General features: G+C 35.0%; 50 protein-coding genes and 4 tRNA genes (1 of these 54 running past the window's edge). 21 read left to right on the forward strand and 33 right to left on the reverse strand.

What is annotated here, in order from left to right:
- The 6 genes from NU08_RS02205 to NU08_RS02230 form a co-directional block, all read right to left on the reverse strand.
- A protein-coding gene (locus NU08_RS02205; protein ID WP_129745657.1) for a sulfatase-like hydrolase/transferase crosses the window boundary here: on the reverse strand, positions 1-1,202 show its 5' portion. It extends 418 nt beyond the left edge of the window; the window shows 1,202 of its 1,620 coding nt (coding positions 1-1,202); it begins with the start codon at positions 1,200-1,202; the stop codon falls past the left edge of the window.
- Between the two features lie 175 nt (positions 1,203-1,377).
- Complete coding sequence (locus tag NU08_RS02210) at positions 1,378-2,094, reverse strand: thioredoxin domain-containing protein (RefSeq protein ID WP_165352390.1); 717 nt, start codon at positions 2,092-2,094, stop codon at positions 1,378-1,380.
- 11 nt (positions 2,095-2,105) lie between these two features.
- On the reverse strand, positions 2,106-3,164 hold the full coding sequence (locus NU08_RS02215; RefSeq protein WP_129745659.1) for a sterol desaturase family protein: 1,059 nt from the start codon (positions 3,162-3,164) through the stop codon (positions 2,106-2,108).
- A gap of 230 nt (positions 3,165-3,394) precedes the next feature.
- The gene (locus NU08_RS02220; RefSeq protein ID WP_129745660.1) at positions 3,395-5,311 is read right to left on the reverse strand and encodes an arylsulfatase; all 1,917 of its coding nucleotides are present in this window, start codon (positions 5,309-5,311) and stop codon (positions 3,395-3,397) included.
- Between the two features lie 32 nt (positions 5,312-5,343).
- A complete protein-coding gene (locus NU08_RS02225; RefSeq protein ID WP_129745661.1) occupies positions 5,344-6,816 on the reverse strand; it encodes a RagB/SusD family nutrient uptake outer membrane protein in 1,473 nt (490 codons plus the stop codon).
- Between the two features lie 16 nt (positions 6,817-6,832).
- The gene (locus NU08_RS02230) at positions 6,833-9,964 is read right to left on the reverse strand and encodes a SusC/RagA family TonB-linked outer membrane protein (RefSeq protein WP_129745662.1); all 3,132 of its coding nucleotides are present in this window, start codon (positions 9,962-9,964) and stop codon (positions 6,833-6,835) included.
- Positions 9,965-10,894: 930 nt separating this feature from the next.
- Here NU08_RS02230 and glp point away from each other — a divergent pair.
- The 9 genes from glp (at position 10,895) to moaA (ending at position 18,319) form a co-directional block, all read left to right on the forward strand.
- Complete coding sequence (gene glp / locus NU08_RS02235) at positions 10,895-12,067, forward strand: gephyrin-like molybdotransferase Glp (protein WP_129745663.1); 1,173 nt, start codon at positions 10,895-10,897, stop codon at positions 12,065-12,067.
- Positions 12,068-12,179: 112 nt separating this feature from the next.
- Positions 12,180-12,926, forward strand: coding sequence for a sulfite exporter TauE/SafE family protein (locus NU08_RS02240; RefSeq protein WP_129745664.1), 747 nt, complete (start codon positions 12,180-12,182; stop codon positions 12,924-12,926).
- A 211-nt stretch (positions 12,927-13,137) separates the two neighbouring features.
- Positions 13,138-13,710, forward strand: coding sequence for a molybdenum cofactor guanylyltransferase (locus NU08_RS02245; protein ID WP_129745665.1), 573 nt, complete (start codon positions 13,138-13,140; stop codon positions 13,708-13,710).
- A gap of 5 nt (positions 13,711-13,715) precedes the next feature.
- Positions 13,716-14,504, forward strand: a complete 789-nt coding sequence (gene cobA / locus NU08_RS02250; RefSeq protein ID WP_129745666.1) for a uroporphyrinogen-III C-methyltransferase — start codon at positions 13,716-13,718, stop codon at positions 14,502-14,504.
- 2 nt (positions 14,505-14,506) lie between these two features.
- Complete coding sequence (locus NU08_RS02255; RefSeq protein ID WP_129745667.1) at positions 14,507-14,746, forward strand: MoaD/ThiS family protein; 240 nt, start codon at positions 14,507-14,509, stop codon at positions 14,744-14,746.
- 3 nt (positions 14,747-14,749) lie between these two features.
- Positions 14,750-15,820, forward strand: a complete 1,071-nt coding sequence (gene moeB / locus NU08_RS02260) for a HesA/MoeB/ThiF family protein (RefSeq protein WP_129745668.1) — start codon at positions 14,750-14,752, stop codon at positions 15,818-15,820.
- 149 nt (positions 15,821-15,969) lie between these two features.
- Positions 15,970-16,401 carry a molybdenum cofactor biosynthesis protein MoaE gene (locus tag NU08_RS02265; protein WP_066034044.1) on the forward strand — a complete coding sequence of 144 codons (432 nt, stop codon included), beginning with the start codon at positions 15,970-15,972 and terminating at the stop codon, positions 16,399-16,401.
- Positions 16,402-16,410: 9 nt separating this feature from the next.
- A complete protein-coding gene (moaCB, locus tag NU08_RS02270) occupies positions 16,411-17,325 on the forward strand; it encodes a bifunctional molybdenum cofactor biosynthesis protein MoaC/MoaB (protein ID WP_129745669.1) in 915 nt (304 codons plus the stop codon).
- The gene (gene moaA, locus NU08_RS02275; protein WP_129745670.1) at positions 17,312-18,319 is read left to right on the forward strand and encodes a GTP 3',8-cyclase MoaA; all 1,008 of its coding nucleotides are present in this window, start codon (positions 17,312-17,314) and stop codon (positions 18,317-18,319) included. The genes moaCB and moaA overlap by 14 nt, the downstream gene beginning before the upstream one ends.
- Positions 18,320-18,420: 101 nt before the next feature.
- Here the strand turns inward: moaA and NU08_RS02280 are convergent, their stop codons facing one another.
- The 3 genes from NU08_RS02280 to NU08_RS02290 form a co-directional block, all read right to left on the reverse strand.
- Positions 18,421-19,080, reverse strand: a complete 660-nt coding sequence (locus NU08_RS02280; protein ID WP_129745671.1) for a hypothetical protein — start codon at positions 19,078-19,080, stop codon at positions 18,421-18,423.
- Positions 19,081-19,212: 132 nt separating this feature from the next.
- Complete coding sequence (locus NU08_RS02285; RefSeq protein ID WP_129745672.1) at positions 19,213-20,643, reverse strand: rubredoxin; 1,431 nt, start codon at positions 20,641-20,643, stop codon at positions 19,213-19,215.
- 364 nt (positions 20,644-21,007) lie between these two features.
- Positions 21,008-24,523, reverse strand: coding sequence for a nitrate reductase (locus NU08_RS02290; protein ID WP_129745673.1), 3,516 nt, complete (start codon positions 24,521-24,523; stop codon positions 21,008-21,010).
- Between the two features lie 154 nt (positions 24,524-24,677).
- Between NU08_RS02290 and NU08_RS02295 the strand changes: the two genes are divergently transcribed.
- Positions 24,678-25,382, forward strand: a complete 705-nt coding sequence (locus NU08_RS02295) for a Crp/Fnr family transcriptional regulator (RefSeq protein WP_129745674.1) — start codon at positions 24,678-24,680, stop codon at positions 25,380-25,382.
- A 282-nt stretch (positions 25,383-25,664) separates the two neighbouring features.
- On the opposite strand, the gene NU08_RS02300 is transcribed toward NU08_RS02295, so the two are convergent.
- The 9 genes from NU08_RS02300 to nirB all read right to left on the reverse strand — a co-directional run bounded on the left by NU08_RS02300 (position 25,665) and on the right by nirB (position 37,496).
- Positions 25,665-26,288, reverse strand: a complete 624-nt coding sequence (locus NU08_RS02300) for a class I SAM-dependent methyltransferase (RefSeq protein ID WP_129745767.1) — start codon at positions 26,286-26,288, stop codon at positions 25,665-25,667.
- 846 nt (positions 26,289-27,134) lie between these two features.
- Complete coding sequence (locus NU08_RS02310) at positions 27,135-27,500, reverse strand: hypothetical protein (RefSeq protein WP_129745675.1); 366 nt, start codon at positions 27,498-27,500, stop codon at positions 27,135-27,137.
- A 138-nt stretch (positions 27,501-27,638) separates the two neighbouring features.
- On the reverse strand, positions 27,639-28,898 hold the full coding sequence (locus NU08_RS02315; RefSeq protein WP_129745676.1) for an alginate export family protein: 1,260 nt from the start codon (positions 28,896-28,898) through the stop codon (positions 27,639-27,641).
- 89 nt (positions 28,899-28,987) lie between these two features.
- Positions 28,988-30,472, reverse strand: a complete 1,485-nt coding sequence (locus tag NU08_RS02320) for an MFS transporter (RefSeq protein ID WP_129745677.1) — start codon at positions 30,470-30,472, stop codon at positions 28,988-28,990.
- Between the two features lie 99 nt (positions 30,473-30,571).
- A complete protein-coding gene (locus NU08_RS02325; RefSeq protein WP_129745678.1) occupies positions 30,572-31,231 on the reverse strand; it encodes a response regulator transcription factor in 660 nt (219 codons plus the stop codon).
- A 622-nt stretch (positions 31,232-31,853) separates the two neighbouring features.
- Positions 31,854-33,662, reverse strand: a complete 1,809-nt coding sequence (locus NU08_RS02330; RefSeq protein ID WP_129745679.1) for an ATP-binding protein — start codon at positions 33,660-33,662, stop codon at positions 31,854-31,856.
- Between the two features lie 6 nt (positions 33,663-33,668).
- Positions 33,669-34,253 (reverse strand): DUF4202 domain-containing protein, encoded by a 585-nt coding sequence (locus NU08_RS02335; RefSeq protein ID WP_129745680.1) that lies wholly within the window; start codon positions 34,251-34,253, stop codon positions 33,669-33,671.
- Positions 34,254-34,389: 136 nt separating this feature from the next.
- Positions 34,390-34,767: a nitrite reductase small subunit NirD gene (gene nirD / locus NU08_RS02340; RefSeq protein WP_129745681.1), complete on the reverse strand. Its 378-nt coding sequence runs from the start codon at positions 34,765-34,767 to the stop codon at positions 34,390-34,392.
- A 215-nt stretch (positions 34,768-34,982) separates the two neighbouring features.
- Positions 34,983-37,496, reverse strand: coding sequence for a nitrite reductase large subunit NirB (nirB, locus tag NU08_RS02345; RefSeq protein ID WP_129745682.1), 2,514 nt, complete (start codon positions 37,494-37,496; stop codon positions 34,983-34,985).
- A gap of 269 nt (positions 37,497-37,765) precedes the next feature.
- Between nirB and NU08_RS02350 the strand changes: the two genes are divergently transcribed.
- Positions 37,766-38,539, forward strand: a complete 774-nt coding sequence (locus NU08_RS02350) for an META domain-containing protein (protein ID WP_129745683.1) — start codon at positions 37,766-37,768, stop codon at positions 38,537-38,539.
- Positions 38,540-38,672: 133 nt separating this feature from the next.
- Here the strand turns inward: NU08_RS02350 and NU08_RS02355 are convergent, their stop codons facing one another.
- The gene (locus tag NU08_RS02355; RefSeq protein WP_129745684.1) at positions 38,673-39,959 is read right to left on the reverse strand and encodes a DUF2130 domain-containing protein; all 1,287 of its coding nucleotides are present in this window, start codon (positions 39,957-39,959) and stop codon (positions 38,673-38,675) included.
- Positions 39,960-40,309: 350 nt separating this feature from the next.
- Complete coding sequence (locus tag NU08_RS02360) at positions 40,310-41,191, reverse strand: LysR family transcriptional regulator (RefSeq protein WP_129745685.1); 882 nt, start codon at positions 41,189-41,191, stop codon at positions 40,310-40,312.
- Between the two features lie 221 nt (positions 41,192-41,412).
- Between NU08_RS02360 and NU08_RS02365 the strand changes: the two genes are divergently transcribed.
- On the forward strand, positions 41,413-42,120 hold the full coding sequence (locus NU08_RS02365; protein WP_129745686.1) for a class I SAM-dependent methyltransferase: 708 nt from the start codon (positions 41,413-41,415) through the stop codon (positions 42,118-42,120).
- A gap of 95 nt (positions 42,121-42,215) precedes the next feature.
- Here NU08_RS02365 and NU08_RS02370 read toward each other — a convergent pair whose 3' ends face one another.
- From NU08_RS02370 to NU08_RS02385, 4 genes are all read right to left on the reverse strand, one after another.
- Entirely contained in the window at positions 42,216-42,674 is a 459-nt protein-coding gene (locus tag NU08_RS02370; protein ID WP_129745687.1) for a DUF3291 domain-containing protein, read from the reverse strand.
- 156 nt (positions 42,675-42,830) lie between these two features.
- Entirely contained in the window at positions 42,831-43,109 is a 279-nt protein-coding gene (locus NU08_RS02375) for a putative quinol monooxygenase (RefSeq protein WP_008468761.1), read from the reverse strand.
- A gap of 2 nt (positions 43,110-43,111) precedes the next feature.
- Positions 43,112-43,717: an NAD(P)H-dependent oxidoreductase gene (locus NU08_RS02380; protein ID WP_129745688.1), complete on the reverse strand. Its 606-nt coding sequence runs from the start codon at positions 43,715-43,717 to the stop codon at positions 43,112-43,114.
- Positions 43,718-43,973: 256 nt separating this feature from the next.
- A complete protein-coding gene (locus NU08_RS02385) occupies positions 43,974-44,960 on the reverse strand; it encodes an aldo/keto reductase (RefSeq protein ID WP_129745689.1) in 987 nt (328 codons plus the stop codon).
- Between the two features lie 116 nt (positions 44,961-45,076).
- Here NU08_RS02385 and NU08_RS02390 point away from each other — a divergent pair, with 116 nt between their 5' ends.
- On the forward strand, positions 45,077-45,922 hold the full coding sequence (locus NU08_RS02390; RefSeq protein WP_129745690.1) for an AraC family transcriptional regulator: 846 nt from the start codon (positions 45,077-45,079) through the stop codon (positions 45,920-45,922).
- A gap of 190 nt (positions 45,923-46,112) precedes the next feature.
- On the opposite strand, the gene NU08_RS02395 is transcribed toward NU08_RS02390, so the two are convergent.
- Together NU08_RS02395 and NU08_RS02400 are read right to left on the reverse strand one after the other, a co-directional pair.
- Positions 46,113-46,874 (reverse strand): C40 family peptidase, encoded by a 762-nt coding sequence (locus tag NU08_RS02395; RefSeq protein WP_129745691.1) that lies wholly within the window; start codon positions 46,872-46,874, stop codon positions 46,113-46,115.
- 67 nt (positions 46,875-46,941) lie between these two features.
- The gene (locus NU08_RS02400; RefSeq protein WP_129745692.1) at positions 46,942-48,120 is read right to left on the reverse strand and encodes an acetyl-CoA C-acyltransferase; all 1,179 of its coding nucleotides are present in this window, start codon (positions 48,118-48,120) and stop codon (positions 46,942-46,944) included.
- 238 nt (positions 48,121-48,358) lie between these two features.
- Between NU08_RS02400 and NU08_RS02405 the strand changes: the two genes are divergently transcribed.
- From NU08_RS02405 to NU08_RS02425, 5 genes are all read left to right on the forward strand, one after another.
- A tRNA-Ser gene (locus tag NU08_RS02405) sits at positions 48,359-48,442 on the forward strand.
- A gap of 14 nt (positions 48,443-48,456) precedes the next feature.
- A tRNA-Pro gene (locus tag NU08_RS02410) sits at positions 48,457-48,531 on the forward strand.
- Positions 48,532-48,547: 16 nt separating this feature from the next.
- A tRNA-Arg gene (locus tag NU08_RS02415) sits at positions 48,548-48,621 on the forward strand.
- A gap of 82 nt (positions 48,622-48,703) precedes the next feature.
- Positions 48,704-48,777 (forward strand) — tRNA-Arg (locus tag NU08_RS02420).
- 91 nt (positions 48,778-48,868) lie between these two features.
- Positions 48,869-49,381: an AAA family ATPase gene (locus tag NU08_RS02425; RefSeq protein ID WP_129745693.1), complete on the forward strand. Its 513-nt coding sequence runs from the start codon at positions 48,869-48,871 to the stop codon at positions 49,379-49,381.
- A gap of 87 nt (positions 49,382-49,468) precedes the next feature.
- Here NU08_RS02425 and NU08_RS02430 read toward each other — a convergent pair whose 3' ends face one another.
- Both NU08_RS02430 and NU08_RS22205 read right to left on the reverse strand, forming a co-directional pair.
- A complete protein-coding gene (locus NU08_RS02430) occupies positions 49,469-49,981 on the reverse strand; it encodes a PRC-barrel domain-containing protein (RefSeq protein ID WP_129745694.1) in 513 nt (170 codons plus the stop codon).
- Between the two features lie 6 nt (positions 49,982-49,987).
- On the reverse strand, positions 49,988-50,158 hold the full coding sequence (locus NU08_RS22205) for a hypothetical protein (protein WP_165352391.1): 171 nt from the start codon (positions 50,156-50,158) through the stop codon (positions 49,988-49,990).
- 278 nt (positions 50,159-50,436) lie between these two features.
- Between NU08_RS22205 and NU08_RS02435 the strand changes: the two genes are divergently transcribed.
- Positions 50,437-50,955, forward strand: a complete 519-nt coding sequence (locus NU08_RS02435; RefSeq protein ID WP_129745695.1) for an STM3941 family protein — start codon at positions 50,437-50,439, stop codon at positions 50,953-50,955.
- Between the two features lie 32 nt (positions 50,956-50,987).
- Here the strand turns inward: NU08_RS02435 and NU08_RS02440 are convergent, their stop codons facing one another.
- Entirely contained in the window at positions 50,988-51,431 is a 444-nt protein-coding gene (locus tag NU08_RS02440) for a GNAT family N-acetyltransferase (protein WP_129745696.1), read from the reverse strand.
- A gap of 207 nt (positions 51,432-51,638) precedes the next feature.
- On the opposite strand from NU08_RS02440, the gene NU08_RS02445 reads away from it, so the two are divergent.
- The gene (locus NU08_RS02445) at positions 51,639-53,915 is read left to right on the forward strand and encodes a polyprenyl synthetase family protein (protein ID WP_129745697.1); all 2,277 of its coding nucleotides are present in this window, start codon (positions 51,639-51,641) and stop codon (positions 53,913-53,915) included.
- On the opposite strand, the gene NU08_RS02450 is transcribed toward NU08_RS02445, so the two are convergent.
- The 4 genes from NU08_RS02450 to NU08_RS02465 form a co-directional block, all read right to left on the reverse strand.
- The gene (locus NU08_RS02450; protein WP_129745698.1) at positions 53,916-54,689 is read right to left on the reverse strand and encodes a ThuA domain-containing protein; all 774 of its coding nucleotides are present in this window, start codon (positions 54,687-54,689) and stop codon (positions 53,916-53,918) included.
- 28 nt (positions 54,690-54,717) lie between these two features.
- Positions 54,718-56,487 carry a glycoside hydrolase family 9 protein gene (locus NU08_RS02455; RefSeq protein WP_129745699.1) on the reverse strand — a complete coding sequence of 590 codons (1,770 nt, stop codon included), beginning with the start codon at positions 56,485-56,487 and terminating at the stop codon, positions 54,718-54,720.
- Between the two features lie 185 nt (positions 56,488-56,672).
- A complete protein-coding gene (locus NU08_RS02460) occupies positions 56,673-56,876 on the reverse strand; it encodes a hypothetical protein (protein ID WP_129745700.1) in 204 nt (67 codons plus the stop codon).
- A gap of 38 nt (positions 56,877-56,914) precedes the next feature.
- On the reverse strand, positions 56,915-57,190 hold the full coding sequence (locus NU08_RS02465) for a hypothetical protein (RefSeq protein ID WP_129745701.1): 276 nt from the start codon (positions 57,188-57,190) through the stop codon (positions 56,915-56,917).
- A gap of 119 nt (positions 57,191-57,309) precedes the next feature.
- Here NU08_RS02465 and NU08_RS02470 point away from each other — a divergent pair, with 119 nt between their 5' ends.
- Positions 57,310-57,636, forward strand: a complete 327-nt coding sequence (locus NU08_RS02470; protein ID WP_129745702.1) for a helix-turn-helix domain-containing protein — start codon at positions 57,310-57,312, stop codon at positions 57,634-57,636.
- Positions 57,637-57,671: the final 35 nt, after the last annotated feature.

The following is a 57,671-nucleotide window of genomic DNA, read 5'->3' on the forward strand; positions in this document are numbered from 1 at the left end:
TTGATTTTTCCTTTCCACGAAAGTGCAAAAGGAACATTGATTCCGCCTTCAAAATGCGAAAATTTGCCGCCCTTCAATGGTGCATTTGTTGTCGCAAAAGTATAATCGGCACCACCATTATCGCTGGAAAAAATGATTAAAGTGTTTTCTTCAAGACCTTCTTTTTTGACTTTTTCACGGATTCTGCCAATCGCATCATCCAAAGCGCTGATCATGGCAAAATAAACACGTTTGTTTTCATCTTTTACATTCGGAAAACGATCGTAATACTTTTTACGAACCTGAAATGGCGTATGAGGCGCATTAAACGGAATATAAAGCAAGAAAGGTTTGTTTTTATTCTTGTCAATAAAAGCTTCCGCTTCTTCAGCAAATTTTTCGGTTAAATAAGCTTTTTCATCAATAATGGTGCTGTCTCTGCGAATTTGTCCAATTCCGACACGGCCGTTGCCCCAAATGGTTTTGTCGGTAAAATCTTTGTGATGATGATTAATGATATCTGGATTATCATCTTCTGGAGCATAAAGCGAAAATGCTTGATAAAATCCGTAATGATAATCGAAACCGCGGTCCAAAGGAAAAAATCCTTTATTGTGTCCCAAATGCCATTTTCCGATAATCCCAGTGGTGTAACCTTGCCTTTTTGCCAAATCTGCAAAAGTGATTTCAGATTTTGGCAGCCCCTGCGATTTAATGGAAGCCTCGTTCGGATAATTGATTTTATCATTCAATCTCCAGCCGTCTGTGTTGATTAAATATTTAAAGCCATAATATTCTAAATTGTTTTTTGGATAACGATCTCCAGGTTGATATTCATGTCCAAAACGTTCTTGATATCTTCCTGTAATCAATCCGGCGCGTGAAGGCGAACAGATTGCAGCAGATGCGTAACCATCTGTAAAAGCAACTCCAGAAGCTGCTAAAGAATCGATCTGTGGGGTAGGAGTCGATTTTCCGCCGTAGAGCGAAATATCATACTTGCCCAAATCATCGGCAAGCAGAATAATGATATTGGTCTTTTTTCCAACAATGGAATCTTTAGGTTTTGAGGCTAAAAATTCCTTTTTGCCTTCTGCCAATTTCTGATCTTCTTTGACTAAAGTGCCATCAGTATTAATCGGCCAAAATAAAAATGCTGCCAGAAGGAGAATCACTATTAAAATGGAGAGAACAATTTTGGTTATTTTTTTATAGGTTGCCATATTTTGGTTTTTGATTAGTTCGCATTTCTTTTGCCAGTATTTTGTCATCCTGAGGAACGAAGGATCACACACGTAGCTCTACAAAGATTGTCGACTCTGATTACGGAATTACTAGTGTGATCCTTCGTTCCTCAGGATGACATACTGTGCGTTGAAACTGTGTAAAAGATTGTGCTTACTTCGAAGCCAACGCAACATCAACTTCATTCTTTAAGTCATTTATTCCTTCTTTCTTAAAAACGATTTTTCCGTTTTGATATAAGATCAAAGTCGGGAAGATTTTGACGGTTTTTAAATCAGCAATAACTTGCGGACTGTCTTCCAATTCAATTTCTACGATTTTTAAATTCGAACCATATTCTGATCTAATGTCTTCTAAAACTGGTTTTACTTTTTTGCAAGGAGCACAGTATTTTGAACCGATATCTACCAAAACAGTTTTATTATCAGCAATAATTTTATTGAATTCAGCCAAAGACAATTTACTTTTTAGATTTGAGTAAAAAGGTTTTCCGTTTCCAATCCAATTGGCAATTCCGCCCTCTAAACTATAAGCTTCTGAGAAACCATTTTTTATTAATTCTTTTTCTAAAGCAACGCTTCTGCCAGCTCCAATAGAATAAATAAAAACAGGTTTTGATTTATCTAGTTTAGCAACAGATTGCGCATAATTTTCAGATTGAAGATTAAAATTTACAGCACCTTCAATATGATTCAATGCAAATTCTTCTGGAGTTCTGGCATCAACAATCTGTGGATTTTTTTGACTTTTTATTTTCGAATAAAATGAATCTAGCGATAATGAGCTGTGAATTTCATTTTGCGAAAAAGCAGCAACTGCCCATAAAAAGGCAATTGCTGTTATACTGGATTTTAAGATTTGATTTTTCATGTCACGAAGCATTATACTTGTTCTAATACTGGTGCAGAAGTTTCTTCAGCGGTAACTGGCTTTGGTTTTAGCGGAAGCGATAATACTCCCTCGGCAAGAGAACTTCCTTCTTTTTTAGATTTAAAAATCGGCCAAAGAAACTGCGCATACCATTCTTCTTGTTTGTAAGATTTTGTTCCGAATGATTTTGGATATTGGCGAGTAATCAATCCTGTTCCGAAAATAACATCCCAAATGAAGAACATGTTTCCGAAGTTTCCTTTAAAATGACCAACACCGTCTCCGCTTGTATCTGCGTGATGTGCGTGATGCGTAGCAGGAGTAGAGATCAATCTTTCTAAAACCCATGCAATTGGATGCAATATCCTGTATTTGTAAAATGGTTTATCCCACGGAATGCTTGAGTGCGCTCCTAAAGTGATGAAACTTTTAATCACTAAAACAAATAAAGCAGGAAGGCCTAAACCTAAATACGTTAAAGTGGCTGTCAAATAAATTTGAGAAAAGAAAACCGTATAAATAAAGTTTTGCCTAGAAGCCATTGCCATACCCATGTACGGAGCCGAATGGTGCGTTCTGTGAAAACGCCATAAAAATGGAACTTGGTGATGCAATCTATGGTACCAATACTGCGTTAAATCGTCAGCAATTGCTATTAAGAAAAAGCCTCCCCAAAACGGAACCCATGATAATGAATTAGCCAGATTTGGCAATAAATAAGGTAAAGCTGTTAAACTGAAAAAAGCAATGATAGGAGGCAAAATCAATTTTGGAGCTAAGAAACAAACAATGTCAATTTTGCGTTCTTCACCAGTCCATTCGTCATCGTATAAACCTGCAGCAAATTCGATAATTCCTAAAACGATCATAAATACGGTTAATCCCCAAGTTCGAATATTAGCAAAAATGGGTTGTGCAAATTCTAAAAATGGAGGCAATGTTAAATGCGATTCGCTTACAGCTCCACCAGTTAGTTTAAAATACAGGTAAATTGCCACTACAGGCAATGAATAAATGAAGAAACTTATCGTTAAGTCTCTTGTTAATTTTTCTCTTTGAACTATTGCCATGATTTCTTATTTTAAAAATTGATTTACTACTGCTAATCCGCCAGCTAAAATGGCCAACGGCACTAAAAACAAGATTATCCCAACGACAATCTTTTTTCCTATGATTTCATAATCTACTCGTTTCATAATTATTCTTTTTATGTCCTGCAAGGTTTTTCAAACCTTGTAGGTATTTTTTATGTATAAGATTTGAAACCTACAAGGTTTTGGAAGCCTTGTAGGTTCTGTAATTAATTATTGGTTCCGCCTGGTTTAGTTGCTTGTTTGATTAAATCAGAAATTGTTTTTCCTTTATCAGCACCAGTATTGTGAATTCTTCTGTTATAAACATCCTGCCAATCGATTAAAGGATATAGATTATTTTCTTTTGCCTGTTCGTCAAATAATTTTTGAAGTTCAGCCAGTTTTTCAGGATACTTTTTCGCCAGATTATTACGTTCGTTAAAATCTTCGTTTAGATTGTATAATTCCCAAACATCAGTATCAAAGTTGCTTGGAGCAGGTTTTTCGTTGCTTCCTAAAGATTTTTTTACTGCGAAAGAATCTGGCAAATGCGCCGCAGAAGCTTTCCATCCATCTTTATAAATGGCTCTGTTTCCGAAGATGTAGTAATACTGAACTTTGTGCAATGATTCTGCTTTCCGATTATCTAAAGAAGCTTTGAAAGTTGAGCCTTGGATAATATCTTGTTTTACATTTTTGATATATTCTGGCGCTTTGATTCCAACAATATCCAAAGTAGTTGGCAATAGATCTGTCACGTGGCTGTACTGATTTCTTATGCCGCCTTTGTCTTTAATTCCGTTTGGATAAAAAACAATCAATGGATTACGTGTTCCTCCTTCAGATTGTGCATCTTGTTTCCAGTTTTTGAAAGGAGCATTCGTTGCCTGAGCCCATCCTAGAGGATAATTCGTGTTTAAACCTTTTGCTGTTCCGATTTCTCCAATATTATTTAAATTGCTTTGGAAGTTTTCTTCGTCAGTTTTTCCTTGAGCAAATAAACTTTGGTTGATTGTTCCTTGAAGAGTTCCTTCTTTACTTGCTCCATTATCACCAATAGCAACAAAGATTAAAGTATTATCCAATTGTCCGCTTTGTTTTAAATAATCCACAACTCTTCCAATTTCATAATCCGTATACGTTAGGAACCCAGCGTAAACTTCCATGAATCTTGCGTATACTTTCTTTTGGTCTGGAGTTAATTTTTTCCATTCTGTAATTAAAGCGTTGCGATCTGGAAGACCTGCATTTTGAGGAAAGATTCCCAATTTCTTTTGGTTAGCCAATACTTTTTCACGGTAAACATCCCAACCTTCGTCAAATTTGCCTTTATATGGCTCAACCCATTTTTCAGCTACTTGATGCGGTGCATGAACCGCCCCTGGAGCATAATACAAGAAAAATGGTTTTCCTGGCGCCGCTTTTTGCTGTTTCTGAATGTAGCTGATGGCTTTATCTGTAATTAATTCATTCAAATGGCGTCCATCAGGTTTTATATGAACTTGATCTTCTACCAAATCAGGATTGTACTGATCGGTTTGAGAACCTAAGAATCCGTAAAAATGATCGAAACCTTTTCCTGTAGGCCATCTGTCAAACGGACCTGCATCTGTTGCATCTTCATCTGGCGTAACTCCATATTTTCCAACTGCAAAAGTGTTGTAGCCGTTCTCTCGTAAAATCTCTGCAATTGTTCCTTTATCAGAAGGAATTCTTCCATCCCAACCTGGGAAACCTGCTGATAAAATGGTATGAGAAAATCCGCTTACGTGAACTCTTCCTGAATTTCTCCCAGTCAATAAAGCGGCACGGGTAGGAGCACAAATCGCTGTTGTATGGAAGTTTGTATAACGTAAACCATTATTTGCTAGATTCTCGAAAGTTGGCGTGTTGATTAAACCTCCAAAAGCACTTGAAGCTCCAAATCCAACATCATCCAATAAAATCCAAACCACGTTTGGTGCACCTTTGGGAGCCGTTACAGGATCTGGCCAGTATTCTTTAGAATCTGCCAAAGTTTTACCGATTGTACCTTTAAATTCTTGTGTGTCTTGTGCAAATCCTAATTGTGCAATAAGGAAAGCAGTAATCAAGAGTCCATTTTTCGGACTTTTGATTGCAATGTTATTTTTTAAATTTTTCATTTTTATAGTTTTTTAGTTATATGGTTTTTTAATTAATATCCAGGATTTTGCGGTAAGCCATCTGGATTGATATTTCTTTCGCTTTGCGGAATTGGATAAAGATTATTTCTTTCTGAAACGGAGTTTTTAGCCGTTACTTTTTTCACTTCTGTTACCAAAGTTCCCCAGCGAACCAAGTCGAACCAGCGCTGTCCTTCCTGAACAAATTCCTTTTTGCGCTCTTCCTGAATTGCAGCTCTAAAAGACGTCTGATTTAATCCCACTAAATCTATTGTTGGATCTGGAGTTGTAATGGCTTTTCCAAAAGCTCTTCTTCGCACTTGATTAATCAATTCATAAGCCTCTGAAGTCGGTCCGCCTTGTTCATTTATTGCTTCCGCTAAAGACAGAAGGATGTCGGCATAACGAATAACCGGAAAGTTGATTGCTACGTTTGAAGGTGTCGCCAGATTAGACAAATCCAAGTATTTTTTGAAGATAGGTTTTGGAAAAGTGTATAGCGTTCCCGTTGACGGATTAAGCAATTGTTTGGCATAACTTACATCTCTTCTTTTATCGCCAGGAGCATAAATATCATAAAACAAAGCGACGTCTGAAATAATATCTGCTGGTTCTGTTGCCGTAAATCCAGTAAAAGAAGTGGCCTGAAAAGTACTTCCGCTTGATCCATTTCCTGCCTGATTTGGCTCAAACTGGACAGAGAAAATATGCTCTTTTCCGTTCTTTTTTGTTTTAGTGAAAATATCTTGAAAATCTTCAAACAAAGCATATCCGTAACCTCCGTCAATTACTTCTCTAGCTTTTGCAATCGCGTTTGGCCAATCTTTTCTAGTCAGATACACTTTTGCCAAAATGGCTTTTGCTGCTCCTGATGTGGCACGTCCAGCATCTGCTGCCGTATAGGTTTTTGGAAGCGCTTCGGCATCTGTTAAATCTTTGATGATTTGGGTGTACACTTCCTCAACTGTAGAACGATTCGTTTTTAAATCTCCCAAATTGATAGATTTAGCTTCGTGCAAAACAATCGGGACTCCGCCCCAAAGACGAACTGCTTGAAAATAAAGCAATGCTCGGATGAATTTAGCTTCATTGATCAATCTGGTTTTGATAACTTCTGAACCTGAAACTTTCGGAATATTATCAATAGAAACATTTGCTCTGTTGATTCCGTTGTAAATTTGTCTCCATGCTACCTGAACACGATCATTTGTAGCATCGTGTGTTAAACTGCTCATGGCTCTAACTTGCGGGTTTGTAGCAGAAACTCCTGCAGCTGCGTAATCAGAACCCATATCGGTTAAGAAGTAAAGGTTTCGACCAAATAAACTTTGCTCACCTGGATCAAGGCTCAAAGAGGCATATACTGCAGTTACACTCGCTACTGCATCATCTTGAGTGATAAAGTAATTGTCTTCGGTTACAAAAGAGTTAGGTGTCACCTCAAGATCAGTGCACGATACCAATAGACTGGCACTTAAAAGGAATGTTATGATTATCTTTTTCATTATATATTTTTTTTACTTAGAAAGTTACGTTCAAGCCCGAGATGAATGTTTTGGAGTTTGGATAAGAACCAAAATCAATTCCCGGATATAAGTTGTTTTGTTCGTATGAACTTACCTCTGGATCATAGCCAGTGTATTTGGTCCATGTAATTAGGTTTTCTGCTGAGACGTAGATTTTTACACTTTTTGTTCCCAGTTTTTTAGAAACACTTTTAGGTAAAGTGTATCCTAATGTGATTAATTTTAATCGTAAGAAAGAAGCATCTTCCACGTAACGTTCAGAAACAATTCCTAAAGGAGAACTAGAAGCTCTCGGAATTTCATTACTCGGATTTGTTGGTGTCCATCGATCATTTAGAGTCGCCGCCGCATTGGTTCCAAGAGTAGAAATCTCCAATTGCTGATTTAAGGCATTAAAGATTTTTCCGCCATATGCACCTTGAAAAGAGAAATTTAAATCAAAATCATTGTATGAAACTGTATTACTGAAACTTCCAACAAATTTTGGTTGAGATGTGCCTAAATTGCCTTTGTCAAGAGCTGTAATTACGCCATCTCCGTTAGTATCAACATACTTTCTGTCACCCACTTTTGTATTGGCCAAACTGTTAATTTTTGGCTGAGTATTTACTTCTTCCTGAGTATGGAAAATTCCGTTGGTTCTATAACCCCAGAAAGTTCCTAATGGTAAACCTACTTTTACTGTGACAGGCTGCTGCTGCAATAAAGAACCGTTTGGCACTACTGGGAAAAACTGATCTACGCCATTTCCGATCTCAGTAACTTTATTTCGGTTAAGAGAAAATACAATATTGGAGTTCCAAGCGAAGTTTTCTGTTTTTATATTTTCCGTTGTTACACCAACTTCAAAACCTTTATTTTCAACTCCACCAATATTTTGAAGCACTGTGGCATATCCTGAACTCAACGGTACAGGAACGTTGATCAATAAATCTTTCGTCTTTTTATAATACACATCAAAAACAAAATTGATTCTTCGGTCTAATAATGATAAATCCAATCCAACATTATATTGATTTGTCTTTTCCCATTTCAAATCTGGATTTGCTAATCGGGTAGGAGCTAAACCTGTGTATAATGTTCCTCCAAAAGAATAGTTTACAGATCCCATTGAAGCCAAAGGAAGGTAGTTTCCAATTTCTTGGTTTCCTGTTGTTCCAGCTGTAATTCTTAGTTTTGCTTCGGTTACGCCTTTAATGTTATTGGCAAATTCTTCGTCGGTTATATTCCATGAGAATCCAGCAGAAGGAAAGTAGCCCCAAAGCGATTCTGAACCAAATCTAGAAGAACCGTCTGCACGTCCAGACAATGTAAAGTTGTATTTTCCTTTATAAGAATAATTGACTCTAGCCAGCCAAGATTTCAAAACACTTTCGTAAGCTTCACTGTATGGTTTTACCGCCACACCATCTTGAAGTGCATTGTAGGTATTGGCATCGTTAACAAAAGTCTGAGCTCCTGCATTCACAACCTCACCTTTTGTGTACTGAAGTGTGTAACCGCCTAGAGCAGAGAATTTGTGATCTTGACCAAAAGTAGTATTGTAAGTAAGCGTGTTTTCATTTAAAACAGAACTTACTAATCTTTCACCAATAGATGCCAAACCTTTTGTTCCTGCACCAGTAGTGGTATTAGAAGGCGCGTAATAGTTTTGTTTTGTATTTAAAACATCACCGCTCACGGCAACTTTAGCTGTTAATTCTTTATTGAATTTATATTCGCCAAACAAACTGGTTAGGATTCTATTCAATTTGGTTTCGTTCGTTGTATTTTCCAAATCATTAATCGGATTCGGAACATAACCATTTACAGAAGTTGCATAAGGATTGTTGGTTACATTATAACTTCCGTCTGCATTTTTTATAGGAACCACAGGAGCTGTCAAAACTACACTGACAAGCGGATTTGGGTTTCTACCAGCATTGGCGCCTCCATTTGTACCGACACCATTTGCAATGGAGTTCGTGTAATTGGCATTTACGCCAAATTTGAATTTTTGGGAATAATTTCGTTCGTAGTTAGCTCGAAGTGAAATACGCCTAAAATCGGAACCTAAAACGATACCATCCTGATCAAAATATCCTGCAGAAATAGCGTATCTCGATTTTTCGTCTCCACCCGAAAAAGATAAATTATGATTTTGAACAGGTGCTGCCGTTACAAATGCTGCCGACTGCCAATCGTAGTTTCCAGAAGTCTTCAAAGCCTCGATCTGTGCAGGAGAAAAAGAAGGAGCCTGACCAATACTCGCCTGAACGTCGTTTCTTAAACTTGCCCATTCGCTGGCATTCATCAATTTCAGTTTTTTTGAAATATTTTGGAAACCAAAATAGCCTTGGTACGAAATATTATCTTGTCCTTTTGTTCCCTTTTTCGTCGTAATAATTACAACTCCATTGGCACCTCTAGAACCATAAATTGCTGTTGCTGAGGCATCCTTAAGAACTTCAATAGATTCGATATCAGCAGGATTAATAGTAGAAAGCACATTGACACTCGCACCCGCATATGTTACTCCTGCGCTACTGTTACTATTATCGTTGTAAATTAAGATTCCGTCAACAACATAAAGCGGTTCATTACCAGCAGTAATAGAGTTTCCTCCGCGAATGCGAACACTAGAAGAAGCACCAGGACGGCCAGAACTTTGTGTAACTACAACTCCCGCTACAGCGCCCCTTAATAGATTATCTGCCGAAGAAGTTACCTGAGATAAATTGGCTTTTGGAACCGATGCCACAGAACCTGTAATGTCTTTTCTCTTTTGGGTTCCGTAACCTACAACTACCAATTCGTCTAGTTCTTGACGCTCTTCTTTAAGGTTAATAATGACTGGATTTTTCTCTACTATTATTTCGAGTTTTTTGTATCCGATGTAACTTACGATTAAGGTGTAAGGAAATTTTTGTCCAGTTTGAAAATAAAATTTTCCTTCTGCATCTGTGACAACACCGTGGGTTGTTCCTTTAATGGTAACCGAAGCACCTATAATAGGTTGATTTGTAATAGCATCAACAACGGTTCCGTCTAGTTTTGATTGAATAAGCGGGGTGGTATTCTGGGCATATATTCCTGCCGTTATGAAGAGTATAAACAGCAGTATGTGTATGTTTAACTTTTTTTTCATTTCTTTGTGTTGGTTTTAAGTAATTAACAAGACGCCCTGAGCACTGTTTATACAGCACTCTAAAAGTGTTCTTGATTTAGTGATAAATGTTCTTTAAGCCTTGCCATTTCTGTTGCCGCAGAAATGGCTTTTTTTATTTAAAGCAACAGGTTTGCATTGTTTTCATTTTAGTCTTTTTAATTGTTAGTTATTTAATTTGCAAATAAAATAGGTATGGTTTCAAGAGCCTTGCCCAATACAATTGAATGCATTGGATAGATTTCTTGGTTAAAATTCAATAAATATTTTTGGTGATATTTTTTATGTTTTGCTTCGATATGGATTCTAAAGGCAAACAAAGTAAGAATAGATAATTAACAACAGAAACACATATAACAAATAGTGCTATAAGTGTATTTTTTAGGAAGAATGTAACGCGATATGCTTTCTGTTGTTTTCACAATAATAGTTTTTTATGGTTTGAAATATTATTTTAAACTCTACTAATCCTATAGACAAAGTTAAATTTTATATAATAAAAACCAAAAGTTTGTTGACTTTTTTTTTGAAAAATATATGTTTGTAGAAGCGCTGTAAGAAGGATTTGTTTTACTTGCCCCTTATTTTAAAAGGTCTAACAAAGAATCTTATAATCAGATAAATGTTAAAATAAATTTTGTGCTCGAGTTAAAATTGTAGTATTTTATACTTATTTTTCAACTTGAAAACAAGGCTTCTAATAGAATTAAATGGCTTAAAAAGTATCAAAAGAGTCCCAAAAAACTCTTTTGATACGTATATCTAAAATCTAAATTTAAATTTCAAGTTGATTTTTAATAAATTAGAGTAATTTTATAGACATAAAAAGAAAATTAAAATTTTTTAATCAATCTACGAATAAATACTTATATTTGTTTTAAGTATTTGTACTTAGTTTTATAAGTAAGAGAAATGATAGAAGTAAAAGAAGCTTTAGAAATTGTCGCTGCAAACAGTTCTGTTTTGTCCACTCAGAAAATTTCTGTTCAAAAAGCGCTTGGATATGTTTTGGCAGAAACAATTTACTCGCCGATTTCAATGCCACCGTTTCGCCAATCGGCAATGGATGGTTATGCTTTTATTCATTCAAGAAGACATCAATTTGATGTGGTAGGAATTTCGCAGGCTGGCGATCATGCCAATGTAAAACTAAAAGAAAACCAAGCCGTACGCATATTTACAGGCGCATATGTCCCTAATGATGCAGATACTGTTGTAATGCAGGAACATGTAATGGTAAATGGGGATTCAATTTTGATTGCAAAAATGCCAGAGCCTTTTTCCAATGTTAGAATTAAAGGAGAACAGATTAATGCAGAGGATGTTGTTTTTGATGCTAATACCTTAATCACTCCAGCTGCCATCGGATTTCTAGCCTGTTTAGGAATTACAGAAATAACAGTTTATAAAAAACCGAAAGTGGCTATTTTGGTTACTGGAAACGAGCTTGTAAAACCGGGCAAGAAACTTCCTAAAGGAAAAATTTATGAGAGTAATTCGATAATGCTCCAAGCGGCTCTGCAAACCATCGGAATTAATAAAGTGAAAGTTCACACGGTAAAGGACAATTTGAAAGCAACGAAAAAAGCATTGCAGCCAATACTTAAAAAGAATGATATCGTACTAATATCTGGCGGAATTTCTGTTGGAGATTTTGATTTTGTAAAAGAAGCTTTGCTGAAAAATGGAGTCGAAGAGCTTTTTTACAAGATTAATCAGAAACCTGGAAAGCCGATGTTTTTTGGTTCTAAAAAAGATACTTTAGTTTTTGCATTGCCAGGAAATCCAGCTTCGTCATTGACTAATTTTTATATTTATGTATATCCTGCAGTTAAAAATAAAATGGGATTCTCAAATACCCATTTACCAAAAATTGTTCGAAAATTAGAAAACGACATAGTCAATGACACGGGAAAAACACTTTTTTTAAAAGCATTATATAATGAAACAAGTGTTGCAATTTTAGAAGGACAAGCCTCTTCAATGTTAAATTCTTTTGCTATTGCAAATGGTTTGGTAATCGTGCCGCAGGATGTTGAAAATATTAAAAAAGGCGAGTCGGTAACGATTCTCCCAATCGATTAAAGTTCTTAAGAGAATAAATTTTACGGCAAAAAGCAAAAAGCACTATATAAATAAAAACACATAGCAAAAAAACGATTAAACAGTTAACCAAATAAACGATTAAACATAAAATATGAGTCTCCTAAATTCAGAAAACATACTATTATTCAGTTTCGCATTAATTGTAATTGCGTTTTTATATTCAAGTGTTGGACATGGAGGAGCTTCGGGATATTTGGCCTTGATGAGCATTTTTGCTTTTCCGGTTTCGATTATGAAACCATCGGCTTTACTGCTGAATTTATTTGTATCCAGTATTTCGTTTTTGTTTTATTATAAAAATAATTATTTCAAGCCCAAGCTGTTTTATCCGTTTGCGATTGCTTCGATTCCCGCAGCTTTTATAGGAGGTTTTATCACTTTAGATAATGCGATTTATAAAATAATTCTCGGAATTGTATTGGTTTTTGCAGCGTTGAGGTTGTTTGGAGTATTTAATTTTAAAGAAAAAGAAGAAGTAAAAATAAATCTTCCATTTGCTCTGGCAATTGGTTTTGCCATCGGATTATTATCTGGAATGTTAGGAATTGGCGGCGGAATTATCTTAAGTCCGATCCTGTTATTTTTAGGATGGGCGTCAGTAAAAGAATCAGCTGCGATTTCGAGTTTGTTCATTTTTGTGAATTCGTTCGCAGGAATGTTAGGATTTTTTTTAGGAGGAAAAACAATTCCAATGGAAAGTTTTTATCTTGTTCCAATTGCAGTTGTAGGAGGAATGCTGGGAGGATTTTACGGAAGCGGATCTTTCTCCAACAGAACATTAAAAATGGTTTTAGGAACTGTAATTTTAATGGCAAGCGTGAAATTGATTTTTCCATGATAATGATATGGTTTTGCCACAGATTTAACAGATTAAAAGGATTTTTTTTGCCACGAATTACACGAATTTCAGTTACATATTTTAAAAAAATAATTTGTGAAAATTTGTGTAATTCGTGGTAAAAAAATCAACACAAAGCATTTAAGGAAATCTTTTTAATCCTTTTAATCTGTGGCAAGAATAGACAAAAGAAACCTGAAATAAGAAAACTATGAAAACACTAACAGTATTTATTCTTTGCGGAGGAAAAAGCTCCAGAATGCAGTCAGAAAAAGGATTGGTTTTGTTTCAGGAAAAACCATTCATTGAGCATATCATTCAGGCAATTTTGCCCATTACAAACCATATAAAATTAATCACGACTTCTAAAGAATACGATTATCTGTCGTATGAGAAAATACCAGATTTAGTTGAAGATAAAGGTCCGTTGGGTGGAATTTATACTGCATTATCACATTCAGAAACCGAATTCAATCTGATTTTAAGTTGTGATATTCCGTTGATTTCAACTGAATTATTGCAGGAATTAATTTCAAAACATACAAGTGAGGCTGGAATTACAGTTTTTGCTTCCGAAAGTAAAACACATCCATTAATCGGAATTTATTCTAAAGAAATTGTTCCAATTATAAAAAAAGCGATTGATTCAGATGAATTGAAAATGATGGATCTTCTTGCGAAAGTGCCGCATCAGATTATCAATATAGAAGAAAGTGAAAACTTTTATTTGACGAATATTAATTCGGCAGACGAATTAGACGATTTGAATATCAATTTAAGTTAAGGATTATGCAAAGCTTAAAAACACCCAAATTGACAATCGTAGGCGCGGGCCCAGGCGATGTTGAATTGATTACGATGAAAGCCATAAAAGCTTTAAAAAGTGCCGATGTAGTTTTGTATGATGCTTTGGTAAACGAAGAATTGTTAGAGTATGCATCGAATGCAGAAATTGTTTTTGTTGGAAAACGATTAGGATGCCATGCTTACACACAAGATCAAATTAACGATTTGATTGTTTCTATGGCAAAAACTCATGGACATGTGGTTCGTTTAAAAGGTGGTGATCCGTTTGTTTTTGGAAGAGGAAGTGAAGAAATCGAATTTGCAGAAGATTTCGGAATTGAAACGGCTATTGTCCCTGGAATTTCATCTGCTTTAGGAGTTCCCGCTTCGGTTGGAATCAGTTTGACACAGCGTAAAGTAGCCGAAAGTTTCTGGGTTATTACAGGAACAACTTCAGACCATAAATTGTCAAAAGACATTCAATTGGCATCAAAATCAGCAGCAACGGTTGTTATTTTAATGGGAATGCATAAATTGGATGAAATCATTTCGATTTATCAAGAAAACAGAAATGATGATTTACCAATTGCCATTATTCAAAACGGAACAAAAAATTCAGAGCAAAAAGTAATTGGAACTATCAATACAATCACTAAATTGGTATCTGAAAAAAACATATCATCGCCGGCGATTATTGTGATCGGCGAAGTCGTAAGAAATACATCAAGTTGGATTTCGTATTTTCAGGAACACTTTGATGACGAATTTATTTTTCAGAATTTAAATTTATAAAAATGATTGAGGTTAAATATTTTGGAGCTGTTGCCGAAAAGACAAAATGTGAATTCGAAAAATTATCTTTTTCAGAAGAATTATCATTGCAAAAACTATTGCAGGATTTAAACGAAAAATATGAATTCGAATCGTTGACTTTCAGCGTAGCAGTCAATCAGAAAATAGTTCCCAAAGCTGTAGATTATGCACTGCAGACCAATGATATTGTAGCTTTATTACCGCCGTTTGCTGGAGGATAAATTATGAGTACAGATAAACGATATAACCGACAAATTATTCTTTCGGAAATAGGAGAAGAAGGCCAGCAGAAATTAGCAACAACAAAAGTTTTGGTAATTGGTGCTGGAGGTTTAGGCGCTGCAATTTTGCCATATCTGGCTTCTGCAGGAGTCGGAGAAATTGGAATTGCAGATCATGATGTTATTGAAATTTCGAATCTTCAGAGACAAGTAATTTATAAAACTGATGCTATCGGAAAATCAAAAGCAAAAGAAGCAAAAGCAATGATTGCTGAATTGAATCCTTTGGTTAAAGTAAAAGCAATTTCTGAAAAAGTATCTGGAAAAAATGCCATTTCGTTATTTGAAAAATATGATATTATTGTTGATGCAACAGACAATATTGCAATCAAATATTTAATAAACGATGCCTGTTTGGTAACTAATAAGCCAATGGTTTACGGTTCAATTTTCAGATTTCAGGGACAAGTTTCGGTTTTCAATTATCAGAATGGCCCAACATATAGATGTCTATATCCCGATGAAAATTTAAATGCACTAAATTGTGAAGAAGCCGGAGTATTAGGAGTTTCGGTTGGAATTATCGGAATGTTTCAGGCAAATGAAGTTTTAAAAATGATTCTCGGAATTGGAAACGTTTTAAGTGGAAAAATATTGGTTTATAATACGCTGAATAACGAACAGCAAAAGTACGATTTCGAGAAAAGTGATATTCAAACCATTACCAGAGAAGCATTTGAAGAAAAATACAATAAATGTGAAGTTGAAGAAGTAAGTTTTGAATTGGTTTTGAATGAAATGGATAATGATGAGGTTCTTTTTCTCGATGTTCGAAATGTAGATGAATCTCCAAAAATCAGTATAAAAAATCAAATTCAGATTCCGTTGATGCATTTGGAAAATGAAATTGAAAAACTGAATAAAAATCAAAAAGTCTATGTTTTCTGCCAATCTGGAATTAGGAGCAAAATTGCATTCGAATTGCTTCAAAAGCATCGATTTAAAAATATAAAAAGCATTGCTGGCGGAGCTTTAGCAATGAAGCAATTATTAAAAGAGGAAATAAAAATATAGCCGCAAATTAGAATTTTAAGTTAGATTGTCACCCTGAGCGGAGTCGAAGGGCATTCCAATTGAACGTGGGCTTCGACTCCGCTCAGCCTGACAAAAACTAGTGTAAATCATTGTAATTCGTGAATTCGTGGCTATAAAAAAAATAAAAAATGAGTAAAAATGTATTTGTAGAAGGACCAATTTCTCCCGAATTTATCGCAGAATCGATTGCCAAACATCAATCGAAACACACAATCGGGGCACATAACATCTTTCTAGGGCAAGTCCGTGCCGATGTTATTCACGATAATACAGTCGTGGCCATTGATTATTCTGCCTATAAAGACATGGCAAATGAAGCGTTATACGCCATTAGAGAAAAAGCTTTCGCTAAATTTGATTTAACCTGCATGCACATTTATCACAGTTTGGGCGTTGTAAAAGCAGGCGAGATCTGTTTGTTTGTTTTTGTTTCGGCAACAAGGCGCAAACAAGTGTATGAAGCCACGGAAGCCATCGTTAATTGGATAAAAACCGATGTGCCGATTTTTGGCAAAGAAATGTTTGAAAATGATACATTCACTTGGAAACAAAATACCTAAGAAATTATAATGGTAGATATTACGCATAAAATAAGCACTTTAAGAGTCGCAACCGCAACCGCAATTGTAAAAGTTAGCAAACAAGAAACAATTGATGCCATTGTGAATAATTTAGTGCCAAAAGGAAACGTGTTTGAAATGGCAAAAACTGCTGGGTTATTTGCGGTAAAAAATACGCATTTGTCCATTCCAGATTGTCATCCGCTTCCAATTGAGTTTACTTCGGTTGAATATCAAATCGAAGGATTGGAGATTCACATTATTTTCAAGGTAAAAACGGTTTACAAAACAGGAGTTGAGGTTGAAACGATGCACGGCGCATCTATCGTAGCACTAACAATGTACGACATGCTGAAACCAATTGATAAAGAAATTGAGATTTCAACAATAAAATTAATCAATAAAGAAGGCGGAAAATCGTCTTTCAAAAATAAATTTCCGAATGCGATAAAAGCGGCGGTTTTTGTTTGCTCCGATTCGATTTTTGCTGGCGATAAAGAAGATCGTTCAGGAAAAACAATTGTAGAAAAACTGGATTCTTACGGAGTTGAAACTTCTCATTATGAAATCATTCCAGATGAATTGGATATTATTCAAGAAAAGACAAAAGCTTTCGCTAAAGAAAATCAGCTGGTAATCTTTACAGGCGGAACTGGTTTGTCTCCAAGAGACGTAACGCCTGAAGCTTTAGAACCGATTTTAGAAAGCAGAATTGCAGGAATCGAAGAAGCCATTCGCAGTTACGGACAGCAAAGGATGCCGTATGCCATGCTTTCCAGGAGTGTTGCCGGAACTTTAGGTAAAAGCCTAGTTTTGGCATTACCGGGTTCAACAAACGGAGTAAGAGAATCTATGGATGCTGTTTTTCCGCACGTAATGCACGTTTTTCATATTTTAAAAGGAAAAAACCATGACAGCCTCTAACACAATTTTGACGGACGGTTTCGGGCGCAAGCATAATTATTTGCGCATTTCGCTGTTGGAAAAATGCAATCTGCGTTGTACGTATTGCATGCCAGCAGATGGAATCGCATTATCTCCAAAAGCCAGCTTAATGACGGCAGATGAGATTTTTGCCATTGCTCAGACTTTCGTAAAAAATGGTGTTGACAAAATCAGGTTAACAGGCGGAGAGCCTTTATTGAGAAAGGATTTTCCTGAAATTGTTTCCAGATTATCGACTTTAGATGTTTCACTTTCAATAACAACAAACGGAATTTTAATAGATCGTTGCATAGACGTTTTAAAGCAATTTAGTGTCAAAAAAATCAATTTGAGTTTAGATACTTTAGTTTCATCTAAATTTCATACGATAACGCTTAGAAATCAGTTTGAGAAAGTGATTGATAATCTGCATTTGCTCCTAAATAATGATTTTCAAGTAAAAGTAAATGTAGTTTTGATTAAAGGTTTTAATGATAATGAAATTGTCGATTTTGTAAAATTGACCCAATTTCTGCCTATTTCTGTTCGTTTTATTGAGTTTATGCCGTTTGCTGGAAACGAGTGGGACAGGAGTAAAATGGTTTCGCAGAAAGAAATCTTATCTTTAGTAGAAACTGATTTTTCTTTAGACAACATTCAAAAACTGGAAGACGAAAAAAACTTTACTTCAAGGAATTATAAAATAAACGGTTTTCAAGGTGATTTTGGAATTATCAGTTCTATTACAAATCCGTTTTGCGATAGCTGTAATAGAATCCGCTTGACGGCTGACGGAAAAATAAAAAATTGCCTTTTCTCCAATTCAGAAACTGATTTGTTGACTGCTTTTAGAAATGGAGAATCCATAACAGATTTGATTTCAGAATCGATTCAAAATAAAAAGAAAGTCCGCGCTGGAATGTCGACAGTAAATGAGATTAATGATCCTACTCTTCATTCAGATAATCGTAGTATGATCGCAATTGGAGGGTAAATTAATTATTAATTGTCTGGCTGAGCGAAGTCGAAGCCTAATTCGCAATGACTCGTTGGAACGTAAAAAAGGTTTGACTAAAAGTCAAACCTTTCTCATAACTATTTTTTCTTTTTAGCTTTAGCTTTTTTCTGAGCCTTTGCTTTCTTTTCAAGTTTCTTGGCTTTCGCTTTTGCTTTCTCTTTTTTAGCCTTTTCTTTTTTCTTCTCAGCTGCTTTTAGTTTTGCTTTTTTAGCTTTTTCTAATTTTTTAATAACAGCTTTAATCGCTTTTTCTCTTTTCTTTTCTTTTTCTTTTTTGGCTTTAAGTTTAGCTTTCAGCTTCGATTTTATATCGTTTTTTTCTTTTCCAATTTTTTCAACAGTTACAACAGGTTTGTTTTCTTCAAAAGGTACTGGAATGTCATTGGTTTTAATTTCTACGATTTCAGAAACAATAGGTGCTGTTTTTGCAGGTGCTGTTGCCACTTTTTTTACAGTTGCCAATGGAGTCGTTTTAGAAGCAGCTCTTACAGGAGTTTTTGCGGCAGGTTTTACAGTAGCAACGGGTGCTTTTGTAGTTGTTGATTTCGCAGCAGGCGATTTTGTAGTAGCAGTTTTTGTAGAAGAAGTCTTAGAAGCTGATGGTTTTACAGCCGTTCGAGTAGTTCTTCTAATTGTTGTCTTAGTTTCTGGTTGTATTTCTGTAGTGCTTTCTACAGCTGTTTCTGCTGGAATATCGGTAACTTTTTCAACAGAAGATTGTGTTGTTCTTTTTATCATAACTGTATTTTTTTATTGAATAAATCGATGTTAACTAAATGGTTTTAAAGCTTTTGAAGTATGCAGCTTTACCATAAATTCTTAGTTAAGCTAAATATACGCAATTTTTGGATACATAAATTATAGAACTTATTAATTTTCAATAGTTTCCAAAATCCTAAAATTGCTTTTTGGCGCTTCGCAAAGAGAACAGCAATACGTTTCTGGGAGATTTTCAAACAAAAGGCCTTTTGGAATACCTTGCGTTTCATCTCCATATTCAGAATTATAAAGCGTTAAACATTCTTGACATTGGTAAATATCCTGCTGTGGTTTTTCTTTTTTCTGTTGCTTTTCAGTAGTCTCAGATGCTGTATTTCCTAGTTCTTCAAAATATTTTCGGCTTAATTCAATTAAAATGGTTGGCAGTTCGAGTTTGTCAATATCTTGCGAATGCACAATGTATTCACGTGTATTTGGGTCGAAATTCTTCGCAAACAAAACGTTATAAGTATCTCTGATTTTAATAGATTCCAAGTCTTTTGGAAGTTCATTTTTTTCGATGACAATCGAAGTAAAATAATGCCCGTCGCGATTGTATTCTGAAATTCCGAAATTCAGTCCGTAAGTACTGATATCAAATTGATCTAAGGTTCGAACCAAGAAAGTTTTAAGATTCAATGCCCATTCCATTGCAACGGGTAAATGCCAATTCAATTCTAATAAAGAATGGCGAACGTTGATTCCTCTTTTTCCTAAAAACTTTTCCCACTCCAGTTTTCTATCTTTCGGAATTCCTTTTATAATGAAGGATTTCCAAGGCGTGATACAGATTTTCCCAATTTTGCATTCAAAACACAAATCACACATTTCTTTTAAGAAATCTAAATCGTAAAGATTGTTTCGCCAATACAATCCCAACCAATATTGATCGATTCCCATTCTATTCATTCCTTCGTAATACGGAAATGGATAAAATGGAATATTTAATGGCTTGTCAATCGTTCGGTTATTGGTATCTAAAGCTTCGCTAACTAAAGCAAAAAGCGTTTCTATATCTGCTGAATCTTCTTCTGCAATTTTTTCGATTTCATAATAAATCTTAGCCAAATCCCAACTGTAAAGCAAAACAGGATAAACTTCCATTTTCTCCCATTTCGTAAGACGAATGTACAAATACCAATAATCTTCGTGTTCTGAAGCAATGAAATTCAAATGTCCTGTAAACAAAGGAACCAATTGCTGTTTCGGGTCGGTTATATTGACTTTTAGTTTAGGCTGTTCTTTGAATTCTTCTAAAATATAGAGAAAACGATTTCCAGTCAGCCAATTGGTATTTCTGAAAATATCAGTCGAAACATAAGACGAAACAATATTATTCCCGCTTTTCTGATCTGGATAAACAAAGTGATGTTTCCCTAAAGTAGTTTTATCCAAAGATTTGAACCCTTTTGGAAAAATAATATCCTGTCTAGAACCAAACGAAATGGAATCCAGCCCTTCTTCCAAAGCGATATTTACAACTTCTCGTAATTCTCCCGGCGAAATAACGCCTCCTTTTACTATTAATCTTGTTAGTTCCATTTTGTTTCTTTTGTTTCAGGTTTTCTTTGTTTCAGGTTTTTTACAAGGTTTGTCAGGCTGAGCGGAGTCGAAGCCCAATTCCAATTGGAGCGCCCTTCGACTCCACTCAGGGTGAAATTGCGTTGTTTCAAGTTTCAGGTTTTTGGGCTGTGTTGATTTTAACGCAGAGTTCACAAAGTTTTTTCGCAAAGGTTTTTAAGGTTTACATTCTTTATCATAAATTGTTTTCTATCGAAAAAGTTCACAAAGCTTGACTAAAATCTATTCTCAAAGCTTTGCGAACTTTGTCTACTCATTAAGAATCTATCAAATAAACTTTGCGCTCTTTTCGGTAAAATTTATGTTCAAAGTAAAGCAACAAAACTCATTTACACTTTGCCAATATTTCCTTAACCTCCGTTTTACAGCTTCCGCAACCCAATCCTGCGCCTGTATTTTTGCATAATTCTGTAAAATCGTTTACGCCACTTTTAATGGTTTCTTCAATGTTTCCAGCTCCGACTTGACTGCACGAACAGACTAATTTTCCTAAAACCGGTTTTGCATTAGAACTTCCTCTCAAAAGCGTATTTCGTTTGTCTGATAATTCGATTTTGCTTTCAATCATCGTTTTGAATTCGGCAAACTCATTTTTATCGCCCATCAAAATAGCGCCGACCAAAAGATCGTCTTTTACGATACATTTTTTATAATAACGTTTTTTCAAATCGGCAAAAACAATTTCTTCGTACGAATCATCATTTTCTGGAATTGTAATATCTCCAATACTGCAAAGGTTGATATCTTCTAATTTTAGAATGTTCATCAAAATCGAACCTTTGTAATAGCTGCTAATATCGCCCGCAAGAAAATTAGCCAAAATATCTGCCTGTTCTTCGGCGGCAGAAGTGATTCCGAATAATTTATTGTCAAATTCTGCTATTTCTCCAATCGCAAAAATATCTGGATTTGAAGTCTGTAAATACTGATTGACTTTTACGCCTCGTCCACATGAAAGTCCACTTTCACGAGCAATTTCAATATTCGGAATCGTTCCAATTGTATAAACGATGGCATTTGCCGTTATGATTTTGCCACTTTTTAATGCAATTTCAATTTCGTTTGGATTGTCAGTTTCAAAAACGGTGCTGACTTCATTATCAAAATAAATCTGAATATCGCGAAGCTGAACTTCTTCGGCTAATAATTTGCTTGAAATTCGATCCAGTTGACGCTCCATCAAACGTGATGCTCTTTGAACAATCGTAGTTTTTACTTTTTTATGTTTTAAAGCTGCAGCTAATTCCAATCCCAATAATCCGCCACCAATAATGACAACATGCTGTTCTTCTGGTGGAAGATTTGTTTTGTCTAAATGTTTTTTCAAACGGTCAGCGTCTTCCTTTCTTCTTACGGTGAAACGGCTAGGAAGATGAAGTTGTGCATTTTCCGGAACAAAGGGACGGCTTCCGGTTGCTAGAATCAACGAATCAAAAGTGTGGATTTCGCCTTGACTGTCAACAATTGTTTTTTGTTTTGGATCTAATTTTTCAATTGCAACTCCCGCTTTTATGGTAATTTTTAGTTTATTGAAAGCTTCGCCATCTTTTACTTTTAAAAGTTGTTCCCAGCTAAATTCTCCCGTCATGTATTCAGGAAGCAAAACACGATTGTAAAATGGATTTACCTCATTCGAAAAAACAATAATTTCATCAGTAGAATTGAACTCACGATAGTTTTGAATGAATCGGAATGAAGCTGCTCCCGCGCCGACAATGGCAATTTTCTGAAATGGTTTTATATATTTTTTAATCGAAACGGTCGTGAACTTAAAATCGGGTTCTTTTGAAATTGGATCTACAACAGTATTCGTTAAATTATTGGTTCGGTTTAAATCATTTTCGAGTTGTTTTCCCCAATGCATGGGCAGAAAAAGAACTTTTTCTTTGATTGCGTCCGTCACTTTCGCTTTTACACGAACTTCTCCGTTTTTGCTTGCAACGACCACAATGTCACCATTTTTAATATCATTTTTAAAAGCATCAATTGGATTTATTTCTAAAACCGGACTCGGAATATGTGTTAACAAGCGCGATACTTTTCCGGTTTTCGTCATTGTATGCCATTGATCGCGAATTCTTCCTGTTGTTAAAATAAAAGGGAATTCGGCGTTTGGCTGAACCGACGTGTTTTCAATAGAAACAGGCAGATTAAAAATTGCTTTTCCAGATGGAGTATAGAATTTTTTATCAGTAAACAGCCTCGACGTTCCTGGATGATTATAATCTGGAACTGGCCATTGAAAAGTGCCTTCGGTTTTTAAACGGTTATAATTTAAGAATGAAATATCAATATTGGTATTTTTGGTAAGTGCGCAATGTTCTTTGTAGATTTCTTCGGCACTGTTGAAATTGAATCCGTTGAAATTCATTTTTTTAGCAAAACGAATCAAGATTTCAATATCAGGAAGTGCTTCGCCAGGTGCATTTATTCCTTTTGGCAAATAAGAAATGCGACGTTCCGAATTGGTCATAGTTCCTTCTTTTTCAAGCCAACCAGCGGCAGGCAATAATAAATCGGCAAATTTGGCTGTATCAGCATTATGCGAAATGTCCTGAACGACTACAAATTTGGCATTTTGAAGCGCTTTTTCGGCTCTTCTAGAATCGGGCAAACTCACCAATGGATTCGTACAAATAATCCAAACCGCTTTCATTTTTCCAGATTCTAGAGCTTCAAACATTTCTGTTGCCGTTAAACCTGGTTTATCTGAAATCTCATCAACGCCCCAAAAGTCTGCAACTTCTTTGCGATGCGTTGGATTGGCAATGTCTTTATGTGCTGCCAAAAGCGTTGCCATACCGCCAACTTCGCGTCCGCCCATAGCATTTGGCTGACCTGTTAATGAAAAGGGACCAGAACCCGGTTTTCCAACTTGCCCTGTTAATAAAGATAAATTCAGCAATGCTGTATTCTTATCAACGCCAACAGCGCTTTGATTGAGTCCCATTGCCCAAAGCGAAATAAATCCTTTTGCTTTCCCAATAATATCGGCAGCAAGTTTAATGTCGTTTACGGAAATCCCGCAAAGTTTAGAAGCTTTTTCAAGAGAAGTGCCTAAAACTAAATCTTTGTATGGTTTGAAATTTTCAGCGTGATTTTTAACGAAATCATGATCTACATAACCTTTTTCGATAATGCGTCTGGCGATAGCATGATATAAAATAATATCTGAACCTGGAATAATCTGCAAATGCAAATCGGCGAAAGCGGCAGTATCGGTTCGTCTTGGATCGATACAGATTATTTTAGTTTTCGGATTTTTCTCTTTGTGTTTTTCTAATCTTCTAAAAAGAATAGGGTGGCACCAAGCGGGATTTGCGCCTGTAATTAAAAACGTGTCTGCCAATTCAATATCATCATAAGCAATCGGTACAGAATCTTCTCCAAAAGTCTTTTTATAACCCACAACTGCAGAGCTCATGCAGAGTCTGGAATTAGTATCTATATTGTTGGTTTTCAAAAAACCTTTTACCAATTTGTTGACTAAGTAATATTCTTCAGTCAAACATTGTCCCGAAATATAAAATCCAACGCTGTCTGGGCCGTGTTTTTTTATGATAGAAGAAAAAACAGCAGCGGCACGATCCAAAGCGGTATCCCAACTCACTCGCTCAAGCGGATAGGATTTGTTTCCGCGCATTTCAGGATACAGAATTCGGTCAGACGTATCATTAACTACGTAGTGCAAGTTCATTCCTTTAGAACATAACATTCCTTTGTTTACAGGATGATCTTTATCGCCTTCTACCATCACGCCATTTTTAGCATCGTTGGTTACAATTATACCACAGCCAACGCCACAGTAGGAACAGGTAGTTTTGATCTTCGTAGTTTGCATTACGTTTCGTTTTTAAATAAATCACTTACTTAAGTCGAAACAAAAATAAGTATTTTTTAAGTATTAATACTTAATTTTTGATTTATTTTTTTACTTTTGATAAAAAGAAATGAGGAACAACAAATTAGTTTTTAATTGCTAAAAATGAGAACTCATGAAAGAAGAACAAGCTGTATGTTATTCCTGTACAAATGAGAATTGTTTCATCAAGAAACACTTGTATTTGGAGCAGATGACAAGTTATATTTCTAAAAAACAAAACATTATCTGCAAAAAATCGGATCAGTTTATAACGGAAGGTTCGCCTTTGCAAGGCCTTTATTTTATTCGCAAGGGAAAAGTTAAAACGGTAAAAACAGGAATTAACGGTCGTGAACAAATAGTGAGATTAACCACGAATGGCGATATAATAGGTTTCCGAGGATTTGGAACAAGTAAGAAATACTTAATTGGGGCTTATGCGCTTGAAGATACGGTTTTGTGCAATTTTAGCAACGAAACCATGCGCGAAATTTTGCAGCATGTTCCAGAGTTTACTTATGATTTAATGTTGTTTTATGCCGAGGAATTAAATAAAAGCGAGAATAATATTCGAAAGATTGCTCACATGAACGTCCGCGAACGTGTGATTGATTTACTGCTTTATATTCATCGCAAATTTGGACAAAGGAATGGTTTGATTGATATTGAGCTTTCGCGAAAGGAAATTGCAGATTTTGCTGGAACGACTGAAGAACAAGCCATTCGAATCTTATCAAGCCTGAAAAAAGAATCTCTGATTAAGACAGAAGGAAAGCGAGTTGGGATTTTGGAAGTTTCAACCTTGCGAGCTGAAATTATGGAGCACAAATATTTTTGATTTGAGACTCTAAGTTGCTAAGATTCTAAGATGCTAAGGTTTTGATTTGTGAGATTATTGTAGAGGCGCACTGCAGTGCGTCTCCACGTAGAAGTGTTTCATTTTGGAATAGATTTTTAAGGTTTTCTAACACATAGAAACATAGAATTTGAAATCTGTCGAAAAAGATTATTTTAAAAATCTAGATTTTTACACATAGCTATGTGTATTTATGAAAGTGAAACGCCTTTAAGCGCATTGGAATCTATGTTTCTATGTGTTAAAATTATTACGTACAAATATTTATTTTTTTCTTCCCACAAATCGGATTACAGAACCCGTTCCGTTATGAAATAAACCTTCGTTGAGTTCGATTTCTTTTTCTTCCAATTCAATGATTTCATAATTTGGAAAATCAGCTTTAATTTCTTCGATTGAAAAAAGAGATTCGATATCTTTTGGCCCACCAACTTTTTCGTTTTTGGTTACATATTCTAAATGTTTTTTGCTGAAAGCTTCAAAAATAATAATGCCGTCTTTTTTTAATAAAATATTCAGCTGTTTATGAATATCCGACTTAATTTCTGCTGGAAAATGGGCGTAAATTAAGGCAATGGCATCAAATTGATTTTCTTCAAAATCTAAAGTTTCTAATTCTCCAACCTGATAATCAATCGAAACATTGTTTGCTTCAGCAAGTTTTAATGCCTTATTTCTTCCTTCTTCACTAATATCAAAGGCGGAAACATTCCAGCCTAGTTTTGAGGTAAAAATGGCATTTCGTCCTTCGCCTTCAGCGGGAAAAAGAATGGTGCCTGTTTGTAGTTTTTCAATTTGTTCTTTTAAGTAATTGTTGGGTTCTTCTCCGTATGCAAATTCTTCGGTTTTGTAACGGTCGTCCCAACGTTGAGTCCAAGTGTTGTTCATGGTTAATGTATTGAATTTAATTATTAAAGGTTTATGATCACTGAGCATTGTCCAATCTTTGTAAGCACCGACTTCAACACTTTCTAAAACTTCGATAAAATCATTTGAAGCAAAGCAATAATCCATATGATACGGCTTGTTTTCGTGTCGATACATATACAAAGTTGGATGTGCTTCTTTCCCCTGAATTTGATTGAAGTATTTGTGATACGTGCTGAAAATATTCTTTTCGGCTAATTTATTTACTACCGTTGTGTGATTTCCTTCGCGTCGTGGTTTGTCCCAAATGGTATTGCTGTTGAAATCGCCAATTAAAATGGTTTTGGTTTCTTTGATTAGATTTTCGTAATAATTAATCGCTTTCCAAATCTGAGTAACATAAGCGCCATCTTTGTCTGCAGGATTATTTGCCCAAATAGCGAATAGCATAAAATCAGCTTTTCCGCCGGTAACGGCTATTGGTAGAATATTTTTGAAATCAGGATTATGACAATCTAATAATTGAAACCGATAATTGCTATAAGAGAAAACGCCAAGACCTTTATTTGGATTTGTTCCGAACCAAAGAATATCTTTTGGGGTTTGTATTTCGGTTGGAAATTTTAATTTTTCAGGATTTTCACACTCAGAAATTACAGCAATATCAGGATTATGAGCCAGAATGAATTCTGCTTTTTTTCTGAATGCCATGTTGCAATTCCAAGCGATGATTTTCATTTAAAAATTAAATTATTTCTCACTCAAATATAATGATTAAGGAGAAGAATATTTTTGTGATTTATCAAAAAAAATACCCTTTCTCAAAAACAGAAAAAGGGCAGTTTATATATTTAGATTTCTTTAATCTTAACCAACAAATTTTGTTTCACCACTATTAATGTCAATTTCAGCAAAATTATGTTTTCCGATCACGATAAGCAGTTTGTTTGAGTTATAACCAACATATCTAATTTCAGGTTCGCCTTTTTTAGGTTTTCCGCAGATCGAAATTACATTGGTTTGCCATTTCAGTTTTTTTCTTTTGTAGGCAGAAATGGTCTGTAGATCATTTTCAACATAATACACTATGTTGTTTTTTCTGATTCCTCTTTTTTGCGTTTTGGCAAAATTAATTTCTGAGTTTTTCGAAATTAAGGCATCATCGTATTTTTGGGCAATACCTGTTTGCGTGACAATAAAAGTCAGCAATGACAATTTTAGAAATGGTTTCATTAGGATAGAATTGGGGGTTCATAATCACTTCAAATATAAATAATTATACATATAATCCACACTATTGTGAAATAAAAAAAACACCCTTTTTCAGAAATAGGAAAAGGGTAAAATATTTAGGTTAATTTTTAAGAAAAATTATTTTTTCCAGCTAAAAATTCTTGGATTAACAGAAATCATTAACCAAGCCCAATTGTTGGTGTGATTTGCATCTCCGTTTTTGATAAATTCCATCGTTTTAGAACCAAACATTTGAGAATAACCACCTGTTACCGTGATGTCTTTTTTGAAATTATAGCCAAAACTCGCATCAATTTCAGTTCCTAAATACGAATCTAATTTTTCATTTGCAGGCGTAACAACATCAGCAGCTGCTAAAAATACATGTGGCATCAAAGCAAACTGCCATTTGTTTATATTGTAATTCAATTTTATAAAAGCATCTTGCAAACCAACATTGTTTAAGTGATTTCCAACATAAAAATAATCCATGTAACCGTTAAATCCGTGGTTGGTTCCAAAAATCGGGTTGAAAGATTTAATTACCGTACTTCCGTCATTTGTTGCTTTTCCTGATAAAAACTCGTATCCTAAACCGGCTTTAAAAGAATCGGTTACGCTGTAATTAAAGTTTGCTGCAGCATTCCAAGCGCTTACTTGCAGATCGGTGCTTTTTCCAGTTTGTCCATATAGCCAAAAGTTACTATCTATTTTGCTTGTTTTGTAAGTAAGATAAGGTCCAAAAGTCTGCTTGTAATCAACTAAAAGTTTTGCATCTGCATTTGCATATTCGTAACCAGTGTTAAGCAATAAGAAACTTAAACCCAAATCAGTGCTAAACTGGTTGTGATACCAAGCATATTGCATTGCTTTATAATTGGCAACAGTATAAGGTGTTTGAAAAGTGTTTTCAGCAGTTGAATTATAGGCTCCTCCAAAATCTAATTTTTGCTTTTCAGTCTGATAGGTAATTGTAAGTGCATCGTGGCTTTGAGCTTGCTGCGCCCAATCCATTTCACCCAAAATACGCTGATTGTCATAAGAAAGAACTTGACGTCCCATTCTAGCGCTCCATTTTTCGGTAAAATTATATTGTGCCCAAGCTTCAAAAACTGCTACGCCATTTTTATCGGCAACGGTTGCAGTAGGTACATCACCCCATGTTCTGGTATTTTGAAAAGTTAATTTTACAATTAAATCATCTTGTTTGAAATTAATGTTTAAACGCGAACGCTGAGAAATTTGAGAAGTTCCCTTTTGACCTTCAGGAAGAAGGGTTTTGTAACCGTTGCGATATTCAAAACGTGGCCTAATTTGTAGATTTACGTCTAATTCTTGTGCCTGTAAGGCAACAGTAGATCCTAGAAGTAACAGGAAAATAATTCTGATTTGTTTCATGGGTGATATTTTTTCAGGCATAAATTTATAAGAAAAAGCCATTTTTTCTATTATTGAGACCATATTTCTAATTTTTTTTTAATCTAAGTCTAATATGCTGGTTCTAATTTTGCTTTGCTTATTTTAACTCGTTTTTCCTTAGATAGTTGTTTTATAGTGTAATGCATCCAAACTAGGCAGACAGTTGAAAAGATTAGAATAAAAATCCATGAGCTTGACCAAATTCCCGTTGCGGTCAGTAAATATCCGAAGATAATAGGACCGAAAAATCCGCCTAAGCCTCCAATCATTCCGACCATTCCGCCAACAACACCTACTTCATTAGGGAAATATTCTGGAATATGTTTGTAAACTGCCGCTTTTCCAATTCCCCAAGAAATCCCGATTAGAATTACCAGAACCAAGAAAACCCACATGTTGGCATCAAATTTAATGACCGTTACTCCTTTGGCAATGAGTTCTTTTTTCGCAACACTTTGATTATGTGATACAACTACATCCTGCCAGCTTGAAGTGGTTGGGAAAATCGTATTTTGAGTTGTATTTGCTGTTTTTTGTGCAATAGGATATTCTTTATCTCCAACTTTTACTGTTTTATCACTGATTTGGTTTACAACGCCTTTTTTAGCTGCTAAGATTCCTGGGCCAGAAGTCGTAATTTCCATTTTAGGAATTGATAGTAAAGCACTTAAAATTACCGATGAACCCAAAACCCAATACATTATTTTTCTTGCTCCAAATTTATCGGATAAATACCCGCCAAATGCGCGAATAACTCCTGAAGGTAAACTGAACATCGTAGCAAATAAACCGCCCATTACTAAGCTAGTTTGATACACATTCATGAAGTTTGGCAATAACCATTGAGAATACGCCACAAAACATCCGAAAACTAAGAAGTAATATGCTCCAAAACGCCATACTCTTTGCGATTTTAATGGCGTAAGCATTTGCGACACGGTTTTACCGCTGCTTTCTATTTTTTTGTTTTGAGCGAAAATTAAAAAGGCAATTCCAATTACAACTAATGAAATAGCGTAAATGACAGGAAGAATTTTCCAGCCGTTTTGTGGATCATCAATTGAAAAATGATTTAATAGTGAAGGAGCAAGAAAAGTAGTTATTGCTGCACCTGCATTTCCCATTCCGAAGATTCCGAGTGCGCGACCTTGCCATTCTTTTGGATACCAGATTGATGTATAGCCAATTCCGACTGCAAAACTTGTTCCGACCATTCCAAATAAAAAGCTTAATAAGGCAAACATGGCGAAACTGTCGGCATAGGGAAGGAGGAACAGCGGAATCGAGCAAAGTAATAATAAAAGAGAAAAAACATATTTTCCGCCAAATTTATCCGTCAGAATTCCAATCGGCAGACGCATTATTGATCCCGTTAAAATTGGAATCCCCAAAAGCCAACCAACTTGAATAACATCCCAATGGAAAATTCCGTTATCAACTAAAAAGGTTACCAGAACCCCATTTAATGTCCAGCAGGCAAAACACACTGTAAAGGCCAATGTGTTCAAAAATAAAATTTTGTGTGATTGCGATAGTGAGTTTGTATTTTTCATAGTACTTATTATTTTTATGTAAAATTAAGTACTATATCTTAGTTAAAACCTGCTAAAACGCAGTTTTTTAAAAATAATTACGTATTTATACGTATTTTTTTAGATTAACGAATACTCAGCTGCTTTATTAGAAAGTTCCATCAAGTTTTTTACTTTCAATTTTTTCATCAGATTAAAGCGATGCACTTCAGCAGTTCGTTTACTGATGTCAAGAGCTTCGGCGATTTCTTTGTTTCCTTTTCCTGATAAAAGAAGGGTTAGGATTTCTTTTTCTCTTTTGGTAATCATCATTTCTTCGCCTAAAGTTTGCTTAGGTTCTAATGATGTTGATGAATTAGTTAATTGGCTAATTAATATAGAAGAGATGTCTCCGCTGAAATATTTTCCTCCAGCTGAAACGCTGTGTAATGCTTTTAAGAATTCTTCTTTTGAAGAACCTTTTAATAAATAACCATCGGCGCCCGCTTTGATAGATTTCAATACGTATTCTTCAGATTCATGCATCGAAAGCATGATGATTTTTACGCTGTTTTTTTCGTTTCTAAGTTTTTCTACTACCTCTATGCCAGTTAAGTTTGGCATACGAATATCTACTATAAGTAAATCAGGATTTGTGGCAGCAACGATTTCAAGCGCATCTGCACCATCAATTGCTTCGCCCACAACCTCGATGTTTGCTTCGTTTTCCAATAAAGATTTGATTCCGTCTCGAACAAAAACATGGTCATCTGCCAGCACTACACGAATGATATTACTCATAATTTACTTAATTTAGATTCTAGATTTTTACGTATATTCATCTATAACGAAGACGCTAATATACGTACTTTTTTTAAAAGTAAATTCCAATATTAAAATTTCTAATGTTGGAATCTCCAAATTTCAAAGTATTTATGGGTTTAACTTTGTCAAAGTTTAAAACTTTGACAAAGTTTTTTTGTACAGTTTTCCCACCCAGTTTGTCATCCTGAGGAACGAATGATCTCCGCAAGTAGCTCTACAAAGATTGGTGATTTTGATTGTGTTTTCTTTGCACGCAGATTCCGCAGATTTAAACAGATTTTTTTATTGTAAAGCTGTAAAGATTGTGGATTTTGATTGCGGAGTTTCTTGTGTGATTCTTCGTTCCTCAGAATGACAAAAAAGACGTTAAGTAAATAAGTCGTCTTTTGAAAACGAGTGCCCGCGAGAGGGATAGGAGCAGTCCGCCGCAGCGGAGCGGATAGCCCGACAGTATTAGGAAAAGTGGGCGAATATAGACAAAGTATGTTTGCCCACTTTTTCTAATACTGGCTCGCCCTAATTAATTAGAAAATGAGATAATGTGTCAATTAGATAATTCTTAGAATGCGTTGAATAATTATCTAATTTTCTAATTGTCTCATTTAAGAATTGGAATATTGAACGTAATTCTCGTTCCTTCTCCAGGAATTGATTTGATGAAAACACGTCCGTTGATGTATTGAATGCGTTCGTTCATGAATAATAAGCCCATTCCGGATTCGCTGTTGCGTTTTTTGTCTACTGAATTGATGTCAAAACCTTTTCCGTTGTCATCGACGATGATGCTTAATAGGGATTCACTATGCGAAAGCTGGACGATGATATGAGTTGATTCGGCATATTTTATGGCATTGTTGATGGCTTCTTGCGTAAGTCTGTAAATATTGATTTCGATTAAGGAATCTAAACGCTGATCGAAATCGGTTTTATTGTAGAAAAGGATTTCTTTTCCTGTAAGTTTTGAAAGTTCCTGAGTAAGTTTTGATAATGATGAAACGATTCCGTGATCGCTTAATTCTGGTGGCATTAGATTGAAAGTTGCCGTGCGGACACCTTTTATAATGTCTAGTGAAAGTTTCTTTAAATACTCAATTTTTTGTTCGGATTTTTCTCTGTCGTCTAAATTGATGCTTTCCAGACTGAATTTTAAACCTGTTAGCATTTGCCCAATTCCGTCGTGAATTTCTTTGGCGATTCGGTTTTGTTCGTTTTCCTGATTTTCAACTATTTTGCTTGAAATAATCTTTTGCTGATTGATTTTTTCGGTTGTGTTTTCAAGGTTTAGACGCTCGACTTCGCGTTGTGCTTTTTTGCGTTCGGTAATGTTGAAACAAACAATTAAAAGTTCCAGTTCATCTTTTTTGATCATGACGGGAACCATAGATAAATCGAGCCAAATGGTTTGATTTTCTCTGTTTAAAATACTGATTTCGCCTTGCCATCCACTGCGCTGTTTTTCGAAAATGAGTCGGTCGAAATTAACTTGTTCTTTTTCGTCGACAGTTAAAACTTCTGAGAATTTTTTGTTAGAAGAGAATTTGGTGTAATTGAGCAATTTGGCAAATTTTTCGCCGATATGAATTATGGAACCGTCTGGTGAAATTCGGCAATAGAGTAACGTGTTTTCCATTGCATAATTGAGCGATTTTAATTCTTTTACGGAGTTTTCTTTTATTTCGCTTAGGATTTCGGTGTCGTATGCGAGTTTTAACGCTTTCTTTTCTGATGATAGAAGTTTGGCAATTAATCTTTCGATTTTCTTGTTGGTTGGTTTGAAAATGAAGAAGAATTCTAGAAGTAGAACAAGTAAAGTGAATCCGAAAATCCAGTATTCGATTCGTCGTTGTTCGGTTACTTTTTCGTGTGCTTCGAGATCGTATTGGGTTACGATTTCATTCATTTTGGAAAGGAAATTGCCTTCGTTTTCCAGAATTGTTTTTACGTGTTTTTGATTTTCGGCTGATTGTTTCTTTTGTTTTAAATTCTTTAAAAACGAATCGGTTGCTACGGCAATTTTACTGAAAATCGGATTGATTTCCAGATATAGTTTAGAAAGTGTTTCTGATTTTTCTTTTGGAAAAGCCAGACTGTCGTTTCCGTTTTCAAGTGCGTTTTGATTCTTTTTCCACAGCGCCAAAACTTCTTCTAAATGAGAAATTTGTTTAACAGATGCGGTATCAGAAACGAAATGCAGAATCAGAACTTCTTTTACGATTTTCTGGCTCAGCATTCGCTGTTTTCCTGAAAAGTTTATGATTTTAGAATCGCTTAACTGCTGATTCAGATTGTATTGAACTAAAAACTGACTAATGATTATGGTTAAGGCAATAGTAAGAAGTGCAAAAAAATACAGACGGCGTAAATTTTTGAAAGTGATTTTATCTTCTTCCTGATTGCTTTTTTTCATACGTTTTTACAATCCCAAAGAGGCTTTTATGAGATTTAAATTTTCTTCGGAATAATTAATTTTCAAGGCTTCCTGATGTCCTTTATCCGACATTTTATCCCAAGTTTTTTTGATGATGTTTTTTAGTTTTTCTTCGTCATGTTTGTGTACGAAAGGTTCTAAGTAATATTCTAAAAACACGAGACAAATAACGTCTTCCAGCAACTGGGTTTCGGCATCTTTTTTAAGTAGTTTTTTCTCAATTAAAAAGGAAACACGATCAATGAAAGCTTGATCGTAACCTGCTTTAACCAAAATTTCTGCTGTAGTTTTTGCGTGGAATTTTTTCAATTCTTCTCTCCATTTCAAATAACCCACACGATCCATTGGGTACGATTCGCGAGCGACTTTCCATCGGCAGATATGTTGGGCTTTTGAAGCAATCTGAATTTCTTCGGATGCATTGGGCTCAAAATCCATAAGTCTTTTGTACATCCTGTCAGAATACAATAATTCTTTTGGATATTCTTTGTTTTGGTCTAATTCGATGTTCGGATCTTGTGCATTTTCTGCATCAATCCATTCGCTTGCTTTTTGAAAAGGTGTGTTCATTTTTTTGGTTAAGTAATAGATTTCAAAGATACGGAATTAGTGGAAAAGTCGAAAGTCTAAAGTGAGATGAAAGAAAGAAGAGGCAAGACTATATAGGTTTTCAAATCTTGCTTCTTGCTTCCTGCCTCTTAAAAGTCTAATCTACAAATCCAACAAATACTTCATTCTCGACAATCTTTATTGGATATGTTGCTATTTTATAATCGTCTCCGTTTAGGCTTGTTCCGTCTATTAATGAAAATGTTTTTTTATGCATTGGACACGCGATTTTCGGAATATCATCAGCAGATCCTGTCATTCCTCTTGAAAGCACCATTTCCATTTTGTGCGGGCAGGCGTTTTGGCAAGCGTACCATTCGTTTCTGCGTGTGAAATTGAAAATAGCGATTTGTTTGTTTTTGTATTTGATGCATCCACCTCGATTGGTTGGGAAATCTTCTACTTTACCTGCTTTGAACCAAATTGTAGCGTCGCTTGCGTGAACTGTTTCGTATTGATTTAAGATTTCTTCCATTTTGTTTTTGTTTTGATTTCCTGTTTCTTGGCCCTCTTTTTACAATCAAGAGAGATTTGATGGCGCAGTAAAAAAGAGGGCAAGAAGGACAGCAAGCGTTTGTGATTTTTTTCTTTTTTTTTTGGAGCTTGGTGTTTTGCCACTAAGGCGCAAAGGCGCTAAGTTTTTTTAAGTTTTTGTAATTTGACTTTGTGTCTTTGTGGCAAGATATTTTTTTAAGTCCAGGCTTTTGGCATTTTTTGATCTCTTAGCGGAACAAAAACAGCATTGTCGTCTTTTTCGTCTGAGTTTATAAAGTGATTGAAACGTTTTAGTAATCTTGGTTTTTCCAGCACTTGTTTCCACTCGCATTCGAAGGTGTTTACCAAAGTCTGCATTTCGGCTTCTAATGTTTCACAGATTCCTAAACTGTCTTCTATAATTACTTGTTTCAAATAGTCTAAACCGCCGTCTAATTTTTCTAGCCAAGTTGATGTTCTAATCAGTGGACCAGCGGTGCGTATGTAATACATTAAAAAACGATCCATGTATTTGATAACGGTTTCTTTGTCGATTTTTTCGGCTAATAAAACCGCGTGTTTTGGATTGGCACCACCATTTCCCGCGATGTATAAATTCCATCCGCCTTCGACAGCAATTAATCCGAAATCTTTTCCGCGGGCTTCGGCGCATTCGCGAATGCAGGCAGAAACTCCACCTTTTAGTTTATGAGGAGAACGGATTCCTTTATATCTATTTTCAAGTTCGATGGCAAATCCGGCGCTGTCGTCCATTCCGTAACGGCACCAAGCATTTCCTACACAGCTTTTTACGGCACGAAGTGATTTTCCGTATGCGTGACCGCTTTCAAAGCCATTGTCGATTAAGATTTTCCAGATTTTTGGCAAATCGCTTAAATGCGCTCCGAATAAATCAACTCTTTGTGCTCCAGTGATTTTGGTGTATAAATCGAATTGTTTTGCTACTTCGCCAATTACAATTAATTTCTCGGCAGTAATTTCTCCTCCAGCAACCCTTGGAACGACAGAATAAGTTCCGTTTCTTTGAATATTTGCTAAAAATCTATCGTTTGTATCTTGAGCAGTTACGTGTTTGTTTGCGGTGTCATTATAAATGCTTGAGAAAATAGAAGCGACAACTGGTTTGCAAATTTCGCATCCGTCGCCTTTTCCGTGATGATCCAGAACATCGTAGAAATTCTCATATTTATTGATTTTTACCAAATCGAATAATTCCTGACGAGTGTAGCTGAAATGCTCGCAGATTACTTCTTTCACTTCTTTTCCTAAAGATTTTTGGGTTGCTTTAACCAGATCTGAAACCATTGGTTTGCAGCCTCCACAACCCGAAGTTGCTTTAGTTGCTTTAACCACATCTGAAAGTGAAGCACAGCTTTCGTCTAAAATTTTACAGCAAATTGCTCCCTTGGTAACATTTTCGCAAGAACAAATTACGGCTGTATCCGGCAAATCCATTACGCTTCCTAGAGAAGAACCTTCAGATCCATCACGAGAACCTAAAATTAAATCTTCTGGATTTTTAGGCAACGCCATTTCGTTAATATAAATCTGGAAAAGCGAACCGTAATCACTAGAATCTCCAACTAAAATTCCACCCAACAATTTTTTAGAATCTTTTGTAACGTTGATTCTTTTATAAATGCCGCTTAGTTTATTTTCATAAATAATCGCAGTAACATTTTCATTTTCAATGAAAGGATCACCAAAACTCGCCACTTCAACACCAATTAATTTTAATTGTGTAGACATATCGATGGTTTCTCTCATGGTTTTATCACCATTTAAAATTTGCTCGGCAGCAACATCGGCCATTTCGTAACCTGGCGCAACCAATCCGTAAATATTATGATTGTAAAGTGCAGCTTCACCAATAGCAAAAATGCAAGGATCTGATGTTCGCATTTGATTGTTTACCACAATTCCGCCTCGTACACCAACTTCAAGTCCAGAAATTCTAGCCAGTTCGTCGCGAGGTTTAATTCCAGCAGATATAACTAGCATGTCTACTTTTAACAATTCGTCGTTGGCAAACATCATTCCAGTTATACTTTCCTTTCCGTCAATATATTGTGTTGCTTTGTTAAGATGAATTCCAATATTTAATTCTTCAATTTTAGACTGAAGCATATCGCTTGCCCCTTGATCCAATTGTCTCGGCATTAAGCGAGGTGCAAATTCCACCACATGCGGATTCAATCCTAAATCTCTAACCGCTTTTGCAGCTTCTAATCCTAAAAGGCCTCCGCCTAAAACAGCTGCTTCTGTAGCGCCTTTGATTTTTATTTTTTTGGCGTAAGCCATAATAGCATCTAGATCTTCGATAGTTCTGTACACAAAAACACCTTCTTTTTCTACTCCTTCAATTGGCGGTACAAAAGCCGAAGAACCTGTTGCCAAAACTAAGTAGTCGTACGTATGTGTTTTGCCTAAGTGTGTATGAATTGTTTTTGAGTCACGATTAATATCTGTAATTAGCTCAGATGTGTTTAGAATAATATTGTTTTCTGCGTACCATTCGGTTGTTGATAATGATAAATCATCTGCAGTTTTCCCTCCAAAGTATTCGCTTAAGTGAACGCGATCGTAAGCTCTTCTTGGTTCTTCTCCAAATACTGTGATTTGATACTTTTCTTGTCCCGATTTTGCGACAAACTTTTCACAAAATTTATAACCAACCATGCCGTTTCCAACTACTATTACTCTAATCATGATTTCTTTAATTAAGTATTACTACGCAAATATAAGTATTTATACTTATTAAAATACGTAAATAATTTATTTTTTTTAGTAGATGTAAGTTTTTGTTACTACGTATTTTGTCGTAAACTTTTACGTAGTGCGGATTTTGAATGATTTTGGAGTGATTTAGTTTTTTAAAATTTGAAAGGATTCTAAATAAGCGTTTCAAAAAATTGTCGTAAATTCATAAGAATTTTATAGGTGTTTTGAGAAGAAGAACATTATTAAACTAAGATCTCATGAAAAATATACTATCAATATTGTTATTATCAGTTTTAATAATTGGCTGTAAAACGACTGCAAATAAAGAATCTGGTACAACATCTTCTGCAAGTTCAACAGAAGAAGATTTAAAATATTATTTTAAAGGAACAGGAAACGAACCGTTTTGGGGAATCAAAATAGGGAATGAGGAAATCGTTTTTACATCATTAATTCTTGGAAAAGAAAAAATCACTTTTCCTGCTTCTGAAGCGATTAAGGCAATGGATGCGAATGTGAAAATGTATAAAGTAAGTAATGAAACCGCATCGGCTACGATTACGATTCAGCAATTGGATTGTCAGGATTCGATGTCGGGTACAATTTCTCCCTATAGTGTCAAGGTAGAAATCAAAAATAATTCGGAATTGGAGACTAAGAAATTAAGCGGTTGCGGAAAATATCTTACCGATTATCGTCTTCATGATATTTGGGTATTGGAAGAATTAAACGGCTATAAAGTTTTTGCAACCGATTTTCAGAAAGAAATGCCTCGAATTGAAATTAATTCGGCAGAAAATAGATTTTCTGGTTATGGAGGCTGTAACGCCATTAGTGGTTCTATTTTTTATGAAAAGGATTTATTGCGTTTTACAAAAGTAATTTCAACGCTTATGGCTTGTCCGCAAGGGAATAAAGAAGGAGAATTTACTAAAGCCTTGCAGAGTACGACTACTTATTCGATTGGGAATAATCAATTGATTTTGTCAAATCCTTCGGGGAAATTGGCTGTTTTTAAGAAGGTAGATTAATGCACTGTTTTGTCATTCCGAGGAACGAGGAATCACACACGAAACTCCGCAAAGATTGACGATATAGTATGAGGAATTACTTGTGTGATTCCTCATTCCTCGGAATGACAAACTTAACGTTAAAAGAGAGGATTTATTCAAACAATTCCTTAGGTTCTTCATCTTCAGGTTCTTCTTCAATAAAATCCAATTCTAAAGCTTTTACACTTTGAACGGCATTTCCGGCAATACCGCGAATCGAACCGTACATGCCTAATGTATTATGAACCACTTTTTCGATTTGTTTTTCGCGTTGTTTCCAGATTCTCTGCATCGCTCTTTTTTCAGAATCTAAGTCGCTTTGCATTTGCGTGAAGCCTTCTACAATACCTTCAATCTGCAAACGGAATTCGTTGCTCGTAAGGAAATCGTATAACATTGACATTTTATCGCCTTTATTTTCCTGTGCCTGAACCGCTTGACTGATCTGAATAAGCGACTGACGTAAAACCGCACTCAAACCTTTAAATTCTTCATACGTGCAAATCCAGATTCCGTCGCGCATGCCCATTCTTTCCATTCCGTTTGGCATCACTTCAGTCACTAAGACTCCAATATTGGCTCTTTTAGTTCTAATATCATTTTTGAATTTTTCAATCCAAGAAGGCTGAAATGCTTTTGTTCTTTTACTTTCATAATAAATAGAACCGCAGTTTTGATGTTCGCGTGTATTTACAATTTGAAGGCAGTCGGCACCATTGGCACCTTTTTTGACTTCGTCGATGCTATCAAGAGGGAAATTATTCGCAAGCCATTCTTCAATCGCCAATTCCATTACTTCGCCTTGCAATTGCATAGAACCTTGTTCCTGCTTGCGTTTCATTTCTTCAGTCAGCTTTTTTTGTTCTTCCAGCTGTTTCTGAAGTTCTTTGAATTTTAGTTCGTTTTTATCGTCTTCCTGTTTTCTGATTTTTTCACGTTCCAATGCCAATTGTGCGTTTAACTGCTTTTCAGCTTCGGCCTGAATCGCTTCTTTCATTTCCAGTTTTTCGCGTTGAAGTTTGGCGATTTCACCTTCCATTTTATTTAATTCTCTGATTTTTTCTGATTTTTCAGAGAGTTCTTTTTCCATTAAAAGTAAACGATCCTTGTTTTCTTCTTCGAGTTTGGCTTTCAGTTTTTCAGAGATTTCTTTTTCAGCTGTTTTTTTCTCACGCTCCAAACGCTCTGCAAAAAGTTCGTTTTCTTGTTTCTTTTTGGCTTCAAATTCGGCTTTGGCTTTTTCGAATTGCTCATTTTTAAGCTCTAATTCACGGTTTTGAATATTGGCTTTTTGTTGGAATTCTTTACGAATACTATCTTCCAATTGATGTTTTAATACATCATTTACATCGATAGGAGTTCCGCAGTTTGGACACTGAATTGAAGATTGCTCAGCCATTTTATATTGAGATTTTATTGTAGAATTTGAATTTGCTAAGATATTTAAAAGTTCTGTTTTTATAATGTGGATTTCTGTACTAAATTGTAACGAATTTTTGTTATGGCCACGAAGGCGCTAAGGCGCTAAGTTTTTTATTTCACGCAGATTTTATAAGATTTAGGCAGATTCTGCAGATGTTTCTCATAAAGTTTGTCATTTCGACGAAGGAGAAATCTTAGCAAGTAGCTCCGTTGCTATAAGCCAATCTTTGTAGAGCTTCTCGTGGAGATTTCTCCTTCGTCGAAATGACAAAAATGAGAGAAATTCTTTTAATCATTATAATCTGTGGCAGAAAAAGACTTTGCGTCTTAGCGTCTTTGTGGCAATAAAAACGCAACAGCAGATCGAGTGATTTCAGATTCATCTTCCCTCGAAGTTATAATCGAAACATCGGTTTTTAAATTGACTTTTTTTAATTCGATGAATCCGAGTTCAGGATTTTGATTGTTTCTTGCAATGTTAGAAGGAACAATCGAAACACCTAATCCATTCTTTACTAATTGTACGATTGAATTAATGTTGTTAGCTTCGTGAATGATTTTCGGCGTAAAGCCATAAAAAGCGCACAATTCCAGCAAAACTTCATGATAATGCGGTGCGTAATCTTTATTGAAGAAAACGAATGTTTCGTCTTTTAATTTTAATATCTCATTTTCCGATTTTATCTGAAGTGATTTTTTATTGTAAACCAACGAGAATCCATCTTGAAACCATAAATCGGATTTTATTTTAGGCGACTGAATTGGCGAACGGATAATTCCCATTTCGATTTTTCCTTGCTCCAAAGCATTGATTTGCTTGGTGGTTGAGATTTCAAAAAGTTTGAAATTTACGTACGGGAATTGTGTTTTTAGATGTTTGATTAAATCGGAAATCACGGCAGAATAAATGGAACTGATATAAGCGATTCGGAATTCGCCCGAAACGTTCTCTGCAATCTTTTTTGTTTTTAATGAAATGCGTTCCAGATTCTGAAAAAGGTCTTTTACTTCTTTTTCGAAATATTTTCCAGCTTCGGTCAATTCTACTTTTTTATTGTTTCTGATGAAAAGTTTGGCTTGAAGTTCTTCTTCTAATTCTGCGATTTGCCGGCTCAGCGGAGGTTGTGAAATAAATAGTTTTTCTGATGCTTTGGTAAAATTCAATTCTTCGGCTACTGCTAGAAAATATTTTAAATGACGTAATTCCATGATACTTTTAAGGTATTATTAATTGATGAAAATAGTATTTTTAAAGTATTTATGAAAGATATAGTTTTGATAAAAAAATAATTCTCTCGCAGATTGAGCAGATACAGCAGATTATTAATTTTAGATAAATCATCTTAATCATAATAATATCCCAATCATATAATAGCAAAAAGATTAGCTCAATCTGCTTGATCTGCGGGAGAAAAAAAAAACAAAAGACCATGAAAAAATCAACCATCGAAGAAATTAAAGAAAGATTTGACAATGATGTCGAACGATTTTCAAATTTAGAAACGGGACAAGTGGCTACAATCGACGCTACTATTTCTTTGGAATTAATAACCGAAGCTTCAAAACGCATTGTTCCAAATGCTAAGAATGTATTGGATGTGGGCTGTGGAGCAGGAAATTATACTTTAAAAATGTTGTCAAAAGTGCAGAACTTAAACTGTACTTTGGTCGATTTGAGTTTACCAATGTTAAATCGTGCTTTTGAAAGAGTTTCAGGAGAAACCAAGGGAAAAGTGGAAATAAAACAAGGTGATATACGAGAAGTAGCTTTAGAAGAAAATAGTTTTGATATTATCTTGGCTGGCGCAGTTTTGCATCATTTACGTGATGATGAAGATTGGGAAACCACTTTCGCTAAATTGTTTAACTTATTAAAACCTGGAGGTTGTTTAATGATTTCTGATTTGATCACGCAAGATACGGAGTTATTGAATGAATATACTTGGCAACGTTACGGAGAATATTTGGAAGGAATAGGAGGAACGGAATATCGCCAGAAAGTTTTAGATTATATTGAAAAGGAAGATTCGCCAAGATCGATGAATTACCAATTGGATTTGATGAAAAAAGTTGGTTTTTCAAAAGTAGAAATTTTGCATAAGAATATGTGTTTTGGCGCTTTTGGCGGAATTAAATAAAGTTTTGTTTGCCACGAATTTCACTAATTTACACGAATTATTTTTTTGTTTAGAAAGAAATTAGTGAAAATTAGTGAAATTCGTGGCGATAAAAGCTATGCTTCAACGGGCACTGGAAATTTGTTTCTAAGGTCAAAAACTAAATCTGATGGACCATTTTGCTGTAAATAATCTAATTTTTTTACAGCTTCTTCAAGGGTAGGAATATGTCCTTTCGGAATCCACCACATAGCGGTGTGGGCTTTTCCGAATTTTTGAAACCATTCTTTTCTGCGTTTTAAAAATTCGCTGTGAAAAGTTTTGTACATATAATGTTCCAATGTTTCTATATTTTCCCAAACGGAAACATTGATGATAATTTGTTCATCATTGTACGGATTAAGACTTGTAGCATTGTCAGTTTCGTCTTTTAAGCGCCAAACAAAACCTTCGCTTTCTTCAGCTAAAGTATTTATAGCATCTAAATTGTCTACAAATTCTTTCATGATCGGATCGTTAATATCGACTCCTTTCATTTTGGCAATATTAATTTCGGCAAGGTGATAATTGCTCATAAAAAAATTAGTTTTCTAAATTTTAGGCAATTTAGCTTTTTTCTGAATATTGTGTAGGATTTTTTTTCGCCGCGAATTACACGAATTTCACTAATCTTCATATTCTCAATTAAAAAACAATTCGTGAAAATTTGTGTAATTCGTGGCAAACTAAACTTATAAAATCTGCGCAGTTTTGTAAACTTGAATCGGACTTGAAACTAGATTTTCAGTTTTTTTGATGAATTCTTGCAAATAAGATTGATTGTTATGCAAGTCTAATCCCGGTTGATCTTTCCATTCTTCCCAAAGAATAAAAACATTTTCGGAAGTGTGCAAATCGTAACGAATACATGCAGCTTCTTTTCTAGTTTCGGTTACTAGATGCGTCAGCAGGTTTTTAACTTCAATTAAATGCTCTGGTTTACTTTTTAAAATTGCGGTAATCGAAATCATAATTATAAGTTTTTAAAAGTTTGCTCTAAATGTTTCGTATAATTCTCTTTAAAGATAGCAATATTTTCTGGTGTTGCGCCTTTCTCAACATCATGAAAATGAAAACCGTCTAGTTTTTCCATTCCTGTGAATTTGTTCATTTTATGGAATCCGAACATAACGCCGTCATCAACAGAAGTTTCTTCGAAGAATTCGCCTGGAAGTGTAAAAGCCGTTGCTGGTGCGTTCCAGCTTGTGGTAAGCATGTACTTGCGTCCGTGCAGAAGTCCGCCAGTTCCGTAATTGATGTCTGGATTTACACGGCTTCTTCCGTCGCTTTTGTATATTCCGTTGTTGTGTCCTTGTGTGAAAACATCGTCAATGTATTTTTTGAAAAGATTCGGAATTTGAAACCACCAAACTGGTGTATGATAGATAATTAAATCTGCCCAAACGAATTTTTCTACTTCTTCTTGTAAATCGATTTGATCTTCGATGTGCGTTGTTTTTATTTCGTAATCGTTGTTTTTTGAAAGAAATTCAACTGTCCAATCTTGAACGGTTTTGTTGAATTGTCCTCCTGAATGTGCGAATTTTTGTCCGCCGTTAATTATAAATATCTTTTTCATTTTAATTGTTATTTATTTTGAAAATGGACGCGTGAGGGATTGAGGTGGTATCCTTTTGCGTAATGAAATGAAGCAAAAGATATAGTCGAAAGCCCGACCCGGAGGGGGCACGCCCAAATTCTAATTATTTATTTTTTGAGATTTTGTTTTAACACATAGAAACATAGATTTTTCTTTCGTTAAAAGGGAATGGAAAGAAACTAGTTTCTAACACATAGTACACTAATTGACTATGTTTCTATGTGTTAAAAAAGAATTATTTTATTTTAGCAATTGCCTGATTGATGAATTCTAATTCTGAAGCTGATAAATCGAAATCCATTGTTTTGGCGTTTGAAATAGCTTGTTCTGCGTTTCTTGCTCCAGCAAGAACAATTGAAATTCCTTTTTGTAAAGTGGTCCAGCGTAAAACCAATTGTGATAAACTTGCTTCTTTTGCGTGTGCTAAAGAAGTTAATTCTTCAACCAAAGTTTTTACTTTTTGAAGATCAAATTGATTGAAATATCCGTTTCTATGGTCGTTTTCTTTCAGTTTGCTGTCAGTGAAATATTTTCCAGTCAATAAACCTCTTTCCATAGGACTGTAAGCAATGATTCCGATATTTTCTGCAACTGTGAAAGGAATTAGTTCTTCTTCAATTTTGCGATTTAGCATGCTGTATGCCACTTGATTTGAAGCCACTTGAATTGTTTTTTGTGCTTCCTGAATTTGTGCGACATTGTAATTACTTACTCCGAAAGCTCTGATTTTTCCTTGCTGAATTAAGCTTTCAGCAGCTTCCATTGTTTCAGAAATTGATGTTGTTGAGTCTGGCCAGTGAATTTGAAGTAAATCAATATAATCAGTTTGAAGACGTTTTAAACTTTCTTCAACTTCTTTTATTACGTTTGCTTTTGATGAATATTTGTAAACCGGAACTTTTTTACCATTGTCGTCAGCGTCGAAAAAGTAATCGCCTTTTCCGTTATTGCTTCCGTCCCAAACCAAACCAAATTTAGTAAGTAGTTGAATTTTAGAACGATCGTAAGGTTTTATAGCTTCTCCAATCATTTCTTCGCTTAAACCAAATCCGTAAAAAGGAGCAGTGTCAATTGTAGTAACGCCGTGATCAATAGAAGCCTGAACAGATTCTATTGAATCTTTTTTTTCTGTTCCGCCCCACATGGTTCCGCCAATGGCAAATGCACCGTATGTAATAGCTGATAATTCAAGTTCTGAGTTGCCTAATTTTCTATATTCCATGATTGTAATTTTATTTTGATTAATTTGACGAGGCAAAATTATACTGTTTTTATGATTCTTATTTGGTATATATTTGTCTTTTTTAGGTATATTTGCATCTTCAAATAAATGGAATTATGAAAAAAGAAAATTTATACGAACCTTTTACAGTCTCTTTTGAAACGCTGAATGAATATCCAGATGTGGGAGATCGTCATAATTTTTTCGAACTGGTTTATATTTTAGAAGGTACGGGAAGACAGTGTATTAATAAGAATATTTTTGAATATGATCCAGGGCATTTGTTTTTATTGACGCCTGAGGATTGTCATAATTTTACCATTGAAACCAAAACGAAATTTTTCTTTTTAAGGTTTAATGATATTTATTTGAAAAATTCGAGTCTGCAGAATGAAAATATTCAGCGATTGGAATATATTCTTCAAAATGCAAATCATCAGCCGGGCTGTATTCTTAAAAATGATCCTGATAAATGTCTGGTGAAAGTAATGATTGAAGCCATTTGCCGTGAACATCAAGATAAAGATGTTTATAACCAGGAATTGATTCAGCAGTTGGTCAATACGCTGATTATTATTGTGGCGAGAAATATTGCAAAATATCTTCCTGAGCAGGTTAATATTGGAACAGAAGCCAAAGCGATGGATATTCTGCAATATATTCAAAATAATATTTATTATCCGGAAAAAATCAAAGCAGAATCAATTAGCGATTATTTCGGAATTTCGAATACGTATTTAGGCCGTTATTTTAAGAAGCATGCCAGCGAAACGATGCAACAGTATATCAGTAATTATAAAACAAAACTGATTGAACACCGTTTGCAATTTAGCGATAAGCGTATTAATGAAATTGCGTACGAGTTTGGTTTTACAGATGAAAGCCACTTTAATAAGTTTTTTAGAAAACAAAAAGGGTATAGTCCGTCTGAATTTAGAAAGTCGATTCGATTGAGTGCTTAAGGCTTTTTGCCACAGATTAAGTGGATTACAAAGGATTTTTTATTTCACGCAGATTCTGATGATTTAGGCAGATTTAAAAAGATTTTTTTTAAAATAAATCTGCTTAATCTGCTCAATCTGCGAGAGAAAAAAGAAATCAGTACAAATCTGCGTTTTCGCAAAGCGAATCTGTTTTATCCGTGTACTTTAATTAGATAATTTTTTTGATAACACGAAGTTTGTGAGTGTGCTTGTTTAATTCGGGATTGTAAATTCCAGTGTGGTCCAAACGGTCAATACGTACTTTTCCACTTGCGTGAATGATGTAATTATTTTCCATTATGATGCCGACATGGGTAATGTTTCCTTCGTCATTATCAAAGAAAGCTAAATCGCCTGGTTCGCATTCTTCAATGAAACTTAACGGATCTCCTTCTAGTGCTTGTTGAGAGGCATCGCGATGAATTTTATATCCGTTTAATTTGTAAACCATTTGAGTAAATCCAGAACAGTCAATTCCGAAAGGTGTTTTTCCGCCCCATAAATACGGAGCATTCAAATACATAAAAGCAGTTTTGATTAAAGCGCTTTTGGGTTTGATGCCACTGGTTTTAGTTCCTTCAAAATCAAAATTTGAAGTATTGATTTCGCTGTTGTTTAAAAAAGACAGTGATGCTCCAAGCGGAATAGGAAGCAATAGGTTATTTGGTGCCGTGATATAATCAATTAAATCTGCATTTAAAATAATCGAATCTTTACTCAAAAGATCAAATTGCTCTTTAGTAATTTCCTGATATTGTTTAGAATCTACCCAGCCTTCGTAATCATCGTATTGAATTCTGATTCGCGCCCATTGATTATGGCGTTCTAAAATTTCGATATGCTCGCCAAACAAGAGCTGTGTAACAATTTCACTTCTGTCGCTGGCTTCAGCTCGAACAGGTACTATGGCTAGATTGCAAATTCCAAACATTTAAGGAAATTTATTAGTTGAAAATCAGGAGTTATAAACATAACTCCTGATTTTTTAAGATATTGTTTTATGCTCTTTCGATAACAATTGCCGATGCGCCACCGCCACCGTTGCAGATTGCAGCAGCTCCAGTTTTTGCATTGTTTTGTTCTAAAACATTTAGTAAAGTTACAATAATACGTGCTCCAGAAGCTCCAAGAGGATGTCCTAAAGAAACAGCGCCACCGTTTACGTTTACTTTATTGTTATCAAGGTTTAATATTTTTGCATTGGCTAATCCAACAACAGAGAAAGCTTCGTTAAATTCGAAGAAATCAACATCTGAGATTGAAATTCCTGCTTTGTCTAAAGCTTTTGGTAATGCTTTTGCCGGACTTGTTGTAAACCATTTTGGTTCTTGAGCCGCATCTGCGTAGCCTTTTATGTAAGCAAGAGGCTTTAATCCTAAAGCATTTGCTTTTTCTTCGGACATTAAAACTAAAGCAGCTGCTCCATCGTTGATTGTTGAGGCATTTGCAGCGGTTACAGTTCCGTCTTTTGTGAAAACTGGCGCTAAAGATGGAATCTTTTCTAATTTCACATTAGTATATTCTTCGTCTTTTGAAAATACGATTGGTTCACCTCGTCTTTGAGGAACTTCAACAGGAACAACTTCGTTGTCGAATTTTCCACCGTCCCAAGCTTTAGCACTTCTTTCGTATGATTGGATAGCGAAAGCATCTTGTTCTTCACGGCTGATTTTGTATTCAGATGCACATAGATCAGCGCAAACTCCCATTGCGTTGTTGTCATAAGCATCTGTTAAGCCATCTTTCTGCATTCCGTCAAGCATAGTTGCTGGGCCAAATTTGTTTCCAGCACGCATTTGCACATAGTGTGGAATCAAGCTCATGCTTTCCATTCCGCCCGCTACTACAATTTCAGCGTCGCCGCATGCTATTGACTGTGCAGCAAACATCACGGCTTTCATTCCAGAAGCACAAACTTTGTTTACTGTGGTAGCCACAACTTCTTCAGACAGACCAGCAAAAAGTGCTGCTTGGCGAGCCGGAGCTTGTCCAACACCTGCCTGAATTACATTCCCCATGAAAACTTCATCGACTAATTTTGGGTCAAGGTTAATTTTTGAAAGGGCTCCTTTTATAGCAGCAGCGCCTAATTTTGGTGCAGGTACAGTAGATAACCCGCCCATGAAACTTCCGATAGGTGTTCTAACGGCAGAAACGATAACAACTCTTTTGTTCATTTTCTGTTTAATAATAGTTAGTAAGCAAATTTACTGTTTATTTGAATAAATTCAAATTTTGTATTGAATAGGTGAATTTTAAATTTAAGGTGAAATTTTTGTTAATTCTATTTGTTTGATTGTGAAGTGTTTTTGAAAAAAGATAAAAAAAAACTAAAAAAACTCAAAAAAAAGCTTGTGAGAAAAGGAATGTTGTTATACATTTGCACTCGCAAAACGGAAGCAATTCCACTAGCAAGGAGAGGTGCCAGAGCGGTAATGGAGCAGATTGCTAATCTGTCGACGGGTAACCGTCGCCAGGGTTCGAGTCCCTGTCTCTCCGCTTAAATTTTGCCTCGGGGTGTAGCGTAGCCCGGTTATCGCGCCTGCTTTGGGAGCAGGAGGCCGCAGGTTCGAATCCTGCCACCCCGACTACAATTGAAATAATGGACGCATAGCTCAGCTGGATAGAGCACCTGCCTTCTAAGCAGGCGGTCGAAGGTTCGAATCCTTCTGCGTTCACAAAGAGTCACTCAAATAGAGTGACTTTTTTGTTTTTATGTAATTAGTTCTGATTTCTATTCCATAGAAATCTTAAAATAATGGTTCCATAGCTCAGCTGGATAGAGCAACGCACTTCTAATGCGTAGGTCGAAGGTTCGAATCCTTCTGGGATCACTTTATAGGATGATCATTTTTGATCATCCTTTTTTGTTTTGTACCTATTTTGCTTATTTTTAGTTGTTCATGGTTAAAAAATATTAATGGTATGAGAATAGCAATACTTGGAGCTCATAAGGTTGGAAAAACGACATTGGCAGAAAAACTGCATGAAACTCTTTCTGATTATGAGTTTTATTCAGAACCGTATTTTGAACTGCAGGAAATGGGTTTTGATTTTTCTGAAATGCCTACTGCAGATGATTATATGATCCAGTTAGAACATTCTTTAAAGCAAATTGTAAGAAGTAACAGAAACGCTATTTTTGACCGCTGTTCAATTGATCTTTTGGCATATGCTTTAGCGGTCGATGATAAATTAAATTTTTCGTCAATATTTAATAAAATTCAGAATTCAATTAAAGAAATTGACGTTTTTGTATTTGTTCCAATTGAAAAGCCAGATCGAATTTTGTGCTCAGCCTCTGATTTGCCTGAACTGAGTTATGAAGTAAATGATATTATCAGAGAATTAATTGATGATTTTGATTTGGAAGTAATTGAAGTAAACGGAAATTTATCTGAAAGATTAAATCAAATTCAAAATAAAATAGAACATTAAAGAGATAAAATAAATAAAGACCAAACATTCTTGAACGCTTGGTCTTTATTCGTTTGTAACATTTGTTTTTAATGAAAATTGCATTTGTCAATAATTGTCAAATTCTCTTCGTTTGTAAAAAGTATCGTCATTACTTTCAGAAGCAATGCGCGATTCTTCAGTAGGATAATAAGAATTCAGTACTCTTCTTTCGTACTCCCTATCAAAATCATTTTGCCAGTTATATCTGCTTGTTTTTCTAAATGTGTCATATCCAATATTGTTGGCCATGACAATTTTAGTGTCTTTATTTATACTCACAGAACCGATTGGTATAATAATGTGGCTGTCTCCATCTTTATAGATAAATTCCTTTCCATTTTCATTCGCAATTGCATCATGTACTTCATTACGACTGTCTTCAATTAATCCTTTGTCCAAATTAACGTCTAAATAAACAACGCGTTGCATATCTTTATTAACCCAAAGGTTATCAATTTTTCCTATTGTGCGGTTGTCTGCATCTACAATTTTCCAACCTCTTACATCAGAATAGTTTGAGGCAACTTTATAATCAGAAAGCTCGTCTAATCTGTATAAATTTCTATCTTTATTTTCCATAGTTTCTTAATAATTTGCTGTGCTATCTGCACTTGAATTGTTTTCGATTTCCATTCTGTTTTCGTTTTGCACTTGATCATCTCTCAAAAAGACATAGTATACAAGTGCAGAGATTAATAGGACTGCTACAATCCATGGCCAAATTGGCTTCTTTTTCTCAATTTTAATTTCTGCCATAACCTATATTTTTATTGTAAATATTTAATTTTATAATAAAGGTACAAATGAGGAAAGCCTTGGTAAGTATTTAATTTTAGATAGAATTTATACAATTCCCAGTTAGCTGAAAAGAGATTTTTGTAGATCTAATTGCCTGAAATATGTTTATTTGATCTTGTGATGATTTTAATAATGCCCAATGTTTACGGGCATTTCTTGCTTTCTTAAAATATTTTGCACTAAATTGCTTCTTCATTTTTTATTCTAATAACAAATAAAATTTTTTACTACGCCCCATGAATGAAGAAATAAAGTTTTACCGAAACGCCAAGAAAACAAGAAGTCTGCTTTTATATGCTAGTGCATTAAGTCTTTTATTGGCGATTGCATTTTTATACGGAATAGGAGCCTTTGATGGAGTATTTAAAATTAAACTATCTATTGCTACTGGTGCTATTCTTTTGATAATGCTTGTTTTGATATTTAAAATGCTTGCCAGTATAAAAGACAAATCTCCTTTAATTCAAATAGATGCAAATGGTTTTTCTGGAAGGACAACTCCAGTGGCTAAAGCTTTTGGAAGAATTGAATGGCAAGATGTTACCGATGTGCAATTGCATAAAGTAGGAGGAGATACTTTGGTAGCCATAACTATTGACAATATATCTAAGTATGATGGCCGTGTTTCTAAATTTCTTTGGAAAATGGCTTATGACGAGCAAAACTCGAAATTGAATATAATGTATTCGGCTTCAGAAATTGAAATTAATGCAGATGAATTGTATAAGCTGTTTTTAAAATACTGGAAAAAATAAAAATAGTTTTTTATAAAATTTAAAGAGCCACTTTAATGAAGTGGCTCTTTTGTTAGTTCTAAATGCAAAATTGGATAAGGTTTTCCGCAGCCGTCTAAATCAGAGGTAGATTTTATCTCAAATCCAAAACGTTTGTAAAACGCTGTGGCAGTTAGATTATCTTTATTTACATCAACTTTCGAGATTTTAAGCTCTTCAATAGCATACAATAATAGTTCTTTACCAATTCCTTTTCCTATTTGGTCTGCCGTTACAAACAACATTTCTAAGTTTTCTTCATGAGTTCCGACAAAACCAATAATTTGTTGTTGGTCATTTTTTATGCAGTGCAAAGAAACATTGTCAAAAAAGTTTGGAATAAGCTCTTTGTAAAATATAAAATCTTCAGGTTTTAAGAAATCATGTGTCGCTTTTACCGAAGATTTCCAAACCGAAATCAGTTCAGGATATTCTGTTTTATTTACTTTTTGAATCACAGTCTTGATTGTTTAATTTTTTGATGACTGGCAAAAATAGCAATTATGTGTAATATTTAAATAATGGGCTTATTTTCTAAATGGTTCAAGCCTTTATGCAGTTTAAATATGTTATTTGAATGTTAAGTAATTGTTTTTTAGGTATATATGTTTCTTTTTTCTTTAATTTTATTCTTAAGAAAATAACTACAACTAATCTCTGACGCTATGAAAGAAGAATTATCTACTCAAGAAACGAATTTTAAAGTTATTTTAGAAAATTATCCTTCAACATGGCCTAAAGAGGGATTTATTGATTTAAATATACACGACTTACCGCATTATGGTTCTGTTATAGAATGGTGGTATCTTAATTGTCATGTTGTTTCAAAAGAAGGTAAAAAGCTTTCGTTATTTGCTTCTTTTTTTAGATTGACTCTCGGAAAAGATGAGTACGGAGATTACAAGCATACGCATTCAATGATATGGTCACTGTCAGATTTGACAGATGGGAAATATTATTCAAACTCTCTTCTTGATAAGGAAACTCCAACCGAAATTTTGAAAATTATTAAAAGAAATGAAGGAAAGAATGTTGGAAATAAATTAGTTCGTCGCGCCTTAAAAGAGGTATATGAAAAAGGGAATTTGCCACTTCCAGACAAACTTTTAAAAGAACCGGCTAAAGTAGGAATAAAAGATCTTTTACTTGAATATGATGGAAACTCTTTTAAAAAAGATGATCAGAATAATTATCATTTAAAACTTGAGAATTTATCTGATGGGATTACGTGCGATATTGAATTTGTTCCTTTAACAAAACCAATAAGACACGGAAAGGACGGATTGGTTAGAGGTATCAGAAAAGAAGATATGTTTTATTATTTTATTCCGAAATGCATTGCCCGAGGGGAAATTAAAATAGGGGATGAGATTTATGAAGTTAAAGGAAGCGGTTGGTACGATCATGAGTTTAGTGGTTCGGCAGAAGAAACATCGGCAATAGAATTTAAACACGATGTAGCATGGAATTGGGCTGCATTGCAAATGGATAATGATTGTCAAATATCGGCTTATAATCTTTTTGATAATACAGACAATGGGAAACCTTTGGGAGGAACTGTAATTGTCATTGACAAAGATGGAAACGAAAGCAGTATAGAAGATTTTAGTTTTGTTCCTGAAGAATACTGGACAAGTAGTGGAACTTTTGTATCCTACCCAATTTCATGGAAATTTGAAATTCCAGAAATGAATATTTATCTTTCTATAACAGCTAATTTTCCTGAACAAGAATTTATTACCATTCTTTCTCCGCCTGCATTGTGGGAGGGATCTGTAAGCGTTACAGGAAATTTTATGGGAACTCAAGTTTCGGGATGTGGATACATAGAGAGAAATGGGTTTAATACCAATGATAATATTGAAAATTTTTTAAAGGGTATTGGAAAAGCTACTCAAAAGTCGGTAGAATCCCTGTTGCCTTTAAATCCCACTGACGATCAATTCTACAGATTAGTTGATAGTCCTTTGGGGATTGATTTTTTTACATCTGAAGATAAAGAGCAATATATTTCGTCTGTAATTAAGCCTATTCGTGAAGTAGTAGATCGTAGTAAAAAAGCGTGGCGTTCTTATGTTTTCCTAGCCTGTATGGATGCCGTTGGCGGAAATTCTCAACCATTTATAGATTGGCTTGCTATGCCAGAACTTATCCATACAGGATCATTGATTGTAGATGATGTACAGGATCGGTCTGATACAAGAAGAGGAGGAACTGCTCTTCATCATTTATATGGAGAAGCGCTTGCTATTAATGCGGGGAATGTATGTTATTTTATTGGAGAATTGTTTACATACAGTCCAAAGCTTGCAGATCAAACCCGTTTAAAAGTATATGAAATGTATTTTGAAATGATGCGTGTTGCCCATGCAGGACAAGCAATGGATATAAGTGGTCTTCATTCGTTCATGCCTGAGGTCGTGAATAGTGGGGATAGTTCTGTGCTTGAAAAAAGAATTTATACAATTCATCGCTTAAAAACCGCAGCTCCTGCTTGTACATTAGCTAAAATGGGAGCTATCATAGGAGGAGGAAACGAAGAAGAAATAGATGCATTGGGAAATTTTTTTGAAGCGATTGGGGTTGCTTATCAAATAATGGATGATGTGCTTAATTTGGAAGGCTATGAAAACAATTTGAAAGATAAAGGAGAGGATATTACAGCAGGAAAAATAACTATGCCAGTTGCAAAATCAATGCGCTTATTGCCTCTAGATAAAAGGGAATATATTTGGAAGACTATTCAAACCTTGCCTAAAGATCATGAGATAATAAAATCAGTAATCGTTTTGCTGGAAGATTGTGGCGCGATTCATGAATGTCGCAAAGAGGCCGAAGAGCTTATGGAAGGAGCTTGGAAAGAAGTAGACAAAATTATAGCTGATTCTTTTTTTAAAATTAAATTACGAACATTTGGCTGGTATGCGTTGAAAATAGAGTAATTATTTTTTGCTTGCTGCCCAGAAAATAGAATTTCGAAGTAGGGTAGTGTATGCTTCGTTTTGAAATAATTCTGGTGCGTGTCCCATAAAAATATAAACATTTCGTGAAGCAAAATGATCGTTTGTCCACACCACAGGATGATCTCCCATTTTTATTTTTGAATCAGGCTGATAGGTAGATTCATCAACTGAAGCCAAAACATGAACATTTTGTCTAGGGCTTTGATCATAAGTGTACCATTCTTCTTTTTGAATAAGAAAATCAGAAGGAATTCCTTTAGTGATAGGATGAGATTTATCTTCGATATTTACTTTTCCGCTTGCAAAATTTGGAATGTAATTTACAAATCTGATTCCGCCCATAAAATCAGAAAACCATTTCCACATTGGATATCCATCAAATTCACCAAGTAAAGTAGCATGATGTAACCCAACCCAACCGCCTTTTCCACTTTTCATATATTTCTCAAACGCCTGCATCGATTCTTCGCTCCAAGTATAAGGAGGATAATCTAGTTGTATAAAAACCTGATATTGTTTTAAAAGTGCTTCATTGATTGTTTTGGTGTTTTCGATATAATCAATGGTAAAACTGCTGTCAATGGCGAGTTTGTTCAGCCAAGGTTTTGCGGCTTTGGTAAACGGAAGATGATGTCCGCCATTTTCGTATAAAACTAAAGCTTTAAAACGTGTTTTTTTCTGTTTTTGAGCCAGACAGTCCTGCAACAAGAAACAGTTTAAAATAAGTAAAATGAATACTATTGAGTTTTTCATGAAAGCAATTTTGTAATGATGAATTAAATTATGGCTCAACCATTGCGGTGATAGCTTGTAAAAACCATGCAGAATGCGGAATCCATTGTTCGGTCCAGCGCCATTCGTTCCCCTTGTCTTCCATTTTAAAATCAATTCCAGAACCGTCACCGTTTCCATCTTTGCCTGTAATTCCGTTAGAAATACCGCCTTTTTCCGATCCATGACCGTAATTAGAATGCATATAAGGAACATTGTTCTCTCCAAATTTGTACAAAAAGCACATAGAATACGGATTGCATCCTAAAATCCAAGATAGTTGCTGTGACGCATACAAATCGAGCGATTTTTTTGTGCTGTTATTTTTTTGCAGTGAAATACCTTTTCCGCCTTCTATTGCTGCAGTTGCCAACGAAGCTAGTCTGGCATTTTCGCCCTGCCACCACCAGCCAGTTTCATTATCATGCGGAATAAAAAATCCGTCTTGAATTTTATCATTGAATAAAAAACTTTGCCTAGCATAACCAAACGGATTAGCGACATTGTTTGTAACAGCTAAATTGTATTCTAAAGCTTTTTTGATCACATTTTCTGCCGCAGTTCTTTCTTTGCTGTCAGACTCTTTTTTTAGATATCTAGTTAATGCCACAACAGGTAAACCTGCATCGGCTGCATGCCAAAACGGACGATTTCCGTCATTGCTTCTAAACCAGCCTTTATCCGTCATTCGGTTTTCAAGTTTGTGTGCCCATTTTCTGGCTTCATCTTTATAAAAATTTTCATCGGTAGCGATCCATAATTCTGTTGCCGCCATCAAAGCACAATAATCGTCTATGATGTTTTCTTTTCTGTCGTCATCATATTTGGTGTTATTGATTAAAAGATGTGCATAAGCTCGTTTTGCTCCATCCAAATATTGTTTTGAAGTAAAATCTCCGCTTTTATTCCATTTTGAAATTCTAGCAAGTGAAGCTATTGCCATTCCCGCGCCTTCGCGAAAAGCAGATTGATATTCGTCAGTAGTAACACTATTGGCTTTTAATCCAACAATTCTTCTAGCTGAAGGGTTTTTGTCAAAATAGCTGAAAACAATCATATAAAAATAATCTTCATCAGAAAGACAGCGCATCATATAATCGGCTCCCCAAGTGGCTTCATTATCCAAAGAATCTTTTATTTTCCATTGGGTCAGTTTTTTTGAAATGGTTTCAGACGTATTTATAAGAGACCAAGTTACCAAAGGCGTCTGCTGTGGCGACACAAAATTAGCGTAGGCTAAATGCGAAAAATATTTGCTCACATCTCCAGATGCATCACACCATCCGCCGTGAACGTCTACTTTTTTTGTGCTTCCAAACAACAACATGTTTTTGTCGGCTTCAAGTTCTTCGGGTGTGTTGGCTCTTTGTTTATTGTAATAATGTACTATCGAAGAAATAGTGCGTTTCGCCAATATATCTTCTTCAATAGAAAAATGGGCGGAAGTATAAAATTGACCGTCAATTTTGAGCTTTACTTTATAATTTCCTGGTTTTTGAAAAGACGAAAAATCGGCTTTATAATAAAAATTGCCCAATTTCCAGTCTTCAACACTTTCTGCATTTCCAATTTTAGAAGTGAAAACTGTCTTTTCAGAATCAGCATCTATAATGTCAAAAGTTGAATTCAAAAGATTGCTGTTATATTCAATAATAGCAATTTTTGGGCTTTTTGGATCAAAGCCTACTTGGTTTACATGTATGATAGTTTTGCTATAAGCCGAAATAGAAAGGAACAAAACTATTAGAATGCATCTTAATTGTTTTCTGAGTTTTAGCATGATTTTTTGTTTTTTCGCTTGTAGAAAGGGCAAATTACAAAAAAGAGCCATTTTTTCTAAGTTAAAAGATCATGCACTAAAAACTGACATTTAGAATGGAAACAAGTTTTATGAGGGTTTGTGCTAAAATTTAAAAACCAATGATGTGTATTTGATGTGATTTTTGAGAGCAGTTTTGGATTATTTTAATGCACTATCCTTTTCACTTTTTCCATCTGATTAAAACATTTACAGTGTATTTCTAAGCCTTCTTTATATTGTTCAAGGCTCATTCCGTATAAACGAGGAATATATTCTAGATCTATTTTATTTACAGATGAGATTTCAAATTGGTTTTGAATGGTATCTGGTTGGTTGTTTTCGTTTTTATTGGTATTTTGGTTTGTCATAGAATCAAACTTTGGTTAAAAATGGCCAAATAATATATTTAAGATTGAGAGATAAGGAGTTTTATTTTCTCTATTGCCTGTTTGTTTTCGTTTGCGACCTCTACTAATGCTAGTAAAATATCGTTTCTCAGTATAGTTTTGTTCCTTACATTTCTAATTAAGGCTTTACTGGGAGCCGGTTGTCCTTTTTTCACGATACATGCAATAGTAAGATCAACATATGTTACAGGTAAATGCTTATCTATAAATTCATAAGCTTTTATATTGTGAGAATTATCTTCTTTAAAATTGCTATTATTGATTAATTTTGACATATATTTGCTAATAATTATTTGTATGTATTTTATTACGGGTAAATGTAAGAATAATATTATATTATTTATTCTTTTTAATGTTAAAAAATATATTATATCTATATTTTGTTTGAATTTTAATGATGATGTATCACGAGAAACTAAGCAAATTCTTTAAGGATAAAGGATTAAAGCAAAAGGAAGTTGGGGCAATTTTAGGATTTAGCCCAGCAATGATTGGAAGGTATTTACATGGAACGGCTAGTATTGGTTCTGAATTTATTATTAGCTTAAGTAAAAATTTTCCAGATGTGGATTTGAATGATCTTTTTGCCGATGAGCAAAATAAGGTTAATGAAGTTGGCCCAGTATATGAGAAGCAGAATATCTTGAATGACTTGCAAGAAATTGAAGGACGTATTCATAATATTCGCCTGCGACTGGCAGACACAAAGTTTGAGGAATAATAAATTTTTTTCCAAAAAAAAATCTAACAATTTTA

It is taken from the genome of Flavobacterium anhuiense, from assembly GCF_004151235.1.
Lineage (GTDB): Bacteria > Bacteroidota > Bacteroidia > Flavobacteriales > Flavobacteriaceae > Flavobacterium > Flavobacterium anhuiense_A.

Excerpts from the sequence above, each read along its gene's own strand:
- NU08_RS02210 (WP_165352390.1), bottom strand. The coding sequence starts at position 2,094 with ATGAAAAATCAAATCTTAAAATCCAGTATAACAGCAATTGCCTTTTTA.
- NU08_RS02215 (WP_129745659.1), bottom strand. The coding sequence starts at position 3,164 with ATGGCAATAGTTCAAAGAGAAAAATTAACAAGAGACTTAACGATAAGT.
- NU08_RS02220 (WP_129745660.1), bottom strand. The coding sequence starts at position 5,311 with ATGAAAAATTTAAAAAATAACATTGCAATCAAAAGTCCGAAAAATGGA.
- NU08_RS02225 (WP_129745661.1), bottom strand. The coding sequence starts at position 6,816 with ATGAAAAAGATAATCATAACATTCCTTTTAAGTGCCAGTCTATTGGTA.
- NU08_RS02230 (WP_129745662.1), bottom strand. The coding sequence starts at position 9,964 with ATGAAAAAAAAGTTAAACATACACATACTGCTGTTTATACTCTTCATA.
- glp (WP_129745663.1), top strand. The coding sequence starts at position 10,895 with ATGATAGAAGTAAAAGAAGCTTTAGAAATTGTCGCTGCAAACAGTTCT.
- NU08_RS02240 (WP_129745664.1), top strand. The coding sequence starts at position 12,180 with ATGAGTCTCCTAAATTCAGAAAACATACTATTATTCAGTTTCGCATTA.
- NU08_RS02245 (WP_129745665.1), top strand. The coding sequence starts at position 13,138 with ATGAAAACACTAACAGTATTTATTCTTTGCGGAGGAAAAAGCTCCAGA.
- cobA (WP_129745666.1), top strand. The coding sequence starts at position 13,716 with ATGCAAAGCTTAAAAACACCCAAATTGACAATCGTAGGCGCGGGCCCA.
- NU08_RS02255 (WP_129745667.1), top strand. The coding sequence starts at position 14,507 with ATGATTGAGGTTAAATATTTTGGAGCTGTTGCCGAAAAGACAAAATGT.
- moeB (WP_129745668.1), top strand. The coding sequence starts at position 14,750 with ATGAGTACAGATAAACGATATAACCGACAAATTATTCTTTCGGAAATA.
- NU08_RS02265 (WP_066034044.1), top strand. The coding sequence starts at position 15,970 with ATGAGTAAAAATGTATTTGTAGAAGGACCAATTTCTCCCGAATTTATC.
- moaCB (WP_129745669.1), top strand. The coding sequence starts at position 16,411 with ATGGTAGATATTACGCATAAAATAAGCACTTTAAGAGTCGCAACCGCA.
- moaA (WP_129745670.1), top strand. The coding sequence starts at position 17,312 with ATGACAGCCTCTAACACAATTTTGACGGACGGTTTCGGGCGCAAGCAT.
- NU08_RS02280 (WP_129745671.1), bottom strand. The coding sequence starts at position 19,080 with ATGATAAAAAGAACAACACAATCTTCTGTTGAAAAAGTTACCGATATT.
- NU08_RS02285 (WP_129745672.1), bottom strand. The coding sequence starts at position 20,643 with ATGGAACTAACAAGATTAATAGTAAAAGGAGGCGTTATTTCGCCGGGA.
- NU08_RS02290 (WP_129745673.1), bottom strand. The coding sequence starts at position 24,523 with ATGCAAACTACGAAGATCAAAACTACCTGTTCCTACTGTGGCGTTGGC.
- NU08_RS02295 (WP_129745674.1), top strand. The coding sequence starts at position 24,678 with ATGAAAGAAGAACAAGCTGTATGTTATTCCTGTACAAATGAGAATTGT.
- NU08_RS02300 (WP_129745767.1), bottom strand. The coding sequence starts at position 26,288 with ATGAACAACACTTGGACTCAACGTTGGGACGACCGTTACAAAACCGAA.
- NU08_RS02310 (WP_129745675.1), bottom strand. The coding sequence starts at position 27,500 with ATGAAACCATTTCTAAAATTGTCATTGCTGACTTTTATTGTCACGCAA.
- NU08_RS02315 (WP_129745676.1), bottom strand. The coding sequence starts at position 28,898 with ATGAAACAAATCAGAATTATTTTCCTGTTACTTCTAGGATCTACTGTT.
- NU08_RS02320 (WP_129745677.1), bottom strand. The coding sequence starts at position 30,472 with ATGAAAAATACAAACTCACTATCGCAATCACACAAAATTTTATTTTTG.
- NU08_RS02325 (WP_129745678.1), bottom strand. The coding sequence starts at position 31,231 with ATGAGTAATATCATTCGTGTAGTGCTGGCAGATGACCATGTTTTTGTT.
- NU08_RS02330 (WP_129745679.1), bottom strand. The coding sequence starts at position 33,662 with ATGAAAAAAAGCAATCAGGAAGAAGATAAAATCACTTTCAAAAATTTA.
- NU08_RS02335 (WP_129745680.1), bottom strand. The coding sequence starts at position 34,253 with ATGAACACACCTTTTCAAAAAGCAAGCGAATGGATTGATGCAGAAAAT.
- nirD (WP_129745681.1), bottom strand. The coding sequence starts at position 34,767 with ATGGAAGAAATCTTAAATCAATACGAAACAGTTCACGCAAGCGACGCT.
- nirB (WP_129745682.1), bottom strand. The coding sequence starts at position 37,496 with ATGATTAGAGTAATAGTAGTTGGAAACGGCATGGTTGGTTATAAATTT.
- NU08_RS02350 (WP_129745683.1), top strand. The coding sequence starts at position 37,766 with ATGAAAAATATACTATCAATATTGTTATTATCAGTTTTAATAATTGGC.
- NU08_RS02355 (WP_129745684.1), bottom strand. The coding sequence starts at position 39,959 with ATGGCTGAGCAATCTTCAATTCAGTGTCCAAACTGCGGAACTCCTATC.
- NU08_RS02360 (WP_129745685.1), bottom strand. The coding sequence starts at position 41,191 with ATGGAATTACGTCATTTAAAATATTTTCTAGCAGTAGCCGAAGAATTG.
- NU08_RS02365 (WP_129745686.1), top strand. The coding sequence starts at position 41,413 with ATGAAAAAATCAACCATCGAAGAAATTAAAGAAAGATTTGACAATGAT.
- NU08_RS02370 (WP_129745687.1), bottom strand. The coding sequence starts at position 42,674 with ATGAGCAATTATCACCTTGCCGAAATTAATATTGCCAAAATGAAAGGA.
- NU08_RS02375 (WP_008468761.1), bottom strand. The coding sequence starts at position 43,109 with ATGATTTCGATTACCGCAATTTTAAAAAGTAAACCAGAGCATTTAATT.
- NU08_RS02380 (WP_129745688.1), bottom strand. The coding sequence starts at position 43,717 with ATGAAAAAGATATTTATAATTAACGGCGGACAAAAATTCGCACATTCA.
- NU08_RS02385 (WP_129745689.1), bottom strand. The coding sequence starts at position 44,960 with ATGGAATATAGAAAATTAGGCAACTCAGAACTTGAATTATCAGCTATT.
- NU08_RS02390 (WP_129745690.1), top strand. The coding sequence starts at position 45,077 with ATGAAAAAAGAAAATTTATACGAACCTTTTACAGTCTCTTTTGAAACG.
- NU08_RS02395 (WP_129745691.1), bottom strand. The coding sequence starts at position 46,874 with ATGTTTGGAATTTGCAATCTAGCCATAGTACCTGTTCGAGCTGAAGCC.
- NU08_RS02400 (WP_129745692.1), bottom strand. The coding sequence starts at position 48,120 with ATGAACAAAAGAGTTGTTATCGTTTCTGCCGTTAGAACACCTATCGGA.
- NU08_RS02425 (WP_129745693.1), top strand. The coding sequence starts at position 48,869 with ATGAGAATAGCAATACTTGGAGCTCATAAGGTTGGAAAAACGACATTG.
- NU08_RS02430 (WP_129745694.1), bottom strand. The coding sequence starts at position 49,981 with ATGGAAAATAAAGATAGAAATTTATACAGATTAGACGAGCTTTCTGAT.
- NU08_RS22205 (WP_165352391.1), bottom strand. The coding sequence starts at position 50,158 with ATGGCAGAAATTAAAATTGAGAAAAAGAAGCCAATTTGGCCATGGATT.
- NU08_RS02435 (WP_129745695.1), top strand. The coding sequence starts at position 50,437 with ATGAATGAAGAAATAAAGTTTTACCGAAACGCCAAGAAAACAAGAAGT.
- NU08_RS02445 (WP_129745697.1), top strand. The coding sequence starts at position 51,639 with ATGAAAGAAGAATTATCTACTCAAGAAACGAATTTTAAAGTTATTTTA.
- NU08_RS02450 (WP_129745698.1), bottom strand. The coding sequence starts at position 54,689 with ATGAAAAACTCAATAGTATTCATTTTACTTATTTTAAACTGTTTCTTG.
- NU08_RS02455 (WP_129745699.1), bottom strand. The coding sequence starts at position 56,487 with ATGCTAAAACTCAGAAAACAATTAAGATGCATTCTAATAGTTTTGTTC.
- NU08_RS02460 (WP_129745700.1), bottom strand. The coding sequence starts at position 56,876 with ATGACAAACCAAAATACCAATAAAAACGAAAACAACCAACCAGATACC.
- NU08_RS02465 (WP_129745701.1), bottom strand. The coding sequence starts at position 57,190 with ATGTCAAAATTAATCAATAATAGCAATTTTAAAGAAGATAATTCTCAC.
- NU08_RS02470 (WP_129745702.1), top strand. The coding sequence starts at position 57,310 with ATGATGATGTATCACGAGAAACTAAGCAAATTCTTTAAGGATAAAGGA.